Raw genomic sequence first — 57,671 nt, 5'->3', positions numbered from 1 at the left:
CGATGATCGGCACCAGGAAAGCCGCGATCACGACTGCGATCAGCTGCTTCGGGGTTTTGATGGGAGACTCGTGTTCGTCGTGTTCGTTGTGGACGTCGCTCATACAGAACTCTCAGTTTTGCAGGAAACCTTCTGGCCGCTTACGCTCGGCGTGCTTATTCTGGCCCGGTCTGGTCATTTGCTGACCGCTGTCCGGCCCCATCCGGACCGCCCGTGCTGGCTGCGGCCCTTGCCTGACTTGGGTCTGTCGTTATTTGCGCGCTGCGGACTGTCTCCCGGACCGGGCCTGATTGTCGCCGACAACAAGCCGCGCGGCCTTGACCCCGGTCGACTCATTGCATCGGCGGTGTGGCGGGCACGATTTGACGCAAATAGCTGGCGATTATAGCGCCAAAGGCCCCCCGCCAGTGCCAAAAAGCGGCGGTTGCGAGACGTTCCCTGAAGCCCATGGCGGGCCCGCATGGACGGCACGGGGCAAAAGCGGTATCCTATGCGACTTTCCTGCGGCGGCACTCGCCCGCCGCAACCGCTGTACCCACAAACCGGTTGCAAAACCGTCCTGTGCGCCCGTAGCTCAATGGATAGAGTACTGCCCTCCGAAGGCAGGGGTTGCTGGTTCGATCCCAGCCGGGCGCGCCAAATTTCTTCCCGATGTGTAGTGCGGTGACGCCTGTGGTGATACCCATGAGTTGTCGTAAACGACATGTCATGGTACTTTCCGCGTGCCTCAAGCGCCGCAAAATGTCCTTGATGCGACACCAGTCCAATTTATGGCGGTTAGCGCGCGCAGCATTGCGTCTTGGCTGCCGCCGGCTAAGTCAAGCCAGCTGTTCTCGGTTGGAGCGGCGGTGGCAAGCCGGTGGACGACGCCGCCTTCTTGGCGACCCATTCGCAATCCACCCGCTTTCAACTCTCGAAGGACCTCACGGCGGGCCCCGTGCTTGCAAGCCCGAAAAAGTTCTTCGTGCTTTCTGAAGAACGCATGCCTACGTGCTACGGGTCGTGCCTCGGCTGCTGACTTTTGTACGTGCCTCCTGTTTCGGACAATTCTTTGAACGGCTTCGGGGAAGCGTCGCCGCAGGACAGCGAAAGCAGTGCCACTGGCGCGCTTGGGCGCTTCAGGTAGCAGAAGAATTGGACGTTCGCGTCAGCCATGCGCGCAAGTAACCCTTGAGCGCGCAAGCGCTTTCAGACTTTGAGCACAGCTTGCATCGCAGCGAAGGACGCCACAAGAAGCATTGTTTTCGTGCGGCTAGGTCTTACTAAGCATATCTAGCATCTCGCCGTCGTGTGGTCGAACACTGCCTTAGAGGGCTTCGTATAGTTGCGCAGGGCCAAGCGGAATCGGCCCACGGCTCGGAAATTGAACTTGTGGGCATGGATTACCTAATCCGCCCAACGACCGTGGGACTCTCGCTGAGACTAGGTGGCGGGCCTTTGCGCGCCTTCTGTCATTGGACACCCACTGTCCAACGACCAAGCTGACAAGCATGCTCTACATAGGTGTCGACCGTATTCACAATATCAGTACCCTCTGATATCGTGTCGACGAGGCTCTTCACAAGAAGCGGTACAAAGTGTATCGCGACGAGGTCGCCCGGTAACGAAAGCAGTGGTTGATTCTTCGCTGCCAGGCTGAGCACACTCGGCTTGCCAAACGTCTTGCTCAGATATGTCTTGAGCTTTTGCTGAGGTATTCCAAATCGGATGACCGTCTTCATGGGCGTGTCCTCAAGCGCGCAATTGACGGCGACCAACGAACCGCCAAAGGCTGATGCGCCGAGGGTTCCCTTCTCGTGACAGAGTAGTGCGTAGCTTTGCATCGCAAGTATCATTGCGTTGGCCCGCGTCCCGGCGTCCGGGAACAATGGACGCTGGTAGTACAGCAACGCCTCAAAGCCGCGCTCCAAATCGTTTCGTCTCAGAGCTTGCCAGCGCTTTTCGTCAAGCAGTTCAATCCGTCGGGTTCGAGATGCAGGGTCTCCCTTCGCCTGGCAAGCAGCAATCTCGTCGTCGACATCCTTCTCAGGCATTCGGACTGAGAAATATGGCCGGTGTTGCCACCTGAGATTGAACCCGGCCTCATCTATCGAAGCTTGCAGACTCTCTGGCTCGCCAACCAGATGCCCGTTGCGGCCAATTTGAAACTCGACCACCAGCGCGGGCTGCCTCGAAACTTCACCTTTCGTCAGTGGCTCCGTTTTGTTGCCCACCGTGCTTGGGGATTCCAGCGAATTGCTGGCGCTCACGGCGAGGTCGAAAATGACCTCCCCCATGAACAGGTGCATATCGGGCTGCAGGCCGGTGCGCTTCCCTCGACCACCGCTGCGCGCTGTCAGCCAAGCACTGAGCTGACGATACAGCGAATTCTCGTGTCTCCGGCGGAACACGTAGTCTTCGAAGTACTTCAAGCCAACGTTGACGTCAAACCGTTCCGCTTCGCTTGCATACTGCTCGCCGTGAGCTGCGATTTGAGCTGCGCTGCGCATCACAGGCTTCGGCATCGGGTCATCCTCGTCGGACCATGCAAGTACGCTGGCGACTCCGGTCGCTGGAACTGCCAAATACTTTGAGCGCAGTTCCTGCGCGAATTGAAGAGCCTGGGAAATTGCATCTGGCTGTGGACCAGCCTGACCGGCGCCCGGTAAGCCCTTCAGCGTCTGCATATCACTCAGTCGCAAAAAGTCGTTGTCGGCAAAGAAGCGGGAGGCTTTCGACTTGTGGATGTCTGCGGCGAGGTCCTCGGCGGTCACTGGCACCAGACTGACGATAGGCTCCCCGGCATTCGGTCTCTGGAGGACTGGGATGAGCTGCATCTCAAGCAGTTTCTTTTGCTCTCCAATGGTGCGCATCCACTCCAACCGGCTCACCGCGTCGCTGGCGCTATCCGGCAACAACGTGACGAGGTCTAGGTCACTGCGGCGTGAGTCGAATTGCTGGCCGTCCTCGTAAATCGAACTACCGAATAGGTAAAGGTCCGTAACTGCCATTTTTTGACCGACACTGTTCCACCACTGACGGAGGAATTCAACTACTGTTTCGAGCTCCACGGGCCACCCTAGATTCTGTTCGCGCATACCGCTGACGCGAGGGGCATTCAGCGGTCACGGTCGATTGGAAAGTGGAGCGATTTTAGCGGATTCGGAAGCTTGCATGAGTTCTGGGATAACAGGCCGGTATTCGGTCGATTTCGGGCAAGCTGGGCGCCCCAGTGAAGTAGCTCACCAAGAACGCATACGCGCGCATTCGAGGGGTTCTGGCGGGACAACGCGGAGGTACGAAGGCGGCAGTAGCCCCGATGTAAGGTAGCGAATGCCGATGAGTGCTTTGCACTCTAAGGACACCAAATTACAAGAGGTGACTCACTCCAATTTATGCGGTCAGCCCAGCATTGCGTCTTGGCTGCCGCTGGCAAAGTCAGTTCGGTCGCCTGCTCTCGGCTGAAGCGGCAGTGGCAAGCCGGTGAACGACGCTGGCTTCACGGCGACTCATTCGCACTCCATCCGCTTTCAGCTCTCGAAGGACCTCACGGCGAGACCCTCGCCGCCCGGCCCGAACAAGCTCTTCGTGTGTTTTAAGGTAAGCATGTCTGCGCGCCACGCCCCTCGCATCCGCTGCGGACCTTTGGTTGCACCTTCCGTTCTGGACAATCCTTTGCACGGCTTCGGGGAAGCGTTTCCGCAGGAACTTGTCTGAGACCCCGATGGCCTTCGCGGTCTCGCTAACGTAGATGGCCTCACCCCGAGCCAGGAGCTCTTCCAGCTTTGTTGAGACTGCGACGTAGCACGGAGGCGAGCTTCGTGTCACCCGCGATATCAGGGGCGCGCGCTGCATGGCGAACTCTTCAATGGGAGTCATAACTCGCTTGTTTCCCAGCAATACGTCCGCGATGCCGACGTCACAGTACTGAGCAATTCGCACAACGACGGGAAAACTCGGCACAACCCGGCCATTTTGCCAACCGTGCATGCTTGATTTAGAAACGCCAACAGCAGCAGCAAAATGTGCTGAGACTCCATTTGCAAGAGTTGCAATCGCGTGGTTCAGAAATTGTGCAACGCCGCCGTGATTCGGCTTCAGTTCACCAAAGTAGAGCGCAGCATCAAGAAGTTCGGCGACTCGTCGCGCAGCATCAGTGTCCCGAGCGTGAGCCGGGAGCCTGTCGAGGACAGAGAGGTCTTGGGCGCAATGCGGACAGCGCCCTGGCACGAAGATTTTTCGACCGGTATTCGACGACCGGGAACAGGAACATCCTTCGAGTAGCGTGACCTCATGCACCGGGCATGCTCTGGCCACGTCAATGGTCCACAGGAGTCGGTTATAGCAATCGGTCTCTACGGCGATGTCGTCGGCATAACACTGCGGGCAATAGCGTGCGTTCTTGGATGGCAGGAGGAAATCGGATAGCAGGTCCTGTACGTGGAGTAGCGTCAGGAGCTGGAGGTCTTCTCTTGCAGTAAGCAGGTTGAGGGCTCGCGACCAATCAGCTGCAGTCTGGCCCCGCCCACATATCGAACTTTTGTGCCAGTCATCAACAAAGCTGCGAGGATTGAACTTCCTCCACGATGCAACGAGCGGCGAAATGAGATTGTTCGCCACAGACCACGGTGCCAGATTCAGTTCGATACATATGCGCTGAAAATAGCTCCGCAAGTCCTCTCTGGTAGCGCCATTGAATCCCAAAGGCTCCAGGTTGTACAGATATGAGCGTGGTGGCAGCTCTTCCGGCCAACCGGCTGGCCTGTTCAGCTGAAGCAGTTTGTCGAACATTAAAAGGTCTCCTTTGTCGCACGCTCCTGACGGATTGTTGCGAGGAGTGAATCTTCAGTCCGATAGATAGGCTCGCTTGTTGTTGGGAGGTATTTGAGGATGTCTTCCTCGCCAATTAGGCAATCTCTCAGAATGGTCTCATGCTGCTTTTCCGTTGGCATTGCTGCGAGGAGGAACTCGTCCTTCCATTTGCGCCCGCCGGCTCGAAGGTCAGCATCGGCATTGATGACAGCCTTGCACACTAGGTCTGCAGTGATGCCAGTCAGCGCGCATGTTCCCGTAAATAACAGGTCGCTGTACTGCATGAGATTAACCTCATATGGAAGAGGGATGTTTGCCGCAAGTGAATGCAGGAAGAGGCCGTATTGCTCTCGGCCCCAAGACGTCGAGGGATAACGTGGATAGTGAACAACTGAAACGCGACGGGACAGCTGCGCGCTTGCTTCCACCAGCGCCTGCGCGCCATATGCGCCAAGCATGAGCAGGTTCATCCCTGGCAGGTTTACCAACGATTTGAGCAGGTTGCCGTATTCGAGGGGTGATGTGTCTGAATCTGTGAAATGGACGCACTCGTCCAAAAAGATATGCCGAACCTTTCTGCGCTTTAGCGCTCGCATTGCAGCGAATCGCATGCTTGGGAGCCTTTCGAAGATTGTTTGAGGCTCGTTGGGCAATGGCAACGGCCTGGTGGTCACTGTTTCATCCCACATTGGCACAAGCAACTTATCGCCGAGCTCGCGGTAGAAGAGAGGCCAGTCGAAGACGCCGCCACTCGCTGGAGGAACTTCCGCGAGTATCGCCGGAATGCATCCAGCATCCTCTTGAATTTCGTCGATATACCTTTGGAGAAACCGGTTCAGCAGCGTTCTGGCGAGAGTAGTCTTACCGACGCCAGTTGGCCCAACTACCAGAGTTATCGTGCCGTTACCGCCTGGAGTCATCAATCGCGAAACGGCCTCAGCGGTCTGCTTCATGTTGTGGTGCGCGAAACACAGACCCTTCAGCCAGGCCTCCTTCATCGCGGCGGTTCCTTGCGTGGCAATCTCTTTGGTGAGCTTCGTTGCAGCACTATTCATGACAGTATTTCCTGGGGCGTCACATTTGCTTGAGGACATCGGATTCCGTAAATTTCCCGTAGCCGTATTCGGCAGGCGTGTGCACGATGTCAGTTGGCTTATGCACCAGCAGCGGCTTCTCACGGTCAGGTTGGTGCGGTGCTGTAGCACCAGTGCCATTGGCCTCGTACGGCTCCAGTACCGCGTCGCCGGCGGATGCCAAGACTGGAAATCCTTGGCCCCGTGTATACGCTTCAGCCCATTGCAATACTGTTGACTCCGGAACGTTCCTGAAAGCTTTGCCAAGCTGGAGGCGCATCGTCTCGAACATGTAGCGCAGGTCAATTCTCGTCAGTCGCTCGACCTTTGCTAGCAGGTTCGACTTGCATCGAATCCAGTGGCCACGTACGTTGGCGTAGACGACGGCAGCGTTCCACATATCAACACGGACGTCGACCTTGTCGAGTTCGATTGTCTTGTCGGCAAATTCTTTGGCCCAGTAATGGAGGTGGCCAATTTTGATGCCGCGAGTTCTATCGACCATGCGTGTACCGCCTTTAGGAACTGGAAGGCATGTCGCAATCTTCCACTGCATGTCGTAGTCGACGCGCCTACATAAGCGCGCTCCGGTTTCCGCGAGCCGCTTTGCCATGTACTCGTTCGGCGTGTGGTCATGCGCGGGATGTGTCTTCTCGTTGTATTCCTGGTAAAAAAAATAGTCCAGAAGCCCATGCAAGATTGGGAAAGTCAGCAGGTCCGCGCGTATAGGGTCAACTGAGGCCGTGAGCGTTCTGACTCGCTTAGTCGCCTTTGTATTTCCTATGAGATTGTGGATGAGCAATGTATTGGCGGTTCCGAATAGTCGCTCGCAGACGTTGCCAAATCGGCTTTCGTGGGGCGGCCGAAAGCGCAACGACGTTCGCGTGCGATGACATGTGGCGTCAAAAATCGGTGACCTAAATTCCTTACCGTTGTCGACAACAATCATTGAAGGCATTCGCTTGTGCCGTCGGACAAGCTCGCGCAGAATCATCATGCAACTTGTGAGGCTGGGATTGTGGATGCTTAGGTAGAACGCCAAGACGGCGCGCGTATGTGCATCGATGGCAATCGTAAGCCACGGGCGAACCTTGAAAACTCTCCCACCTCGACCACGAATTCGCACGCGGACATCGAGCTTTGTGTGGTCGATGTGCACGCACGCAAAGGGTCGGCCACCGTGAATTTTCTCCGTTAGCTTCAGATGCCAGATGACTGGCTGCTCGATGTAGTCTTGGCGTGAACCCTCACGTGCCCTTGTATCCTTCAGTGGGCTGAAGTGGCGATAGAAGGTCTTGCTGGAGCAGGTAGGAACATTTTCATTCCCGCAATATCGCTCGAATCGCCGATATGCGTTCGCGTCCACGGGGTTGGTCGGGTTGTTAGTCTCGTCGGCCACTCGCTTTATGATGGCCATTGTGGACTCTGGGACGCGGCAGGTTCTGTTTCCCGGGCGGAGCTTTTCTAGAAGGGCGCGTATCTTTGCAGATGTGCTTTCCCCGGCTTCACGAGCCTGCTTGGCCCACCGTTGCAACGTCCTTACTGTCACGTCGGCGTCAACACGACCAAATCGAGACGCCTCTACGGCGTTGAAGCGCTTCAGCGCCTTAGAAATATCCTCATCTGACAACGCGCGCGTCGGTTCATCCATTGCGCCGTCATCCAGGTCACGCAGAATGCGGACCTGCTTTTGGTCGACAAGCCGCTCAAGCTCGGCGATAGACATTGACGCGGTGTTGTAGCTGTCGTCCCGATAGAGGACGATTTCGCTATCGAGGGCGGTCACCGTGTACCGCGCTTCACCAAAAATTAATTGGGTTCCGATAGCTAATGAGTAGTCCAGAAACTCGCTGGTGATGTGGCTTGCCGGTCTGCTGAGGCGGTAGATATCGAGGGCGTCTTCGCTACGGCAAATCACCGCAGAGTCTAGGTCAGATAGGTCATCGGCGTCGAGGTCCGCGTAGAGTTCGCGGTCCGCTATAGCTTGTAATACGTCGTCTACCGTAAAGTCTGCGCAAACTAGCGCAGCCGCTTCGTCGTCTTCGGGCAATGTGGCTGGCGAAGCCACTCGCATCAACTCGCGGAAGGACATCGCGCCCATTTCTGCGCGTTGCATTGCCTGTTGGATAGCGCGCAGGGCATGTTCCGAACATGGGGTGGCGCCGTCCTCTAGATAGTCCGTCAGGTACTCGAGGTTTTCAACCAAGCGGGGATTGTGCTCGGCATCCGAGCGCAGTCTATATACAAGACCCATCCCCGAGAAAAACGCCTCCCGCTCAGGGCAATGCCACCCGTTCTCATCATGGGAGAACCGATAAGGGTGCTCGCGCACCATCTGCTGAAGCTCTTGTTCGGTTTTCCATTCATCCAGATAGAAAACATCACCTTCCAGTACGAGAAAGTCCGGTGTGCATGGAACCGTGGTCCTATGAGTACTGACCGTTCTGCTTCCATTTGGCGACACTTTGGTACGTTGTACTTGGATAGGCAGCACTACCTTGCCCGGCTGAGAGGTGAAATATGTCACGGAGCGCCGAAAATCATAGGTGACCGCCGCGCGGTACTCAGGTCCGCGACTTTCCGTGGCGATTCGTTGTCCCGTGGACCTGGAGGTGTAATACGTGAGGACGTTCGAACGCCGGGACGTGACCTTTCGAGCGGGTTTTCCCTCCATTGCCTTTCGGACAAAAACCCGTCCGCTCATTGGCATCTTGATTCTTTCCATGAGTTCCTCGACGTTTACGAGGAAAGCCTGCGTAGGTTTCATTCAATCGACCGACAATTTAGGTGCGAGCGTTCTCCCGCAGTGCTTAGCAAAGCCTGCGCCTTAGGGAGGAAACTATCTTCCAAGCGTAGTTCGACCTAGCAGAGTGCACGGTCTAATTGAGAAAGTGCGGCGCCTGCGCCAAAAATAGTGCAGGGGTCAGCCGATTCAGCTCGGAGAATTGAAAAAGGATTTAGACGGCTGATGCCGGCTTAGCACGATGTCTAGCGCGATACCTGGCTTCCGCGTTGAGGACTTTGCGAACGCGTTCGCGAGATGGCGGGCTAACCCGACTAGCCGGCGGTGCCAGGTCCTCTGATGTCAGGGCAGGGTGGGGTGACTTCTCGGTGTCCGCCCGGAGACGCAGTCCGATATAACGGGAAGCTGCCGGCGGCATCTCAGGATAGCCGTGAGGCCAGCGGACTCGTCTGCCGGACGGCTTCGCGCCCAAAAGAGGTCTTTGATGCCCTTTTTTTGTAATAATAGGGCAGATGCGGGAGGAATTATTGTTGGCTGAGGTCATTATTTACTCCGAAATGCTGCCAAAACCACGCCGGGTATTGGCGAGCGCGGGCACTTTGACTCCGGAGATGCCTCATGAGATAATCCAGCTTGCGAGCAAGGTATCTCTCAGAGGTGCCTCAGGGGGCAAAGTCTAGGTAACTGGTCTTTGCCCCTTTTCCATTCTGGAATACCGTCAAGGTGAGGCCAATCCCAGCGAGGGGGCAAGTGTGCAAAAAAGCTGACTAGTCCAAGGTTCTCCAATTTAGCGACGGACGGAATATTACTTTCGTCCGGCCAATAATCGCAAGACCGCGAGTCAAAAATTTTTTGTTGCGCCCACCGGGAAATTGTGTTGGCCAACGAGTCCATTTTAGATTCCGAGTTATTCTAAAATGACTTCGTCTAAAATGAATCGACCATGCATTTTAGATAATCTGATTTTAGATGAGCATCGCAAGCACCTTTCGGATGTGGTTCAGTGCCTGAGGACTGCCAAGGGCCATTGACGGGTGCAGAAGAATCGCACGGTGCAAAGTGCCGACTGGCCATCGACACGTAGTATGGTCGAGCACTAGCCAGCGAGGATTCCTGCGCCTCTTTATTGTCGCGATGGCCAACGTGGGCCGGTGGTGTGTCTGCTGGGTTGCCTGATATTCGCTTAGGTATTTACCGAAGACATCGTCGACAACGCGACAACGTAGACCATCTGGCAATGCGTCTAACGCTGCCCTGTGACCGTACCTCAGAGACCACCACGTGTTCAGCACGATGGACACGCCAGCCAAGGACTTCAGTAGTTCCGCCAAAGCGTCGGCATATACGAGCTTTGGCTGTGGCCCCGGTGCAGAGCTGGGGCTAACAGCTATCCCATCTTCAAATGGCAGCAACACACCGTCATAGCCTAGGTAGACGTCGACGTTCATGATGTCTCCTTGCACGAGTTCTGTAGGAACGACGCAGCACACCTGCAAACCGGCTACAGGGCCAGCGCCTTAGAAATTCGAGAACAGGTATGCGAGGCACTTATTCAAGTGACATCGACCACGCTACCCGGCGTACCGGCAATCAGGAGCGTTGGAGTTGCAGACGAAACGCTGGCTGTTGCCGAACGCGATGGCCTGCCTTCCCCTCCATCGGCTGCCAAAAGCGCGACCAGTGCTCGGCACGCCTCGGGGGACATGAGGCCGGACCGACCGTCAAGGATGCACGCGCTATCGGTCAACGCCGTCGGAACATGCTTGTAATCGCAATCCAGCAAGACGGGGTTCTCTGGGCGACGGCGTTCAAGGTCGTCCTCCAACAGCTCACGCTGCGAGCGAATCCGCTTGAGTCTGAATCGCACGTATCGATTGCCAGGCGACGTCGCCCCGATTACGCGGGACTGCACTACCGGTGGCAACGCTCTGACCGCTGCCCGATAACCGATAAAAAGCACCCACCACGTGTGCAGAACCACACGTGTGTCCGGGCATGATTTTATGACCCGCTCGAGGTGTGCGTTATTCTCAAAGAGAGCATGTCCGTCCTTGCGGAGGCATGGCCAGCATCCCTCGTGAAATCGGACATCGTTCGGGTGGAGAACCCCGTCGAAGGTCAGGTATAAGATGGGGGCTGCCATCGCAACCTCCTTGGCAACACAATGACCCTGGAGGCGCACCTTGACTGTCCCCTAAAGTGATGAGGCTGTCTAAAGTGCTTGTTCCAGCGTCGACGCTCGTACGGGTCGAACTTCCCGGCGCGGGTATTTGGTTCTGCTTGTCTAAAATCGACCACTAAGACTGCTTGCCAAGGCAACCAGCCTGGTTTTCTCAACTACAGGACGTCGTCGTGAGCCACGTTGATACTCCATGGACACGCTTGGCAGCGCGCGTTGGGCGCGGCATTCTTGCGCGTAAGGGGGTTAGCTACGAAGTCCTTGCCGCAAAAATTTCCTCCATGGGCCTGCCGGAATCCCTCAGGGGGGCCGAGAGCAAAATCCAGCGGGGCGCGTACCGGCTTACTTTCCTCCTTCAGATACTGATAGCCGTTGATGCAGAGTACCCGCCGCAGTGGAAGACCTTTCTCGATTCGGAGGAATCCTGGGAGACCATCGCTGAGCATATCCTCCTCCACGAGCTCGCTGCTGGCGGACTTGACCCGAGCAAGCTCAGCAAACGTCTTGCGAAGTTCGACATAACGGCGCCCCCCGACTCCTTGGAATCGCAGATTGCCTCTGGAGAATTCCCTTTCACGCTTTTGCTTCAACTGGCCCTTGTCGCCCCCATCTCCGGCCTATGCCGATTCGTCGACCAAGCGGACATCGAACGGGCTGCGGCAGAATCGAGAGAAGCGTCGCGCCAATAGAGGACAAACCTTCGCTGCAACACGCGGGCGAGCTCTGTTGCCTTATGTATCCGGATGCGTTCAGTTTCATGGGCATACGCCTTTGCCCCAGGGGGGCGGCGCGCAGCGGCGCGGACTTGGCCGGACGCTTTGGTCTCCTGTACAGCTGGGGCGCTCGCTATCGACATTAAGCTGACGCTGTATCAGTGGTGGAAAGCGCGGCGAACCAGCGTTCTCAATTGTTTAACTTCTTTCCGCGCGACCGGCGTGGTACGTAATACTACGCACCAGAAGCTTATGTCACGGTCTACAAAAAACAAGGACTTGTTACACAAGCGAGCGCTCATGGCGACTGCAGAGGCAAGCGTCCCACTGACCAACAGATTTCTGAAGAACCATTGAATGCTTGTTGCCCATCAGGGGTATCCGTTAAGTCGTCCTAGTATTGGAGGCATTAGTGGAAGATACGACAAAGCCAGTTGACCGCGTGACGCTGTACAACGAGGTCTGGACCGACCCTGTCGTCGTTGTTGCGACTCGCTACGGGCTGTCCGACGTCGGGCTGGCCAAGATTTGCAGGTCATTGGCGATTCCCTTGCCCAGTCGGGGTTACTGGGCGAAAGTGAAAGCTGGAAAAGTCATGGGGCGGGCACCGCTTCCCGACCTGAAGCAAACGGGCTCGGTGGCTACGGGCCTTGTAAAGCTTCCACCCGAACAAGCTGCCATCAGAGAAGCCGCCAGAAAAACGGCCGTACGGGCGCGCAAGGAAACGCCGCCCGTAGCTCCACCGGAGGAGGCTTCCTCTCCGCATCCCCTTGTTCGGGCCGCCTCCAAGCGACTGCGCCAGCGGGATGGTTGGCCAGAAAGCACCTTACTGCGTTCAGCCCCTAAGGAGGTTCTTAACCTGTCCATAACGAAAGATGCACTGGATAGAGCTCTCGGTATCGCTGATGCACTGGTAAAGGCTCTAGCCAAACAAGGCTTCGAGTTTGAGGTCGACACTGAACGAGGCGTGACACAGGTCAAGTGGCTCGAAACCAATACGAAGATGGAGTTCTCCTTGGCCGAGTACGTGAGGAGAAGTCCCCACGCGATTACGCCGTCGGAGGAGCGCGCGAGAAAACGTTACTGGGGAGCGCTCTGGACGGGACAGTTCAGCGAGCTTTCCTCACATCCCAGCCCACGACTTCACGCCTACGGGTATTCTGACCGTCCATGTCGGCCGCTGGCCATCAAAGTCGTGGAAGGACACCCCCAGAACGAAACTTGAACAACGCCTGAGTGAAGTCACTGTGGGTATCTTGGCGCTGGCGCAGCGAACACATGCCAAGGAATTAGAAGAGGCACGTCGGACGGAAGCTCACCAGCGCGCTGTCGCTCGTTACGAATTGCTGACGAAGCGTCGCGCAGACGAAGCCGAGAACTTCAAGCAACTAGAGTCACAAGCGACCAACTGGGAGCGCGCAGCTAGGCTTCGCAACTACGCGGATGCAGCGGAAAGTCGGACCCTAGCGGCAGGGGGCGTTTCTGCCGAGCATGCCGACTGGCTGGCTTGGGCACGGGCGAAGGCTGATTGGCTCGACCCGTTTGTTCAAGTTTCTGACCCAATTCTCGATGCACCGGACCCGAAGCGGCCTGGCTTCTGGTGAGGCGGAGCTGACGGGCGAACATGTGTCTGTGTCGGACCAAACAGGCGAACCGTAGCGTAACGAGCAGCCTCATGGCCTCCAATCGCTACTCATCGTCTGCCATCAAGGAAGTCCTCCCAATCCCAAAGATAGGCGCACCCCCCGACCCGGCTTCGCCGCCAATCACAGGACGAGTTGAGTTCCGGATATTGCGCTCAAACAATGAGCGGGCAGGCTCCGGAATCTCACACAAGCGGATGTAAGCGAGGGAGCCCGAATGATGAATAGGGACCAGTGGCACAGTCGGGCGTTTTGGCAGTTCTTCCTTCCCAGTCATCGCAACAGCGATGCACCTGGCGGCAAGGTCCCAAATGCTGGTGGCATACCGCGGATAGTCCAAGAACTGCCCCTCTCCGACTTGTCCGAACGGCTCCTCGCTAAGCATCACAGCATACGTACCCAGTCGCCCGCCACGAATGCGACCGATATCAGCCGAGGCTATCGTCCTGCGGCCACTTTCACCGCCGCCAGGACGCAGTTCAATTGTGATGCGAAGCAAGGCAATCCTCCTGCACGGCTCGTGCACGTCCACGGCTTCATCTCCGCGGTTGTATCAGGCCAAAACGCTTCAGGGAACGGTGCTAACTCCTCTGGACGCATTGGTGGAGTATGACCCCAAGTATCACGAGTGCGAATCCAATGACTCCGAGCACCAAGCCGACTATCGAGATGGTGGTCAGCGCATGGTCCGCATCTTGAAATCGCCGTCGCATCCATGCTTTCAAGCCTGCTCCGATGAAAGCGCATGATGTTGTGTTTCTCTCGATGACCGCACACTCTCCAATGACTCTGACGGACCGGCTCGTCTAGGCCCAGTTTGGGTCCTGGGGGGATGTGAAAGAAGCTCAGCAGTGATGTCCCTTGTTGTCAGGAGACGTCTATCAAACACCGCGCATAGCGAGAAGAAGTGCTCGGCTTCCGCCGGACCGCCAGGCTCGCCCACCAGTAAATACTGTCGCCCGTCACTCGTGAATCCCTTGCGGGAAGCGAAGTCCAATCGAACGATTGGCGGGCTCGCCCAGTACCTGCCCGTGCTGGAGAATATGCCGACAAAATGCCGCTCGCCGCGGTACGTCTCGAGCACGCGCCATTCTTGGATGTAGCTCTCCTTGTTCTGAGCGGCTCGCAATGCTATAGCTCTTGGCATGATGAAGCCCTCGGTTTGCGCTTTCACGTCCTACAGACCAAGGCTGCAGATAGCGGACTGCACGATAGCAGTAGTGCGGCGCTAGTTCTCGACATACTCGCCTGTGATGTCTTTGGCGCCCGAGACTTTGTTATCCCATGTCGCCACCTGCCAAAATAGCCGCCACAGGCCATTCTCACGACCTGGAGGACCTGCCAGGACAAAGCGCAGACCCTGCTCGGTCACGCCTGTCCGCGTATCCGGGTTGAAAGACGTGATGGGAGGACTGACGCGGTAAGGACCGGTACGCGTGCATACGCCGACGAAGTGCTTGGAGCCACTGTAAGTCAGCAGCACTCGCCACTCCCTCAGAACGGCGTCGCCAGACGTATCGTATGGCGTAGAAATCCATACAGACATGGCTCCCTCCTGCGACTCTCATTGGCTACTGCGGCCCCGACGAGCTGCTCTTTCATTGGCATGCACCCAGTACTCGCCGCTGACGTCCTTGGTCTCAGTAACGCCATTGCGTAGGGACCAGAAGCTCCACACATGCAAGGCATCCTGGTCGAGACCTGGCTCGCCAGACAGAACGTAGCGCCGTCCACTGCGAGTAATACCCGCTCCGGATTTGGCATCGAAAGACACGATAGCTGAACTGACACGACCCGACTCGTTCTCTATGCAATAGCCGACGAAATGATGTTCCCCGCGCTCGGTCTCGTAGACCCTCCAGCGCTGGAGCGTGATATCGGGCTGTTTGTCGACGGTCGCTACTGACCAAATTGGCATGAGTGCTCCCCTGCCGCGACGACATGGCATTTTTTTTGTGCGCTTTGCTACTACTGGCGAGCGACAGCCGCTCGCGGGCTGTAGGGGTTCGGCCGTCCCTCTGGCGATAGCTCAAGGAAAGCCATACATCTGCAGTTCGAGCGTGCACGCCTGCACCGTCTTGCTATCGACGGTGTGAGCGACGCAATGGGCTACCGGGATGTTTCGTGCGATAGCGCGTATGCAAACAAGGATGGGAGAGGTTGTTGCCAGGATGTAGTTCTGCTTGTGGCGGCAACGGTGCGGCGCCAGCAATGGCGCGTGACTGGAGTGTAGAACGTTTGTTGGCGGATGCAAGGCCGTGCGAAAGGCGGGATGCCAGATGTGAGGCTATCCACGAGCAGGCTCAGCATTGGTAACCTCCATCCAGGTCCAGCGCACCACCAGTCACTCCTCAAGAAATGGGACTTAGGTGACCGGCCCAAGCTGCCAAGGAGTTCAAGGAGGCAACAGTGGAAGATACGACCAAGCCAGTTGACCGCGTGACACTGTACGACGAAGTGTGGACAGACCCAGTCACTGTTGTTGCGACACGCTATGGGCTCTCTGACGTTGGGCTCGCCAAGATTTGCCGGTCATTGGCGATTCCCTTGCCTAGCCGGGGTTATTGGGCGAAAGTCAAAGCCGGAAGAGTCATGAGGCGAGTCCCGCTTCCCGACCTGAAAGGGACCAGCGCGGTGGTAACGGGCCTAGTCAAGCTTCCGCCGGAACAAGTGGCCATCCGAGAATCCGCCAGAAGAACGGTCGCACGGCTGCGCAAGGGAATACCGCCATTGCCTCCACTGGAGGAGGCAATGGCTTCCCCGCATCCCCTTGTTCGAGCCGCATCCAAGCGACTGCACCAACGGATTGGTTGGCCAAAAAACACCTTGCTGCGTTCCGCCCCGAAGGAAATCCTTAATTTGTCCGCGACGAAGGATACGCTCGACAGGGCCCTCAGCATTGCTAATGCACTGATAAAGGCCCTTGCCAAGCAAGGCTTCGAGCTTGAAGTCGACACTGAACGGGGTGTGACACAGGTCAAGTGGCTCGAGACCGGTACGAGGATGGAATTTTCCCTGGCCGAGTACGTGAGGAGAAGTCCCCACGTGATTACTCCGGCGGAGGAGCGCGCACGGAAACGTTACTGGGAGCGCTCTCGATGGGACAGTTCAGCGAGCTTTCCTCACCTGCCAACCCACGACTTCAAGCCTACGGGCATTCTGACCATTCAGGTCGGCCGCTGGCCATCAAAGTCGTGGAAGGACACCCCCAAAACGAAGCTTGAACAACGCCTGAGTGAAGTCACTGTGGGTATCTTGGCGCTGGCGCAGCAGACACATGCCAAGGGATTAGAAGAGGCACGTCGGAAGGAAGCTCATCAACGCGCTGTCGCCCGCTACGAATTCTTGACGAAGCGTCGCGCCGACGAAGCTGAGAACTTCAAACGACTCGAGTCACAAGCGACCAACTGGGAGCGCGCAGCTAGGCTTCGCAACTACGCGGATGCGGCGGAAAGGCAGGCCATAGCGGCAGGCGGCGTTTCTGCCGAGCATGCCGACTGGCTGGCCTGGGCGCGCGCAAAGGCCGATTGGCTTGACCCGCTTCTTCAAGTCTCCGACCCGATTCTCGATGCACCGGAACCAAAGCGGCCCGGATTTTGGTGAGGTTGAGCCCAGAGCCTGGACATGCGGAGTCGACTGACGACGGCTCAAGTACTCCGAGTGCAAAAAGCTCCGCAGTGCCCCGCTTGTTGTCAGCAGGCGCTCGTCAAATGCCGACACATAGCGAGATGAAGTAACTCGGCCGCAGCCACCGCACACCGTTTGCTGGAAGATGTAAGCCCGGCGAGAGCGGGTCCCAGGAGAGGAGGCCGCCCCCCGGTTATGCCGTCAGCAAGGTAGAATCGATTGCTCTCTGAATCGCCCTGAAAGATGGCAACGGGCCAGATTACAAGGCAGCGGAACGCCGCTGCCTAATACGCAGCCACCGCCCTAGAAATAATGAACCACCAAGCCCTATCGTCCTTTATCTGGTCCGTTGCCGACCTGTTGCGCGGCGACTACAAACAATCCGAATATGGCCGCGTCATTCTGCCGTTCACCGTGCTCCGCCGCCTGGACTGCGTGCTGGAGTCGACCAAGGCGGCGGTGCTGGCCGAATTCGACGCCAAGTCCAAGGCCGGCCTCAATCCGGAGCCTTTCCTGCTGCGCCTCGTCGGCGACGCCAAGTTCTACAACACCTCGCCTCTCGACCTAGTCAAGCTGCTGGGGGACCAGGACCACATCCGCCAGAACCTGTATGCCTACATCCAGGGTTTTTCACCGGCGGCGCGCGATATCTTTGAACGGTTCGATTTCCACAGTCAGATTGAGCGCCTCGCCAAGGCCAACCTGCTTTATCTGGTGACGGAAAAGTTCGCCAATATCGACCTCCATCCGGCCACCGTGGACAACGCTCAAATGGGGCTGGTCTTCGAGGAGCTGATTCGCAAGTTCGCCGAAATCTCGAACGAGACTGCCGGGGAGCACTTCACGCCGCGCGAGGTCATCCGGCTGATGGTGAACCTGCTGTTCATCGAGGACGACGATGTGCTCACGCCCCGCAATGCCGTAGTGCGCACCATTTATGACCCGACGGCAGGCACGGGGGGCATGCTGTCGGTGGCCGGCGAATACCTGCTGGAACACAACCCGGCAGCGCGCCTGACCATGTTCGGCCAGGAGCTCAACGACGAGTCCTACGCCATCTGCAAGGCAGACATGCTCATTAAGGGCCAGGACGTCGCCAACATCGTCGCGGGAAACACTCTATCGGACGATGGCCATGGAGGCCGCAAGTTCGACTACATGCTCTCGAACCCCCCGTTTGGCGTCGAGTGGAAGAAGGTTGAGAAGGCGGTGCGCCAAGAATATGAGCAGAAAGGCTTCGACGGGCGCTTCGGGCCCGGGCTGCCACGCGTGTCCGACGGCTCGATGCTGTTCCTGATGCACCTGCTTTCGAAGATGCGCCCCGCGCAGGAGGGCGGCAGCCGCTTCGGTATCGTGCTGAACGGCTCCCCACTATTCACTGGCGGTGCTGGCAGTGGCGAAAGCGAAATCCGTCGCTATGTGCTCGAGAACGACTTGGTGGAAGCAATCGTCGGTCTGCCGACCGACATGTTCTACAACACGGGCATCTCCACCTATGTGTGGATTTTGTCAAACAAGAAGCCTCAGGACCGCAAGGGGTGGGTGCAACTCATCGACGCCTCCAGTTTCTGGCAGAAGATGCGCAAGAGCCTTGGCAGCAAGCGCAGGGAAATGAGCGACGAGCATATCGAAATGGTAACTCGGCTCTTTGGAGGTTTCCTTGAGGCAGAGCTTGCAACAGTACTAGATGCTGGCGGCAAGGAAGTCGGCCGTTATGTGGTGGCCTCCACGGCCAACGTGCCTGATGCGCCCGTTGGCGGCCAGGTCAAGCTTGCGCCCATCTCCCGCATCTTCAGGAACGAGGAATTCGGCTATACGACGATTACGGTGGAACGTCCGGTGCGCGACGAGCAAGGCCAGGTGGTACTGGGTGTCAAAGGCAAGCAGAAGGGCAAACCGCAGGCGGATAGCGCATTGCGCGATACCGAGAATGTGCCGCTCTCAGAAGACATTGGCACTTACTTCAAGCGGGAAGTATTACCGCATGCACCCGATGCCTGGGTTGACGAGGAGAAGAGCAAGGTCGGGTACGAGATTCCGTTCAACCGGCATTTCTACGTGTTTGAGCCGCCGCGCGACTTGCACACTATCGATGAAGAGTTGAAAGCTGTGTCGGCCAACATCATGAAGATGCTCGAGGAGTTGGCCGAATGAGCCTACCGCGCTATCCGAAATACAAGAGCAGTGGGGCGACGTGGCTGAGTGAAGTGCCTGCACACTGGCGGGTGACACCGCTCAAGTATCTTGTTTCCCTAAAAAGCGGCGGGACTCCCAGCAAGGATAATCGTGACTTCTGGGACGGCCACATTCCTTGGGCATCGGCAAAGGACCTTAAGTCGGAACAGCTTACCGACACGGTTGACCACATAACTGACCATGCAGTCGAATCAGGTAACGCGACCCTTGTTCCTGCAGGGACAGTTCTTGTCGTCGTGCGCGGGATGATTCTGGCGCGGACGTTCCCGGTGGCTGAAGCACTTGTACCAATGGCTATCAATCAGGACCTAAAGGGTGTTGAAGTTCGTCACGAACTACAGGGCAAATTCCTCGCTTGGCTATTGCGTGGCAGCGCCGATGAGTCTCTGCTAAGACTTGACGAAGCTGGGCACGGGACAATGGCGTTGCGGATGGATGCGTGGACATCAATGAGGCTTCCGGTACCGCCACACAACGAGCAAGCCACCATCGCCGCCTTCCTCGACCGTGAAACCGGCAAGATTGACGCGCTGATTTCCGAGCAGGAAAAGCTCCTCACGATGCTCGCAGAAAAGCGCCAGGTGACCATATCCCACGCGGTCACGCGGGGACTGAATCCCGACGCTCCGATGAAGCATGCCGGCGTGGCGTGGCTGGGCAAGGTGCCGGCACACTGGGATGTCGTGCCGCTCATGCATCTCACAAATCCGAGCCGCCCCATAATGTATGGAATCGTTCTGCCAGGACCAAATGTCGAGGGTGGCATTCCCATCGTAAAAGGAGGAGACGTCCGACCACATCGGCTTAGGGCAGAGCTCCTCAATCGCACAACGGCTGAAATCGAGGCCCCATATGCGAGGGCACGACTCCGCCCACTGGATATCGTTTATTCGATACGCGGAACAATTGGTGACGCGGAGGTAGTGCCTGACGACTTGCTAGATGCAAATATCACGCAAGATGTTGCACGCATTTCCCCTGCAGCAGGTATTCAAACACGCTGGCTTCTGTATGCAATGAAATCGAAACCGGTGTTTGTTCAGCTCGAGCAAAGGTCGCTCGGCGCAGCAGTTCGCGGTATTAATATTTTCGAACTCAAGCGCGCTCGAGTACCGGTCCCACCCAACAGTGAGCGGGATGAAATTTCTACCTATCTCGATGCAGAGATTGGCAAGCTAGATAACCTCAAAGCCGAAGCCGAGCGTGCCATAGACCTGCTAAAAGAACGCCGCAACGCCCTGATTGCTGCCGCCGTTACCGGAAAAATCGATGTGCGAGACGCAGCGCCGCAGGAGCTGGCAGCATGAGCGACATCCAGTTGTTCCGCTTGTCCGATGGCACTGCAGACGAGCTTTCGAGCCAAGCAGCGAAGCTGGAGAAGCAACTGCAAGGCCTCATTGAGACAAACATGCCGACTTTCCTCGGCGTGCGATTCCTCGCCAGCGAATACCCTACTGGCAAGACCCACAGGGGCCGCATTGATTCCTTGGGTCTCGACGAGAACGGCTGCCCCGTCATCATAGAATACAAGCGCCACAGCAACGAGAACGTCATCAACCAAGGGCTGTTCTACCTGGACTGGCTGCTGGACCATCAGGCGGAGTTCCGCTGGTTGGTAATGGAAAAGCTTGGCAAGGACGTGGCCGAGCAAATCGAGTGGGCGGGCACGCGCCTGCTATGCATCGCCGCCGATTTCACGCGCTACGACCAGCACGCCGTGCAGCAGATTCCGCGCAATATCGAACTGATTCGCTACAAGCTGTTCGGCGACGACCTGCTGTTGCTGGAACTGGTGAACGCCCAGAGCGTCCCCGACGCTACGGTGGTCAAGCCGGCGCCAGCCGAAGTACCCACCGAGCCCGACAAGCCAAAACCGGCAGGCAAAGACAAGTCTCTGGAAGAGCAGCTTGCGGTTGCTACGCCCGACATTCGCGAGTTGTACGCGCAAACGACCGGCTTCCTGACTGCGCTTGGCGACGACGTGCAGGAAAAGCGCCTGAAACTCTATACCGCCTTCCGGCGCCTGAAGAACTTCGCCTGCGTGATAGCGTATCCGAATCGCCTGCTCATGACGCTCAGGCTCGACCCGGCCTCCGTTGCGCTTGAGGAAGGTTTCAGTCGCGATGTCAGCCAGGTCGGCCACTGGGGCACCGGTGACCTCGAATTGACCCTCCACAGATTGGCGGACCTCGAACGAGCCAAACCGCTGATAGAGCGCAGTTACGCAGAAGGCTAAGAGGCGGCCCCCGCCTGCCCCATCGAAGAAGAACATCGACGCATACGGGTCAACCATGAGCAACCTGCACCAGGAACACCACTTCGAAGCGGAAATCTGCCAGTCCCTGGCAGCTAACGGTTGGTTCTATGCCGAAGGCGATGCCGCGCATTATGACCGCGCCAATGCGCTCTTCTTGCCCGACCTGCTGGCATGGATTGAGGCGACCCAGCCGGATACGTGGCAGCGCCTGACTAAGACCCATGGCCCCGCCCTCGAGGAACGCCTGGCCGAGCGGGTGCGCAAGAGCCTGAACGAGCGCGGTACGCTTGACGTGCTGCGCCGTGGCGTAGAAATGCTGGGTCTAAGGGAACCGCTTTCGCTGGTGCAGTTCAAGCCGGCACTGGCCATCAACCCGCTCATCCAACAGCACTACGCCGCCAACCGGCTGCGCGTGGTGCGCCAGGTGCGGCATTCGCCGAACCACCCACAGGATGCCCTGGACTTGGTCCTATTCGTCAACGGCATCCCGGTCGCCACAGCCGAGCTGAAGTCGGACTTCACGCAGAGCGTTAAAGATGCTGTGGACCAATACCGCTTCGACCGGCATCCCCAGCCCAAGGGCGGGCACGCAGAGCCGCTGCTGAGCTTCCCTGGCGGGGCTCTTGTGCACTTCGCCGTGAGCCAGACCGAGGTCATGATGACCACGCGCCTGGCAGGTCCGGCCACGCACTTCCTGCCGTTCAACCGGGGCAATCTCCGTGCGGCGGGCAACGCGCCGAGCCCGGACGGCTTCGCCACCGCCTACCTGTGGGAAGAAGTGTGGAGGCGCGAGAGCTGGCTCGACATCCTGCACCGCTACCTGATTGGCAAGCGCGACGACAAGAAGCAGCTGAAAAGCGTCATTTTTCCGCGCTATCACCAGCTCGATGCGACACGCAAGCTGGTGGCCGATGTGCTGGCGCAAGACCCTGGCCAGCGTTACCTGATTCAGCATTCGGCGGGCTCGGGCAAGACCAATTCGATTGCCTGGACGGCACACTTCCTCGCCGACCTGCACAACGCCGAACACCAGAAGATGTTCGACAGCGTGCTAGTGGTGTCGGACCGCACGGTGCTCGACGCGCAACTGCAGGAAGCCATCTTCGATTTCGAGCGCACGACAGGCGTGGTGGCTACCATCACCAACGAGCACGGCAGCAAGAGCGCACAACTGGGCCAGGCGCTCAAGGATGGCAAAAAAATCATCGTCTGCACCATCCAGACCTTTCCGTTCGCCTTGCAGGCGGTGCAGGAGCTGGCGGCAACCGAAGGCAAGCGCTTCGCCGTCATCGCAGACGAAGCCCACAGCTCGCAGACCGGCGAGGCAGCGGCCAAACTCAAGCAGCTGCTGTCGGCCGAAGAATGGGCCGAGCTGCAGGATGGCGGCGAAATCGACACCGAAGTGGTATTGGCCGCCCAAATGGAAGCGCGCACCGGCGCCAAGGGTCTGACCTACGTTGCTTTCACGGCCACGCCCAAGCAGAAGACGTTGGAGTTATTCGGCCGGCCCGGCCCCGACGGGCTGCCCCAGCCCTTCCACGTGTATTCGATGCGTCAAGCCATCGAGGAAGGCTTCATTCTCGACGTGCTGAAGAACTACACGACCTACAAGCTCGCCTTCAAGCTGGCCCATGACGGGCAGGAATACGACGAGACGCAGGTCGAACGCAGCGCCGCGATGAAGGGCATCATGCAGTGGGTACGGCTGCACCCTTACAACATCGCGCAGAAGGTGCAAATCGTCGTCGAGCACTACCGCGAGAACGTACAGCCCCTCCTCGAGGGCAAGGCGAAAGCCATGGTCGTGGTGGCTAGCCGCAAGGAAGCCGTGCGATGGCAGAAGGCCATTCGCGCCTATATTGAGAAGCAGAACTATCCGCTGGGCGTGCTGGTGGCGTTCTCCGGCGAAATTGACGACCCCGAGAGCTACCCGGCGCCGGTCTCCGAGACTAGCAAGGAGTTGAACCCCGGCCTCAAGGGGCGCGCCATCCGCGACGCCTTTGTCGAGCCCGAATATCATCTCCTGCTTGTTGCCAACAAATTTCAGACCGGCTTCGACCAGCCCCTGCTGTGCGGTATGTATGTCGACAAGATGCTTGGAGGCATCCAGGCCGTGCAGACCTTGTCCCGATTAAACCGCGCTCATCCTGGCAAGGACACTACCTACATCCTCGATTTCGTCAACGAGGCCGGCGACATCCTGAAGGCGTTCAAGACCTACTATGAGACCGCCGAGCTGGAGGCCACCACGGACCCGCATCACGTCTATGACCTGCGCGCCAAGCTCGACGCCATCGGCTACTACGACGAGTTCGAGGTTGACCGCGTCGTCAAGGTCGAACTGGACCCGAAAGGTACGCAGGCACAGCTGAGCACCGCCATCGCCCCGGTGGCGGACCGCTTGCTCAAGCGTTATAAGGCCGCGCAGCTGGACAAGGGCGCCGCCGAAGCCCAGCACGACGACAAAGCTGCTCAAGCTGCCAAGGACACGCTGGATGCGCTAGTCCTGTTCAAGAACGACATGGGGGCGTTTGTGCGCCTCTACGCGTTCCTGTCGCAGATTTTCGACTACGGCAATACCGATATCGAAAAGCGCTTCGTGTTCTACAAGCGCCTCATCCCGCTGCTGGAGTTCGGCCGTGAGCGCGATACCGTTGACCTTTCCAAGGTGGTGCTGACTCACCACAGCCTGAGGAACACCGGGCGCCAGCCGCTTAGCCTGAACCACGGTGAGGCGCCCAAGCTGCCGCCGATGGACGCAGTCGGCAGCGGAGCCGTGCAGGACAAGCAGAAGGCCTTCCTCGACGAAATTATCGAGAAAGTGAACGGGCTGTTCGAGGGTGAACTAACCAATGACGACCAGCTCGTGTATGTGAATGGTGTAATCAAGGGTAAGCTGCTGGAGAACGAGACACTCGTGCAGCAGGCCATGAGCAACAGCAAGGAACAGTTCGCCAATTCGCCCGACCTGAAGGATGCACTTATGAACGCTATCATGGATGCGCTCGACGCCCATAATACGATGAGCACGCAAGCGCTCGGCTCGGAACGGATACGTGAAGGGCTGAAGGAAGTGCTACTAGGCCCGGCCCAGCTCTACGAAGCACTGAGGGCGCGGCCGGCAAACCAAGCTGCTGCAGCGCGAACGTAAGATGCTTGCCGGCGTACGCGATTTGCCAATGTGAGTAATTTACGTAAGTGCCAGTCAGGGTATCCGGCCCGAGGACAATCAAGACGGCGGGCCACACCTGCAGACATTCTCTGCATGGTCGCCTGCGGTACGCCATCAATTGGCGCGAGCAGTGCGCAACGGCCCCTCGACGACTCGAGGCAGGCAGTAAGGAAGGATACTTGGATGATTTCATTCAGTCAGAACGCTTCCGTTTCTAGCATTGAGACAGCGCTCGAAGCCCTCCGAGAACCGCCAAACGTTCTCCGGATTCCTGCGAAGCTACAGTACGGTGGTCCCTTTGGCGTCGCCGGCGCGTTAGCCCAGTTCCTCGCAACCTGGTCTCGCTCCGACGCGAATGCAGAGCTGAAGCTCTACGGGAACGCCGAAGACACCGACGCGACCGCTTCACTAGCTCAAGAGCCTCATGGGATATGTGCACTCTATTTCGCTCGAGGGCTAATGGGGCCGGGCGGACAGGAGCTTGATGTAAGGCGAGCCCTTGAAGGCTCCGTTCGGCGCATCCTAGCGATGCAGGATGAACAGTATCGTGAAACGATGGGCTCTCGAGGGGTTTTCCTTGGTTGCTTTGCCCGCGCAAAGAATGAGTTTCTCGCACCGCTGTATGCCGAGCCCAAAAGAGGCGCTCTACTTAGGCGAAGTCAATATGCGGCGATGACGGCCAACGCAATCTCATCGATATCCCCCACAGCACTTCACCACATTGGCCCTGAAAATCTAAATCAAATCAGCCATTTGGTATTTGAGCTCTTCAAGAATACGGACGAACATGGGATGACGGACGCGAATGGAAAGCTCTACACGAGGAGTGTTCGCGGCGTACTGTTCAAACATATTGCGCTCTTGCATCCGGAAACAACGTCGGGGCGGCCAGCCGCAGGAGTTGGCGCCGCGATGGCTTTCGTCTCTCGAGTGTTGCAAGCAAAGCGCAAGTTCGCAGGAGAAGACGGCAAGCTGCATGCTGGTGCTCAAACACCCTTTATCGAGATTAGTGTATTCGACACAGGACTTGGTCTCGCAAAGCGCTTTTCCCGAAGGGAATCGCTAGAAGGCCTTAGCATCGACGAGGAAGTAGAGATTGTGAAGAGGTGCTTCCTGCTACATGAGACTTCCAAAGATGGGGTGGACGGTGGCTCGGGATTGACCTCGGTGCTGGCCGTTCTACGCCAGCTGAAGGCCTTTTTGTTACTCCGCACCGGCAGGGTCAGCCTTTACCAGGATTTCTCATCCGCACGCACCAGTGCGGAATTTGAGCCGAAACATTGGAATCCCTCATCGAAAGGGCTCAAAGAGATTGCTGGTGCCTCGTTCTCAATTGTCATCCCTGTGTCGATAGCATGAGCGCCGGATTCGGATTCTTCCAGTTCAGGTGGGTTGCTCCTGATGAGTCTTCCGCACCTGGCACATCTGTTCAGGTACTGTTCAAGCCTCCTGGAGTTCTCGATGAGAACTCCATGATGGAGGCAATCGCTGGGATTCTTACTTCCGTCCTTATTCCAGACGTTATTGCGGTCCAAGTTCCCAAGGAAGAAGTAGAGAACTTCAGGAAATTGTTCCGTCAACTGCCACTGCAACAAGTACGGGCGCGATGCGAAGCGAAGAAAGTGAGCCTGTATCTCACCGGCTATGGCAAGTCAGGTGAGCTGGAGAATATCCAGAATCTAGAGCATCCGCTGCCGCGCTTCAACGCGATGCTTCGTAGGTACAAGACTGAAATAGACTCGTCGGGGCTAGCGGAGCTATTTAAGCCAGATGACGTTCTGGTAGAAGCGCCCACTGGTTTCACCTTTGTGAAGCCATCCGGTTCTCGGCTGCGATATTTCATTCGCCCTGAAGAGGTGCTGACGCACAGCGAGAGCGTGCAGTTTCTCGCTTACTGTATCCTCCCAAGGATTGCGAAACGTGATGAGCGGTTGCGAGGAGCATTGCGGACGATTTACGTCGATTCGATGGCCATTTCGACTGTAGCGTTTGCTTTAAGAGAGATGCTCTGTGCCGGAACGACAATGGAGTTGCCGCGTATTGAGAGTTTCCACTCTCACGGTGGACTGGAGGCAATGGAACGGCCCACTGAGGGGGAATCGTTCTGCATAATCTCGGCATCCTCCTCCATGAGTCTCGAAAGAGCTTGGATGAAGAAGGCAAGGTGCACACCTGACGAGGTTGTTACGCTCTTGACGTTTGAACAAGCGGAAGGATGCGACCATGCTCTTCATCGCCTAGAACGCCCTCCTGGCATCCAGGATGAAGCAGAACTCGGTCCGCTAAAGGATGTCCGAATCGTCGGCGAGCGCTTTTTGCCAGAGCGGATTGGTATCAAGAAGGTCTTGCTTAGCAAGACTCACCACGACCTGCAGGTGGTGCGCGACTTTAGCGAGGCGCTAACGCGCTCGCTGTTGCCCTACCAGGGTGATGGCACCTCGCGCCTGAGGCCAGTATTCATTGAAGGCGACAAGCTAGTTCGGGACCCGACATTCCAGGAATGGGTGCGCAGAAACCTTGCGCAAAAGGTTCCCGTATCAATCCAGGGAATCGTGCACCAAGACGATGATGCCTCTCGTGCGATGGCTCTCTTGTGTCAGGAGGTGCTCGCGAACGACCACGGTGCAAGATTGCATATGGAGCCCATTGCAGCCAAGGGCCTGGCCACTGCGCAGCTTGTTTCGGACAGAGGATTGCTGGTCGTGGCTGCTGCGGTCGGTAGAGGCTCACAAGTCTTATCAATTAGCAGAGATTTACGCGAATCACATAAGGGTGGAGCTCGGACTTACCTCATAGGAGCACAAATCACAGAGCTTTCCGAGCAAATCATCTCCCTTGCGAGCAATCTGAAGTTTTCTGCCACTAAGGCAAACATCCAAGTAGAGGTCTATCGAAAGCTTAGCATTGGCTCGGCAGCCGCAAAGAGCTTTGATGTGGAGGCGCGGTGGTTATTGGCGCACCAAGACCAACTGCCTCAAAGCTTGATGACGCGCCTTGACCAGTTGCAGGAGTTCAATATCCCTAGTGCGGAGGAACTCTTTCTCCCTGCCGGAGTGAACCTCAATAGCCGACTTGAGCTACGTAAGGATTTCGCATTCTGGCGTGATGGGAAGTATCAGGCCGGGGCCCATAACGCTGTCGCCGTGTTCGCCACAGCGTGCGCCTTGCTCCAAAATGCACGGGAGAACACAAAGATTGAGTCAGAGCAGCGACTCAGCGGCGTTTCATTTCAGCAGGTAGTCCTTCACCCGGAGAACTTCGCCCGCTACAACGATGGCGTCATTCAAGCGGCTCTGCTAAGAGCAGCATTTCCCAGTGAGCTCGACTATTCCTCAGACGAGGAACTGAGCCGGAATATGAGAGATTTTCTAAGGAAGGTATTTCAGACTCGGGCCCGTTCACAAGGGGAGGCAGCCCTCGAGTTCGCCATGGCGCTTGCGACCGGTAGAATGAAGTTGACAGCAGGGCACGCGTCCGATGTCAAACAGACTGTAATTGACGCCGTTCAGGAAACGAGTGAGTTGGACTCTGCTATGCACGTGCTATTTGACCTACAAGTTGGGACATCGATGCAGTTCTAAATCGACGAGCCGGTGAGTTCCACCTAGCACTAACCGGCTGGGAAAGGTTTGAGCGTGACCGGCTGCAGTCTCCTGTCGCCAGTCGTATGCTGGTCTCTATTCGGTAGGACGCGGTGACAATTACCATAGTCTCTGCCAGCGCTGGCGAAGCGTCGTCCTGCAGTCGCAAGTCGCATCGGGGCCGCTGGTCATCCACCGCAAGTGTGGACGCGCAAAGGAGGCTACAGCAGTCGAGCCTGCCGCTGTAGCGAAGTCGACGCCGCCTCCGACAATAAGCCTGAGGAACTGTGCAGCAAGCAGTGTGCCGGCTGCAGCGGATACGAATCCTACGGACATCTGTGGCTGCGCCGCCGCAAAGCGGTCAAGGTCACTTTGTGCCAGTTGCCCACATCCTGCCGCCTCGAGCAGACGCTGAAGTTCGTCGATTTTGATGGCGTGCTCTTCACAGAACAACGCTCTCTGCTCCGGCGTCATTGACCGTGCTGCTTCCAGCCGTTCGTGGACAATTACGTTGCGCTGCCGTAGAGGGTTATGGCATTTGAGACAGGCGTGCGGTCCCCTCAAGTTGTACGTGGTGACCTTGGCAGTCAGGCCATCAGTGCTGCCACCGACAATCACATGGGGCAGGGCATTCTGTAACGCGTGACGCGCCGGATTTTCGTCGACGCAGGACAAGACAAGTGGGTAGCGATACTGACGTTCGTGTTCTGCGACAACATCATTGGCGGCCATCCGTCCTCCAGAAGAAGCATGTTCTTCCCACCAGCAATCTCGTTGATGGCATTCAATGCCGCAGGCCTTAAGATATTCCCCCAGTATCTCGACTTTCGACACACCTTCTTGCTTCCTGTGTGAGAGTACGTAGCGGTTGTCGTTCGTCAAATCGAGTGAGTCATGGTCGACTGCAGTGCACGAGCCTTTCAACTCGGAACTGCCAATGCACAGCGCTACGGCTTGGGCGACTGCTCCCGCACCCGCGAAATAGAAGTGCGGCAGACTGGGCAATGAGCTGCGCTGGGGCCCGTCAGCGAGAGCGTGCCATGTGCTTCCTATAGACATAGTCCATGCCGAGCCAAAGAGCTCGTCAATGTGGTCGCCTTTGCCTGGCTTCATGCCACGGAAGAGCTTGAATACCTCGGCCGATGCATAGCACGCGGCTAGATAAGGGCCTATTGATAGGGTACTTGCTGGCGCTTTAGCCGGATGTGAGCCTGACACACCGACGTAGTAGCGCCAGCCATCAGCGTATAGCCGCCAAGACTTCCCGGACTCTGGCGCAGCAGGGCCACTTCCGATAATCAGATAAACATCACATTGACATTGGGGCGTCCAGCGACTAACAGCCACGTGTGTTCCGCTGACCAAGCGGACGCACTCGATAAGCGCGTCCGCAAGTTGGTCGCGAGCGCCGAACGGAGCCACTGCACGATGAAGAGACGAGGATGGGACGTCGAAAACAATCTTCTCCACGACGCCGAATTGGCGACAGAGGAGGTTGACCAGCATCCATGCCAAGTGTTGGCCTCCGACCGACGCTGCCATCTCAGCGTCGAGGCGTATACACACCCGCCCCTGCCGAGTGGACTCTCGTCCCTCCAATACGCCTTGAGGGTCCGGTCGAAAGTGCCGGTCGGAGAGCTTGTCGATTTCAGAGTTCATCGAAGGTCCACCACGCGCACTGGAAGGTGCTCAAAAAAGACGACGCGGCGCTCGGCGTCGTCTTGTGGGAGCAGGTGCCAGTAGTTATCAATGTATTCATGGACCCCCACGTGCCTAGCCCAGGGGCCCGACCAGCGCCCATACCGAGGGAGTACGATAGATAGCGCGCGCCGGCTCGGGGTCATGTGGTCGTCATAGCGCGAGTGTTCCACGTCATGGCCAGGATGCGAATGAATCGCGGCGACAACGGTCCACTTCTGCGGGCGGGCCACGGCGGCTACCTCAAGCATGGCGTCGCCCGGCACCTCGTAGTTTCGAGTTCGGTTGATTTGCCTCGGGATTACGACAGCAGCGACGCTACCATTGCCTAGGGCGTCGAACTCCCCCAGCCAGAAGCACGCAGCTTCGACATCGCCTGCCCCCTGCAACGCCTGAATTGTTGAAACCAACGCGCCTGAGGGGGCACGGGCGATTCGACCGCTTGCACGGTAGGGAGTTGGTGGCTTAGGGCGCGATAAAGTACCTTCATCCATGTTCACTGCGTCGAACGCCCTTTGTAGAATGTTGGCGCCAGACCGCTCTTAATGGCGGCGATGGTGCTCATGAAATTCATCCGGTCTGGGTTCCAAATGTTTTCCTGAGCGACATCATGGTTGACCTTATAGAACTCCAGGGTTGTTGAGGAACAGATGAGCTGGCCGCTGTTGTTGTAGTTCGGGTGGAAGTGGATTGTCGGTGAGCTCTCGCACTTCGGAACCCACTGCACGTCTTGCGGGTAGGTGTAGGCTAGCGTTAGCGGATTGACAAACTGCGCACTCGGTGGCCCCTTGGGGTAGTGGTCGAAAAACAGCCGCAAAAGGTACCAATCGACTTGCCCGTGCTGGCCTTTCGCGAATAACGGGACGAGTAGTGTCAGGTCATCCGGCTTTGCCCAACCCCGTTCAGCCAACCCCCTCTCGCCTAAAGCCTTGGCCAGGTCCCGTTCAAAAGCGTCTTTCCCGGCGTGAATGTCCTGAACTGGCATTGGGGCAATCATGCGGAGGCTCCGCCCGTCGGGCCAACGATTTGAAATTTGCGAGTCTTGACAGCCTTGTCGTCCTGAAGCTGTCGGAACGTGAAGGCCACGTATGGCATAGCATCCACGCCATCCGCAGTTTGAAGTCGGTCATCTGCGCGCCGCGCTTCCCCAAGCTCCGTGTAAGCACGGTTCCATGCGTGCTCTAGCGTGTCGTCCCACTTGACGTGAAATTTCACCTCTTGAAGGGACGCGATGTGCTCAAACTCAACTTGCGGCCCCTGTGGTTTGTCGCCTTCTGCGACGGCAGCTTCGGGCTGAGGTGCTTCTTGGGTCATCACAACTCCTTTGTCCTAAAAGTGTCAAATGAATCACGTCCACACGAAGCTTGTTGACCTGCATGGCAAGCCGGTGGGACACTCCGTCTTACATGAGAGACAGTTTCCCACGGGTCGTCTCGCATGTCAAACGCAATCCGTTTTATTTGTAAGACAGAGGAGCACGTGGACCACGTCAATATTGATGCCTTGGCAGACCGGATACTTGAGAAGAGAGACGGACGAGGTGTAAGAGAGGCCGCCCGAGAGGTTGGAATCAGCCCTGCTACGCTATCGAGAGTCGAGAACAAGAAGATTCCGGACCTTGAGACCTTTGGGAAGATTTGCGCTTGGTTGGGAGCCGACCCAGCGCAATTTCTCGGGCTAGCGCCAGTGCAAGGCGCGGGAACAAGAGCGCAGGTTCACTTCAAGAAGGAAGTCGCCATCCGGCAGGACAGCGCCAAAGCGCTGAGCGAGATGATTCTGCTCGCACAGAAAGCTCTACAAGAAGAAGAGGTATAGATACAACTGTGCAGCGAGGATTCAAAGCCTGGTCCGAGCGATATTCGGCCGAGGTGAGGGAAGAACTTGGCCTGAGTTCGAGAGCGCCTCTAGCGCCGCGAGCGCTTGCAGCCCATCTAGGCATTCGAGTTTGGACGCCTCACGATGTGCCAAGACTCACAGAGAAACACTTAGAGGTCCTGTTGCGCAACGACGGGTCGACGCCAAGCTGCTGGTCCGCCGTAACACTTGTTGTAGGCACCAAGACGTTGGTCATCCTGAACTCCTCCCACTCTCCGGGGAGGCAAGCGAACGACCTCATGCATGAACTGGCCCACCGAATCAGGAACCATCAGCCTCATGAGATGGACGTCTCCTCGGAAGGGTTGATGCTTCTTAAGGGTTACGACAAAGAGCAAGAAGAGGAAGCAGACTGGCTCGCTGGCACGCTTTTACTCCCTCGAGACGCCCTCGTTGCGATAAAGCAGCGGCAACTCGAACCGGCAGAGGCCGCTGACACGTATGGCGTTAGTCAGCGAATGTTGACATATCGGATGTCCATGACCGGCGTGAACCGCCAGTTCCGCTAGCGTTTCGCATTTGTTCGTTGTATCCCCCGGTGGAGTCCTACGTGTAACGGAAGGGTGGCTTCGCGACTCAAGGGTGCCAGTAGCCGACACAAAAAAATCCCCGACAGGCTTGTTCGGGGGATTTCTTATTGGGTTACCCACCAGGACCGACGACCTGCTCCAAGGCATCGCGATTGGGGCAGTCGCGACTACTTAATCAAGAGCTTGCGCCTTGTCACATGCCTGGTGGGCTGAATTCGTGGGCACTCTGCGGTACGTCGATGGTGTGTTCGTACTTCAGTTCGTGCGCAAGGTATTCCTCCATTGACACGACGATTGCCTCTTGCCTCGGGGACACACCGAACACAGAGGCATAGGATGTTGAGCCGATGGCGCCGCTGCCCCTTCCGTCGGCAATCTTTAGCTTCAGCAGCGCGTTCAGATACGAGTTGAAATCATCTATCGAGGTACCCGCCGCAAACATTTGTTCAATTGATTCAGCGGGGCTTTTCGAAAAGTAAGTGTGCGCTACAAGCCCGAACCCCGTTGCCATGTCAGGTTGTCGCGGCACTTCGTGGCCGTGCACAATGAAATGATGAGCATCATGGCTTCTCAGTGAAACTGTTGCTGAGTCAAAATCCGCAAACTTTGTGCGTTCCGAAGACAATGCACTGCGGTCGCGTTTGAACTCGATGAGCAGCAGCTTCGAATCACTCGCAAAGATGCCGTCGCCGCCGGCCTCGTGACGTCCGGCGACAGGCGCAGCGAAGTCCAGCAGCTCTCTAGTTTGCAAGATAAAAGCGTATTCAACCGTCTTTTCCCACCAGATGAGCGACATCAGGATATATCCGACAAGGTAGTTGAGACAGCGCTTGTAGTCGTCCGTCCCAATGGTTTCAATGCGGCTATAACGACCTACGGCAGGCGAATCTTGAGGTCAGGCGAGCTTCTGCATGCCTGAAGTCCAGACAAATGCTGGCAGGCCGTTCACGAACAGCTGCAGGTCAGGCCGGAACAAGTCGCCGTCGGCCTTCTTGCCGACGTATTGGTACTTGTTCGGACGGCTGGCTCGTGAACGCAGCTCTTGCCTTCTTATATCGCTGTTTCTGTCGGCCGACTGCGATACCAGACCTCATTGCAACCGCTGTCCTTGTCCACCTGCTTGCGAATTTCGAACTGACGCGATTCGTGGACAACCTGCCGCCAGCTACCACAGCCATACCGTAGCGGCTGCTGGTCCGGATGCTGCTCGCGTATCCATGCCGTGGCGGCATTGAGCTTCGTCCAGCCATTTGTGGCGAATCTGGACTCCGCCTCCCGGAGACAGGAGACGGCCCTGCTTGTTGGCCAATCCACTGACCCATCCGGCCGGATACCATTCGCTAGGAAGTCCCTATAGGCCGGGGTCGCTGTGAACGACGCCATCTGCGCCCATACCTCCTGCATGGACTGCACCCAACCACGAAGGGTGAGGAAATGGCCATCGATGGTCTCGAAACTGGCATCGAGGTGAGCGTCGGCGGCGGTGCAGCCATCTACTTCCCAGATGTTGAATCGTTGCAGAAAGTGATGGACTAGCTCATTGCGCAGGTCTACCAGTTCCTTTAGCGCCGTCTTCATGGACTCATAGCGTTCCGGGTCCAACTCAATCTGAGAACGGAATCGGACCCAAAGGCCGCCATCGCCCGACTCGTCTTCGCTAGCGGCATCGTCACCCTGGCTTGGGGTCAGATAGTTGTCGGTAAGCATGCCCACCAGCGTACCCAGGGTCTGTTTCTGAACACTTGCCACCTGTGCGTCACGGATGGCCTGCAACCGAGCGGGTGGCCCTGCAATGTCGCGATGGGCGACGAGCGACTTGAGGAGGACTTCGTACTGCTGGAGACGAAGCAGGCAGCGCCCGAGCTTGCGCTGCACGGTGCGCTGCAAGTCGAGCAGGGCATCGGGATTGGCTGATGTTAGTGAGGCCATACCATTATTGAAGCCGTACCAAGGTGGCGCGCGATGACGTTGGACTGATGCGTCCCGCGCAACTCCGGACCGTGGAGTAGATTGTGCCGTGCGGCCGCAGGAAATTGCTACTCGGTGACGGCAGCCCACTCCCAGACATCGCGCGCCAAGAGGCCTGGGTCATCGTGTGCCGAGACCACAAAGCCTTGCTGCTCCAAGCGCCAGCTTTGCTCGCCAAGGATGTCCTCAATACGGTCCAGCTCAGATGGTGGCATGGCCTCCTTCGTTGGAGTCATCACGAACAGACCCAACCGGTCGTCTTGTAAATCCCTTACGCGTGCGTACGTTGCAAGGTCCCGGGAGGCACGAAGGAAGTTCAATTCAACGCTGGTTGGCGTCTTATAGACCGCAGATATGACGCTACCAGCCCTGCCGGAAGGCTCCAAATTGAACTCAAGCCAATGGGATTGCCCGGTAGTACGGTCCACCACTGCCCGTTGCGGCGGACTACTAATGCGCTCGAAAGACAGCCCTGCAATTCGTTTGAGCTCGTCATCGACAAGTCGGCGGACAGCTGCGTTGTCTAGAGTGACGAAATCGCGTTCCTTGCGCTCTTCTCGCGGAATGAACGGTATGACGTCCAAATAGAGTCGGCTGAGGACCGCGTCAATAGAGGTACCTGCTGTAGGCCACAGGTCGCCCAGCATCACCATTCCACTATCAAACTGCGTATCAGCGAGAGCAACATTGAGCTTCTTGGCACGCGTTAGTGTCTGCTCAGCAGCTTCAATGAGTGAGCGAATCTCAGCCGCGTCGTCGCGGCCGTAGATGCAGTCAAACTTACTCAGGTCATCGAGCAAGCGAAAGACAAAGCTGCCGTCTTGATAGGCTACGGCCACTCCTACTGTGTACCGTTGCCGAGCAAACGCATCTGGCTGCAGTTCAATCGTTGCCCACACGCCTTCGAACGCAGCCTTGGGCACCGCTACAGTGTGCTTCCGCAGATGAGCATAGGGGTCGTCCCCCGCGGACAAGAACATGCTAGTCATACGATGCGTCCTAGTTCGTTGGCGAGCCAATCTGACTGCGCGCGCTGTCCCAAGAACTGCAGAATAGCAGTAGCCGCTGCCGCCCCCTGAATTGGGTCGGCAACCATCGTGGTAATGAACTGTTGTAGAGAGGGTGACACCTTTAGGAAAGCCTGTTCGTGCTGTTGCGATGCCACAACCATTGCGGATTCAAAATTCATATAGCCAGCACTCTTGAGCATTGCTCGAGCCTGAGCTTGAAGGCTCTGCTGCACGCAAGAGATTCCGCTAGCCACCCAGACCAATGTATATAGGATGAATTCGTTGTCGATGGGGATGTAGTCGCCGGCGTTCGTGCGCAGAAAGTTCCCAGTGTGCCGGTCTTGGTTCTCGACCCACACGTCGAAGGCGGCAATCCGTGCGACATCCTGGTGGCTAAACGCCCGCTTAGTCCGAAAGGCCGCAAGCCAATTCCAGCGACTGGTAATGTGCTTTCCAGGGACTACGGATGAGCAGAACGCTAGCGCGTGGTCGTAGCCCATCCAGTGTTGGTCGAGCGGCATGCACTGCCGGAGCTTCTGGACTGGAAGATGTAGGAGAGCTGCGAACTTTGGGCGCGGTAGGTCGAGAGAATCGGCCATCAGCCAGGCAAGTCCCTCGGTAAATGCCATAGGGTTGCCAGTCGGCGCAGCTTTTACGAAGCATTTGTGCTCTTGCCCCGCGTGGTCAACGATTAGCGCTTGGTGCGTGGTGTGGTTCTGCCCTTTGCTCGCAGGGGCGCTACGAAACTCTCGCCAAGCCGAATCCGGCAGGATTGGAATCATCGGGCCCTCCGGCCTGTGGCTCACTCGGCACAAATGATATACCGTAAAACACTTTACCTGCTCCCCTCTGAAGTCGGCTTTAGAGTCAAACTGCCAGCCGGCCGCCGGCAGTTCAAGTTGAGGGGAGGGTTGACGCTGGCCGGTCTTAGGGTACAGCGCGCATCCTTTGCACGATGCGACACATTATGGGTTCGCTGACGCACGATACGACATCTAATGGGTATTTTTCGCCTGCAATTAAGTGCTCGATACGACGCTGCACAGGTTCAAAAGCGACAACTTGTGGGTTTCGTGGGCGACATCATTTGAGTATCTCCACAATGCCGGTCGTGGACACGCGTGCCGGGCCGAAGCCCGATACCGTCATGCAGCCAGGGCGGTCTTCCATAGCACCATCGCGCCGATGTTCAGCCCGACGGTTCCCCAGAAAATTGCCTGGAACGCCGCCTTGCGGTTCTTGTGCCGAAGCAGATGTTGGGCGGCCAGCGCGCCTGGCCAGCCGCCGCAGAGTGCGAGCAGGTGCAGATGGGCTTCAGGGATGCGCCATGCGTCGCGGCGGGCGCGCGCCTTGTCCTCCGCGTAGGCCAGGAACGCGATGATGCTGGCGAGGAGGCTGGCGATGCCGACCTGCCGGGGCAGGTAGCCACCGAGGGCACAGGCGGTGATGACCACCACGGCCGCGAGGCCGGCCAGCGCTGGCAGCCAGCTTGCCTCTTCGGCCTGCCTGGGCGCGCCGGCGATGGCGACGTCAAGCGCCTGTATCCGGCCATCCTTCCCCCTGGAGAGTACGAAGCTGACTCGGTCGCCGGGCTTGGGCGTCACGGCGCGCGTTTGCAATGCCGTGATGTGGAAGAAGACATCTTTCGTGTCCGCATGGACGTTGATGAAGCCGAAACCCTTCTCGGCATGCCACGATTTGATGCGACCCGCTTTTCGCATATCTTTGCCGAGTGTTGGTATGAGGCAGCAAGTGTAGGCGAAGACCTGCGGCCGGCCACCGTCAGTTCGTTCCGGCGGGAGCCGGGGGCGCTTCCCGGCGCGGGCTCCGGCATGCGATCGTCGCCGCGCAGCGGGCGCAGAGGCGCTTGCTATGATACGGCCATGACCGACGACCTAGTCATCCCCCATCACGAATACCTGATCACGGCGATCCGGGCGCAGGGTGCGGGAGGCCAGAACATCAACAAGGTGTCCAATGCCGTGCACCTGCGCTACGACGTGCATGCCTCCTCGCTCGCGCCCGACCACAAGGAGCGCCTGCTGGCGCTGCATGACCACCGCATCACGCGCGACGGCGTGGTGGTGATCAAGGCGCAGCAGTTCCGCAGCCTCGACCAGAACCGCGACGAAGCGGTGCGGCGGCTGCACGAACTGGTGCGCAGCGTGGCCACGCCGCCGCGCGTGCGCCGGCCCACGCGGCCGACGCTGGCCTCGCGCCGGCGCCGGCTGGACAGCAAGAGCCAGCGCGGCCAGGTCAAGTCGCTGCGCGGCCGGGTGTTCGAATAGCGTCTGGTATCAGCGCGCCGATTGCAGCGCGGCAATGCGCTGCTCGATCGGCGGGTGGCTGGAGAACAGCGCCATCCACGACTTGCCGCCGGCAATGCCCATCGCCTGCATGTTCTGCGGCAGGCCATCCGGCTCCAGGCCGCCCAGGCGGCGCAGCGCCGCCACCATCGGCGTGGGCGTGCCCATCATGCCGGCCGCGCCCGCATCGGCACGGAATTCGCGGCGGCGCGAGAACCAGGCCACGATGATGCTGGCCAGGATGCCGAACACGATTTCGCAGATGACCACCGTGACCATGTAGCCGATGCCCGGGCCGCTCGATTCCTCATCGTTCTTGCGCAGCATCGAATCGACGAAGTAGCCGACCACGCGCGCCAGGAAGATCACAAACGTGTTGACCACGCCCTGGATCAGCGTCAGCGTGACCATGTCGCCGTTGGCCACGTGTGCGACCTCGTGCGCCAGCACCGCTTCCACTTCTTCATGGGACATCGATTGCAGCAGGCCGGTGGACACCGCTACCAGCGAACTGTTCCTGGTCGCGCCGGTGGCGAAGGCATTGGGTTCGCCATCGTAGATGGCGACTTCCGGCATCGGCAGGCCGGCGCGCTGCGCCAGTTTTTCGACGGTCTGCACCAGCCACAACTCGGTGCTGGTGCTGGGATGGGTGATGACCTGCGCGCCGGTCGACCACTTGGCGATGGTCTTGGACATCAGCAGCGAGATAAAGGCGCCACCGAAGCCCATCAGGGCGGCGAACGCCAGCAGCGTGCCCAGGTTCAGGCCGTTGGCGGTCAGGAAGCGGTTCACCCCCAGCACGCTGGCGGTGATGCTGAGGACAAGCATGACGGCGAGGTTGGTCGCCAGGAAAAGCAATACGCGTTTCATGTGTGTGTGGAGCAGTGGTGTGTAGGGCGGTACAGCCAGGATGCGGACGGGCCGCAGACGCACGCCGCACGCTCAGGCGCGGCACGCAGGAACAGGCGGGCACGGCCAGGCCGCGCCGGTGGGACTCAGGCGCTCGGCGGACGCGGCAGCCGCGGCAGATCGGGGTCGGGCAGCGGGGCGCCGGCATAGCGCGGCGGTCCGGCGCGGCCGCCCCAGGCGGCCAGGCGCAAGGGAGATGCCGGCAGCAGTTGCTCGGCAAGGTCGGCGCCGGGCTGCCACTGCGGCTCGGCGGCTTCGGAAGCGGGTGACGGCTCGCCCGTTGCGGCGGTTCCGGCAGCGTCGTCGTTGCCGATGCCGGCCGCTGGCGCGGCCGACATCTCGCCGGTGGCCACCACGGCGTGCGCGAACGCTGCCGCCCAGCCCGGCAGGGGCAGGAAGGCCAGCATCATGACCAGCAGGAGTAGCCGGAGGGAGCGCACGAAGGGGGGACGGTTTATCGGTAGATGTGGAAGGAATTCTACAGGATGCGGCATGGCGCAGGCGCCGCCCGCAGGGCCCGTCGCACGCCGGCGTCACCCGTTCAGTAAGTGCTGCATCTGGCACCCTGACAAGACCTGCCGGACTGGCCTACACTATCACTAACCCTGTAGTAGTTACAGGGTACAAAGCGAGGACCATGGATCATGCGCATCGGCGAACTCTCCCGTACCAGCGGCTGCGATGTTGAGACCATCCGCTATTACGAACGCGAAGGCCTGCTCGACGCGCCGCGGCGCGAGGCCAACGGCTATCGCCGCTATGACGACGGCCACCTGGTCCAGCTGAATTTCGTGCGCCACTGCCGCTCGCTCGGCATGGGCCTGTCGGATGTACGGCGGCTGCGTGAGTTCGAGCGCAATCCGTCGCAGGACTGCGACGACATCAATACGCTGCTGGACCGCCAGATCGCGCAGATCCATGCGCAGCGGGTGGCGCTGGAGGCGCTTGAGGGGCAGTTGCGCGCGCTGCGCGAGACCTGCCACCACCACCAGCCCGCCAGTGAGTGCGGCATCCTGCAGAACCTGCAGCAGGCCGCGGCCGGCGCGGCCTGTGAATGCCATGCGGGCGCGCACGAGGCCGGGCATGCTGCCAACGGGTGAGGCGCGCAGGCGCGTCGCTGTGCTACGATGGCTGTTCCCGTGATCGCACCACTGCGGTGCACGGGCCCCGGCGGCAGCGCAGCCAGTGAGCGATGTAGTGAGCAACGACTTACGCGGCTCGCCTGTTCAGAGAACCATCCGCTGCCCCTTATCAAACATTCTGCATGACCATGACTGATCGCCTGACGCCGATGCCCGATGCGCCTGTCCGCCTGATGCGGACCGGCCGCGCGCACGCGTGCGCGATCGCCACGGCCAACATCCTGCCCCAGCGCGCCACGCGCGCAGTCTCTCCCCGCCGGATCAGCGCACCGCCTGATTCCGCCCGGTTCCCAGCCTGATTCGTCTCCATAGCGGGGCCCGGGCCGAACCGGGCCCGAGCCAGCGTTTTCAGTTTTTCCGGCCACTGCCGCAAGGCCCGCGCCGGATTCGTTGATGTCCGCGCTGCCGCGCAAACGCCATACCTGCCAGACCTGACCGCCGCCGCCTGCCATGCTGGCCGGGCCGCGCCAACCACCTGACTGCCGGAGGACCCGCCATGACGGCCACCAAAACGAATACCGCCACCCTGTACCTGACCGAACTCGACGTGACCCGCCTGGAGCGCATCGCCAGCCGCGCCGGCTCGGCGCAACTTGAGGACATGCTCGACAGCTTGCTGGCGCGCGCCACCATCGTCGCGCCCGAAGAGATCCCGACCGACGTGGTCACCATGAACACGCGCCTGGTCTGCAACCTGCCGGGCGAGCAGGCCCCGCGCAACTGGACGCTGGTGTACCCCGACGCGGCCGACTTTGATGCCGGCCGCCTGTCGGTGCTGTCGCCAGTGGGCCAGGCGCTGCTGGGCGCGCGCGCCGGCCAGACCGTCAGCTACCGGCTGCCCGACGGCCGCGAGCAGCAGGTGAGTGTCGCCGGGATCGCGTTCCAGCCGGAAGCCAGCGGCCAGTACACGCTTTGAGCCGCATCCCGGCCGCCTGAGGCGTGCTGCCGGGGCCACGCCGGCGCGTCATGCGCCGCGTGTGCCTGGCGATCCATCGACACCATTCATCGGCAAGCCAGTCGTTTCACGACTCGCAACGCACCATTCGTCGCAGCGGTATTTCTGCTTGCGTGGACTGTGACTAATCTTCAGTCCGTGCTCGCATCGCAACATAGATTGCAGAGCGGCCGGAGTCTCATCCCGGTCCATACAAGAAAGAACGACGAAATCAGTTGAAGGAGTCCCAAATGATCGCCAGACGTATCCTTGGCGGCGCGCTCGTGTTCGCGGCTGTCGCCGCGTCCGCTGTGGCGTTGGCTGCCCCCGCTGCCAGCAAGGTTGGCAAATTTGATGTGTATGCCGATGCGCTGAAGGCCGGCAAGTACGATGTGTATACGGACGGCGCCAAGCAAGGCAAGTTCGATACGTACACGGACGGAGCCCGCACCGGCCGCTTCGACCCGTACTCGGAAGGTTCGCGCCGCGACGGCAAGTTCGACAGCTTCACCGAAGGCTCGCATAGCTTCAGTGGCGAGATCTCCAAGCAAGGCAAGTTCGATACCTTCAGCGAAGGTACGCACACCTTCACCGGTGATATTGCCGATCGTGCGCTCGACAATTCCCGCTCGGGTGACGGTTCCCTGTACGGCTATCGCGTCTGATCCTCGTAGGTCTTCCCAAAGACCTCGTGCGGCCACTGCGGTGGCCGCAAGTTTTCTCTCCCGCCTGCCCGGCTGACCTCCTCCTCCTTCTCTCTTCGCCAGGCAGGCGCTTTTCTCTTCCGTCGGCTCGTGACCGCGTCAGCACGCAGGCATGCCCCTCATGCCGAAGGCGGCTGCATGGCGGTCGCGTCGTGTCCGGGTTCCGGCTGCGCGCGCGGCAACCTGCGCGCGATCGCTGCATAGAGCAGCGGCACTGCCAGCGTACCCAGCACCGTCGCACCCAGCATGCCGCCCAGCACGCCGGTGCCGACCGCCTGCTGCGCACCCGCGCCCGGGCCGGTGCTGATCGCCAGCGGCACCACGCCCAGCACAAAGGCCAGCGAGGTCATCACCACCGGCCGCAGCCGCTGGCGCGCCGCGCGCGTGGCGGCCTCCACCGCGCCCATGGTGCCCGCACCGCTGCGCCGCAACTGCTCGGCATATTCGACGATCAGGATCGCGTTCTTGGCCGCCAGCCCCATGATCACCACCACGCCCACCTTGAAGTAGACGTCGTTGGGCATGCCGCGCAGCCAGATCGCCGCGGCCGCGCCCATCAGGCCGGTCGGCACGATCGCGATCACCGCCAGCGGCAGGGTCCAGCTTTCATACAGCGCCACCAGGCATAGGAAGATAAACAGCAGCGACAGCGCGAACAGCCACGGCGCCTGCGTGCCGGTCTGCTCCTGTTCGAAGGCGCGCCCGGTCCAGCGCACGTCGTATTCCGGCCCGAGCTCGCGCACCAGTTCGGCCAGCCGCGTCATCGCCGCGCCGGTGGTGTAGCCCGGCGCCACCTCGGCATTGATGCGCACCGAGCTGAAGCCGTCGAAGCGCTCGAGCGTGACCTCGCCGCGTCCCCATTCCAGCGAGGCGAACGCGGCCAGCGACACCATCGCGCCCTGTGCGTTGCGCACGTGCACGCGCGCGAGCTGATCCGGCCGCATGCGGAAGGGCGCGTCGGCCTGCAGGATCACGCGCCGCACGCGGCCCTCGCGCGCGACTTCGTCGATATAGCGCGAGCCCAGCGTGGCCGACAGCGTGTGGTGCACGGTATCGGCATCGACGCCGAAGGCCTCGGCCTTGCGGTAGTCGATCTTCAGGTCCAGCGCGGGCACCGGCTGGCCGGTGGTGGCGCGTACCTCGCCCAGCACCGGGTCTTGTCTGGCGCGCTCAAGCAGCTTGTCGCGCGCGGCGAAGAGCGCCTCGCGCCCCACCGGCTGGCGCGCCACCAGGCGCATGTCGAGGCCACCGATGCTGCCCAGTTCGGGCAGCGCCGAGCTGTTGTACGCAAACAGCTGCGCCGCGCCGCGTCCCGGCCAGGTTTCCAGCCCGGCCGACAGCCGCTCCAGCACGGCCTGGGCCGTGTGCTTGCGCCCGCGCGCCTTCCAGTCGGTCAGGCCGATAAACAGGCTGGCGCGCTGCTCGCCGCTGCCGCCGCTGGACCAGCCCAGCACGGCAAAGCTCGAATGCACCGGGTAGTGCTGGTCGCGCATCCATTGTTCCAGCCCGGCAACCAGCCGGCGCGTGTCGGCCTGCGTGCTGCCGGCGGGCAGCTCGACATCGACCACGATCTCGCCGGTATCCTCTTCCGGCAGGAAGCCGCTGGGCATCTTCCACAAGGCGTAGCCGCATGCCAGCGTCAACGCCAGGTAGACCGCCAGCCAGCGCAGCCGCCTGCGCTGCAGCGCCTGCACCCAGCCGGCATAGCGCCCGGTGAAGGCGGCAAAGCGCGCATCGAACCAGGCCAGCGGCCCGCGCGCCGGCGCCGCGCTGTGGCGCAGCAGGCTGGCGCACATGGCCGGCGCCAGCGTCAGCGCAAAGAACAGCGAGAACGCGATCGACACCGCCAGCGTCACCGCAAAGTGCCGGTAGATCACGCCCACCGCGCTGCCGAAGAACGCCATCGGCACGAACACCGCGCACAGCACCAGCGTCACCGCCACCAGCGCGCCCGAGACCTCGCGCATCGAGCGCGCCGCGGCCTCCATCGCGCCCACGCTGTCGGTGCGCATGATGCGCTCGACGTTCTCGACCACCACGATGGCGTCGTCCACCAGGATGCCGATCGCCAGCACCACGCCAAACAGCGTGATCACGTTCAGCGACAGCCCCAGCGCGTACAGGCAGGCGACCGTGCCCAGCAGCGATACAGGCACCACGATGCATGGGATCAGCGTCGCGCGCAGGTTGCCCAGGAACAGGTACAGGATCAGGAACACCAGCACCGTGGCTTCGACCAGCGTCAGCACTACGCGCGAGATCGACGCCTGGACGAAGGTGGCGCCGTCATACGATATCTCATAGCGCACGTCGCCCGGAAAGCCCTTGCTGGCGGCATCGAGCGCCGCGCGCACGGTGCGCGAGGTCTGCAGCACGTTGGCACCGTCGGCCAGCTTCAGCCCGATCGACGCGGCATTGCGCGTGTTGAGCGTGGAGCCGTAGCGATAGTCGCTGGCGGCCAGCTCCACCCGCGCCACGTCGCGCAGCAGCACGGCGGAGCCGTCGGTGGCCGCGCGCACCACGATGCGCCCGAACGCCTGTGCATCGCTCATCGGCGCGGGCGGGCGCACGATCGCCTGGAACGGCTGTCCCGGCACCGCAGGCGCGGCGCCCAGCTGGCCCGGCGTCACGTTGCCGTTGCGCGCGCGGATGGCGGCCTCGACCTCGGCCGTGGTCAGGTTGAAGGCATGCAGCTTGTCGGGATCGAACCAGATCCGCAGCGCGTATTCGGCGCCATACGGTTCGGCCTTGCCGATGCCGGGCAGGCGGCGCAGGAGCGGCAGCACCGAGCCGGCGGCAAAGTCGCCCAGCGCGGTCTCGTCCAGCTGCCCGCTGCCGGACACCAGCGACACGTACATGAAGGCGCTGCTGCTGGCCTGGTCGACATAGACGCCGCCGCGGCGCACCGCCTCGGGCAGCAAGGGCTCGGCCTGCGCCACGCGGTTGCGCACGTTGACCTGCGCCAGCTGCGGGTCGGTGCCCTGGCGGAAGCCCAGCGTCACCGTGGCGGTGCCGCCCTCGCTGCTGGAATCCAGGTAAAGCAGGCCGGGGATGCCATGCATCTGCTGCTCCAGCACCGCGGTGACGCGGTCCTCCACCGTGCGCGCGGACGCACCCGGGTAATCGGCATAGATGATCACCGTGGGCGGCGCCACCGCCGGGTACTGGGCGATGGGGATGCGGTTCAGGGCCACCAGGCCCGCTACCACGGTCAGGATGGCCAGCACCCAGGCAAACGCCGGGCGCTTCAGAAAAAACGACGCCATGTCAGGTCAGGGCTGGCACGGGCGCACGGCAAGTGAAGATCGGCCGTGGCTCCGGTGCGGTTGGAACGGAACGGCTTGGGTGTGGAGACGCCGCAAGGCTCAGCGGCAAGAGGCGGCAAGTCGCGGCAAAGCTGGGCCGATGTTGCTGATGGTGCCGATCTGGCCGCGGGTCGGGTCGCCTGTCGGTCAGGGGGCGCGTGGCCCGTCGACCGGGGCCGGCGTGCACCGCGGCGCTTGCAGGGGTCCTGTGGGGAGAACCCGGCGCTGCGGCAGGAAGGATCGGTGAGGATCGACGCCGGCGACTGGCCGTCGTCATGCGGCCTTGCCGGCGATTATAGACAGGGAACAGGGTCCGGACAACGCAAACGTCACATTGCCGACACCCCTCAGACGTCGGGGGTGGAGTTCGCGCTTACAGGTCGCGCGAGGCGAAGGTATCGCACTTGCGGATATCGCCGGACTCAATGCCGCGCCGCAGCCAGCGCACGCGCTGCTCGCTGGAGCCGTGGGTAAAGGCCTCCGGCACGACATAGCCCTGCGACTGGCGCTGCAGACGGTCGTCGCCGATCGCGGCGGCGGCCTTCAGGCCTTCTTCGACATCGCCAGGCTCCAGCAGCTGCTGGTTGGCGCGCTGCGCGGTGGCGGCCCAGACACCCGCCAGGCAGTCGGCCTGCAGTTCCATGCGCACCGACAGCTGGTTGGCCTGCGCCTCGCCCATGCGGCGGCGCGCGCTGTCGACCTTGTCCGATACGCCCAGCAGGTTCTGCACATGATGGCCGATCTCGTGCGCGATCACATAGGCCTGGGCAAAGTCGCCGCTGGCGCCGAAGCGCTGGCGCAGCTCGTCATAGAAAGCCAGGTCGATATAGACCTTCTGGTCGCCGGGGCAGTAGAACGGGCCCATCGCCGACTGGCCGGTGCCGCAGGCCGTGGGCGTGGCGCCGGAGAACAGCACCAGCGTGGGGGGTGCATAGCGGCGGTTCAGCTGGGTTTCAAAGATGTGTTGCCAGGTGCGCTCGGTATTGCCCAGCACCTTGCGCGTGAACACCGTCATCTGATCCGTCGCCGGCGGGCGGTTCACCTGATGCTGTTGCTGCTGCTGCGGGCCGGAGCCTTGCAGCACCGAGGCGCCCTGCATGATCAGCATCGGGTCGATGCCGAAGAAATAGGACGCTGCCAGTGCGATGACGATCGTGCCGATGCCAATGGTCTTTGGCCCGGCGCCGAACCCGCCGCCGAATCCGCCGCGGCGGTCTTCAACGTTCTGGCTTTCGGCTTCGTCATCTAGGCGCATGGGGGCTCCGGGATTGGGGGGGGTTGAGTTGCAGGGGGTGGCAATCAGTATAGCAATCCGGGGGTTGGTGCTGCTTCCGCCATCAGCCAGCCGCATCCAGGCGCACAACAAAAAAACACCACCCACTCACCCTGGAGACGGGCAACGCAGGCGGTGTGCGGCAAAACAAAGAAACCGGGTTTGCACCCGGTTTCGTCATGACCTGAACGTTCCGGGACGGGAACGCAACAGCGCAATTACGCCAAAGCAGCCTCACGCGCAGCCGGTGCGGTTGCCACCGCGCTGGCGCCAACTTCAGCCACGCGCAGCAGGTTGGTAGTCCCGCCTTGCCCGAACGGCATCCCCGCAGCGATGGTGATCTGGTCACCCGGCACGGCATAGCCTTCGGCCACCGCCGCGCGGGTGGCGGCTTCGACCATTTCATCCACGCTCTGCACATCCGGGCTCACGGTGGAGTGGACGCCCCAGGCAATGGCCAGGCGGCGAGCGATTTCCAGGTTCGGCGTGATGCTGACGATCGGCGCGCACGGCCGCTCGCGCGCGGCGCGCAGCGCGGTGGCACCCGAGGACGTGTAGGTCACGGTCGCGGCGGCGCCGATGATCTGCGTGACTTCGCGCAGCGCCGCGCAGATGGCATCCTGGCGCGTGTTCAGCGGGGTCTCATGCTGGGCATCGAGCAGATTGCGGTACAGCGGGTCGCGTTCCACCTCGGTGACGATGCGGTTCATCATCGACACCGCCGGCACCGGGTAGCGGCCGTTGGCCGACTCGGCCGACAGCATTACCGCGTCGGCGCCTTCATAGATGGCGCTGGCCACGTCCGATGCTTCGGCGCGGGTCGGGACCGGCGAGTCGATCATCGATTCCAGCATCTGCGTGGCGATCACCACCGGCTTGCCCAGCTGGCGGCACACGCGCAGGATGCGCTTCTGCACGCCGGGGACGCGCTCGGGCGGCAACTCCACGCCGAGGTCGCCGCGCGCCACCATCACGGAATCGGACACGCGCACGATCTCTTCGAGTTGCTGCAGCGCGGCCGGCTTCTCGATCTTGGACAGGATGCCGGCACGGGTGCCGACGATCTCGCGCGCTTCGACGATGTCGGACGGGCGCTGCACGAACGACAGGCCGATCCAGTCAGCGCCAAGCGCCAGCGCGAAGTCCAGGTCCTTGCGGTCCTTCTCGGTCAACGCGGGGATGGGGATCACGGCGTCGGGCACGTTCACGCCCTTGCGGTCGGACAGCGTGCCGTTGTTGACCACGCGCGTGGTGATGGTGCCGGTGGTCACCGCTTCGATCGACAGGCGTACCTTGCCGTCATCGATCAGCAGCGACTGGCCCGGCTGCGCGGCGGCGAACAGTTCGGGGTGCGGCAGGTAGACGCGGGTGCCGTCGCCCGGGGTGGGATCGCTGTCGAGCACGAACACATCGCCCGCGCGCACCGCGACCTTGCCGGCGGCGAAGGTGCCGATGCGCAGCTTGGGGCCCTGCAGGTCGGCCAGGATCGCGATCGGGCGGCCGGTCTCGGCCTCGATCTTGCGCACGGCGTCGTAGCGCGCGCGGTGGTCTTCGTGCGTGCCGTGGCTGAAGTTCAGCCGGAACACGTCGGCGCCCGCCTCGAACAGTTCGCGGATCACCGCGATGTCGGTGCTTGCGGGTCCAAGCGTGGCAACGATCTTCGCTTTGCGCTGGCGTCTCATGATGTCTCCTCTTCCATTCTCGGACGGCGCGCCACGTGGCGCGCCGGGTAATGCTGTTCAGGTGAACGACTGCTTCGGTACGGCGGTACTGCGCTGGCGACTGCAGGCCTACACGATCAGGATGGCGCGGAAGTCATTCACGTTGGTGCGGGTCGGGCCGGTGACGATCAGGTCGTCCACGCCGGCAAAGAAGCCGTAGCCGTCGTTGTTGTCCAGGTGCGCGCGCGCCGACAGCCCGCGCGCGGCGGCGCGGGTCAGGGTGTCGGGCGACAGCAGCGCGCCGGCATTGTCCTCGGAGCCGTCGATGCCGTCGGTGTCGCCGGCGATCGCGTGCACGCCGGCCAGGCCGTCCAGCGCCACCGCCAGCGCCAGCAGGAACTCGGCATTGCGCCCGCCGCGGCCCTTGCCGCGCACGGTCACGGTGGTCTCGCCGCCGGAAAGGATCACGCAGGGCTTGCTGAAGGGCTGGCCGTGCTGCGCGACCTGGCGCGCGATGGCGGCGTGCACTTCGGCCACTTCGCGGGCTTCGCCTTCGATGCAGTCGGACAGGATATGGGCCTCGTAGCCCAGTGCACGCACGCGCGCGGCCGCGGCTTCCAGCGATTGCTGCGCGGTAGCCAGCGTCACGTTGCGGTGGCCCTCGAAGCGGGCATCGCCGGGCTTGGGCGTTTCGCCGGCGCCGCTTTCCAGGTGGGCGCGCACGTTGGCGGGGACTTCAATGCCGTACTTGGCGATGACGGCCAGCGCGTCGGCGCAGGTGGTCGCGTCGGGCAGCGTCGGGCCGCTGGCGATCAGGGTCGGGTCATCGCCGGGGATATCGGAAATCAGCAGCGTCTCGACGCGTGCCGGTGCGCAGTGCAGCGCGAGCCGGCCTCCCTTGAGCGCCGACAGGTGCTTGCGCACGCAGTTCATCTCGCCGATGCTGGCGCCGCTGCGCAGCAGCGCCTTGTTGACGGCCTGCTTGTCGGCCAGCGTCAGGCCGGGTGCTGGCGCGGCAAGCAGGGCCGAGCCGCCACCGGAGATCAGGCACAGCACCAGGTCGTCGGCGGTCAGGCCCTGCACCAGTTCCACCATGCGTTGCGCGGCGCGCGCACCGGCTTCATCGGGAACGGGGTGCGCGGCTTCCACCACTTCAATGCGCTGGCACTCGGCGCCATGGCCATAGCGCGTCACCACCAGGCCCGACAGCTCGCCTTGCCAGTTCGCCTCGACCGCCTGCGCCATCGCGGCAGCGGCCTTGCCGGCGCCGATCACTACCGTGCGGCCCTTGGGCGGCGTGGGCAGGTGCGGCGGCAGGCAGTGGCTGGCGCTGACGGAAGCGACCGCGGTATCGAACAGGTCGCGCAGCAACGCGCGCGCTTCGGACTGTCCGGGATGCGCTGCGGCGCGCTGGGGCGAGAGCAGGGCGGCTTGAGGTTCGGTGGCGAGCATGAAAAGTCCTGGTGCTGACGGGGAAAGCTAGTCGTCCCCGCAGGGCGGGGACGACTTGGTTGCTGCTTACTTGGCGATCTGGTGGTTAGACATGATCTCGATCGCGCGGCACAGGGCCGAATGGTCCTGCTTGCCCAGGCCGTTGGCGGCGCAGGTATTGAACAGCTCCTGCGCGGTGGCGGTGTTGGGCAGTGCCACGCCCAGGGCCTTGGCACCCTGCAGCGCCAGGTTCAGGTCCTTCTGGTGCAGCTCGATGCGGAAGCCCGGGTCGAAGGTGCGCTTGACCATGCGCTCGCCGTGCACTTCCAGGATGCGCGAGGCCGCAAAGCCGCCCATCAGCGCCTGGCGCACCTTGGCCGGATCGGCGCCCGCCTTGGAGGCGAACAGCAGGGCTTCGGACACGGCCTGGATGTTCAGCGCGACGATGATCTGGTTGGCCACCTTGGTGGTCTGGCCGTCACCGTTGCCGCCGACCAGCGTGACGTTCTTGCCCATCAGGTCGAACAGCGGCTTGACCTGGTCATAGGCTTCCTGCGGGCCACCGACCATGATCGTCAGCGAAGCGGCCTTGGCGCCCACTTCACCGCCCGACACCGGCGCGTCCAGGTACGAGGCGCCCAGCTTGTTGATGCGCGCGGCGAAGTCCTTGGTGGCGATCGGCGAGATCGAGCTCATGTCGACCACGATCTTGCTGTGGCTGGCTTCCTTGCCGGCGGCCTTGAACGCGGCGGCCACGCCCTTTTCGCTGAACAGCACGGCTTCCACGTGCGGGGTGTCCGGCACCATGATGACGATGATGTCGGCACGCTTGGCGACTTCCTCGGCGCTGGTGCAGACGGTCACGCCTGCATCGACCAGCGCTTGCGGGGCCGGGTTGACGTCATGCACGAACAGCGTGTGGCCGGCGGCGCGCAGGTGGCCCGCCATCGGTGCGCCCATGATGCCCAGGCCGATGAAGCCGACGTTGCGTTGGTTTGCCATGTTGATGTCTCCTTGAATGAGATTAAGTCTGTCTTGGTTGGCGTAGGTGGTAACCCGTTACTGCACGCCGTGTTCGGCGCGCCAGCCCAGGCCGGCTTCGGTGGTGGTCTTCGGCTTGTACTCGCAGCCGATCCAGCCCTTGTAGCCGATCTCGTCCAGGAACTTGAACAGGAAGTGGTAGTTCAGCTCGCCGGTCCCCGGTTCATTGCGGCCCGGGTTGTCGGCCAGCTGCACGTGCTTGATCTTCGGCAGGTTGGCCTTGATGGTGTTGGCGATCTCGCCTTCCATCCGCTGCATGTGGTAGATGTCGTACTGCACGTACAGGTTGGGCGCATTGACCTGGTTGATCAGGTCCACTGCCTGCTGCGTGCGCGACAGGAAGAAGCCGGGGATGTCGAAGGTGTTAATCGGCTCGACCAGCAGGTCGATATGCTCGGCGGCGAGCGCGCTGGCGGCGAAGCGCAGGTTTTCCACCAGCGTTTCCTGGGCCTGCTCGCGCTTGACGTTCTGCGGCTGGATGCCGACCAGGCAGTTCAGCTGGCGCACGCCCAGCACCTTGGCGTACTTGATGGCCTCGCCCACGCCGTCCTGGAACTCGCCGACGCGGTCCGGGTGGCAGGCAATGCCGCGCTCGCCCGCTTCCCACTTGCCGGCGGGCAGGTTGTGCAGCACTAGATCCAGTTGGAAGCGGTTCAGGCGGTCAGCGATCTGGTCCGCGTGGAAGGCATAGGGGAAGAGGAATTCCACGCCGCGGAAGCCCGCGCGCGCGGCGGCTTCGAAGCGGTCGAGAAACCCCACTTCGTTGAACAGCATGGTGAGGTTGGCCGCAAGTTTAGTCATGAGTCTCTCCGGTTTAGTTGTGTTGTCGTTCTGCCGGTGCAGAACCGGTGATGCAGGGGCGCTGGATTTGCGCGGGCCGTAGCCCGCGCTTCCATGTTGGAATGGTGCTGCTTACGCCGTTTCCACTTCTTCCTTCAGGATCGCTTCCTCGATGTCCTCGAGGTCTTCGATCGGCTCGAACTCGTTGACGTTGTCGATCTCGGTGCCCATCGCGATATTGGTCACGCGCTCCAGGATCACCTCGACCACCACCGGCACCGAGAATTCGGCCATCAGGTCGCGCGCTTCGGCGAAGGCCGGGGCGATGTCTTCCGGCTTGAACACGCGGATCGCCTTGCAGCCCAGGCCTTCGACCACCTTGACGTGGTCCACGCCATAGCCGTTCAGTTCGGGCGAGTTGACGTTGTCGAAGGCCAGCTGCACGCAGTAGTCCATCTCGAAGTTGCGCTGCGCCTGGCGGATCAGGCCGAGGTAGGAGTTGTTCACCACCACGTGGATGTACGGCACCTTGAACTGCGCGGCCACGGCCAGCTCTTCGATCATGAACTGGAAGTCGTAGTCGCCCGAGATCGCCACCACATCCGAATCCGGCGAGGCGGTCTTCACGCCGATCGCGGCCGGGATGGTCCAGCCCAGCGGGCCGGCCTGGCCGCAGTTGATCCAGTGGCGCGGCTCATTGACCGACAGGAACTGCGCCGCGGCGATCTGCGACAGGCCGATGGTGCTGACGTAGCGCACGTCGCGCGGGAAGTACTGGTTCATCTCGCGGTACACGCGCTGCGGCTTGACCGGCACGTTGTCGAAGTCGCTCTTGCGCTGCATGGTGCGGCGGCGCTTCTGCACGTCGGCCACCCACGACTTGCGGCACGGCAGGCGGCCGGCCATCTTCATTTCGCGGGCAACTTCGACGAACAGTTCCAGCGCGGCCTTGGCGTCCGACACGATGCCCAGGTCCGGGCCGAACACGCGGCCGATCTGGGTGGGCTCGATATCGACGTGCACGAACTTGCGGCCCTTGGTGTAGACATCGACGCTACCGGTGTGGCGGTTGGCCCAGCGGTTGCCGATGCCCATCACGAAGTCCGAAGCCAGCAGCGTGGCGTTGCCATAGCGGTGCGAGGTCTGCAGGCCGACCATGCCGGCTTGCAGCGGGTGGTCGTCGGCCAGCACGCCCCAGCCCATCAGGGTCGGCACCACCGGCACGTTGACCAGTTCGGCGAACTCGACCAGCAGTTCCGCCGCGTCGGCGTTGATCACGCCGCCGCCGCACACGATCAGCGGGCGCTCGGCCGCGTTCAGCATCGAGATGGCCTTCTCGATCTGGGCGCGCGAGGCAGCCGGCTTGTACGGCTGCAGCGACTGGTAGGTGTCGACATCGAATTCGATCTCGGCCACCTGCACGTCGAACGGCAGGTCGATCAGCACCGGACCCGGGCGGCCCGAACGCATGATGTGGAAGGCTTGCTGGAACACTTGCGGCACCAGTGCCGGCTCGCGCACGGTCACGGCCCACTTGGTCACGGGCTTGGCGATCGATTCGATATCGACGGCCTGGAAGTCTTCCTTGTACAGGCGGGCGCGCGGGGCCTGGCCGGTAATGCAGAGGATGGGGATCGAATCGGCCCAGGCCGAGTACAGGCCGGTGATCATGTCGGTGCCGGCGGGGCCCGAGGTGCCGACGCAGACGCCGATGTTGCCCGGCTCGGCACGGGTGTAGCCTTCGGCCATGTGCGAGGCGCCCTCGACGTGGCGGGCCAGCACGTGGTTAATGTTGCCCGACTTGCGCATTGCCGAGTAGAACGGGTTGATTGCCGCGCCCGGCACGCCGAATGCCGTGGTCACGCCTTCCTTCTCCAGCACGGCGATTGCCGCGTCGATTGCTCTCATCTTTGCCATGATCTTGTCTCCAGTGATGGTGTGAATTCCGTTGGAGTCGATCCTATTCCCGCAGGCGGGGTGGGATAAACAGAAGGGAGATCAGTTGATTCGATACCTGGGGTACGCAATATCGCCTTGGAAGCCCGATCGGACGGTCGGCGGGGGTACGCCGGGGTACGCAATTGGATATGTGGTGTGACGGTGCGAGCACGCAGCGCAGCGGTGGGTACGGGCCGGCGCCGGCCGGCCGCCGCAGCGCAGTGCGGCAAAATGGCGGGATTCCTCGCCATCCGGGCCGACCATGTATTCCAGGCTGCCGTCTACCTACGAACTGCTTGAAGCGCTTGCCGCCGCCCCGCCCGGGCCGGCCGCCGACCATGCGGCGCAGGGCGGCCGCCTCGGGCGCGCGCTGTGGGTGGGCTTTATCGCGGCGCTGGTCGCGACCATCCTGAGCGGCGCGGCCCTGGCCGTCTGGCGGCTGTGGCTGAAGCACCCGGTGCCGCCGTGGTCGCTGCGGACCTTCGAGGCGCTGCTGGCCCTGTCCGCCGCCTGCTATGTCGGCGCCGGACTCACGCGCGCCGGCATCGTGCTGGCCAGGCTGCGCCATCCGCTGCGCTGGCAGGCCGCCGAGATGGACCGCCACAGCGTGGCCGAGGATGCGCTGCTGCGCCGGCTGGCGCGCATCCCGCCGCCGCAGCTGCAGGCGCGCCAGCGGCGCGTAGTGTTGCAACTGCGGTTGTGGGAAGGTGCTGCGCGCACCCTGGCAATGCTGCTGGCACTGGCGCCGGCCGCGGCCGTGGTGGCCGCGCTGCCGCGTCAGCAGGCCATGGCCGGGGCGCTGCTGTGGATCTACGGCGTGATGCTGGTGACCGGCGCGGCCTGCTACCTGTACCTGCATGTGCAATGCAGCCGCCCGCTGCGGCGGCTGGCCCATGTGCTGGGCGAAGCGGCCGAGATGAACGCGCAGGTCAGGGCGCGGGCGGCTCCGGGCGGCTGATTCCGCACCGGCGCCGGGTGACGCGGCGTGCCCCTGGCAGCGGCGCTGACGCGGCAGTATGCGGATGCCGCGATCCTGCCCATCAGCCGCGCAGGGATGTCACATCCCCGGGGATGCCGCACAATGGCGCCCGGGAGACGAATATCCGATGGACAAACTCAAGCAAATCGAAGCCTTTATCGCCGTGGTGGAGCACGGCAGCATGGCGGCCGCGGCGCTCACGCAGAACGTGACGCCGGTGATGATCGGCCGCCGCATCAACGCGCTGGAAGCCCGCATCGGCGTCAAGCTGCTGCACCGGTCCACGCGCCGCATTGCCGTGACCGAGCAGGGCGCGGTGTTCATGGAGCAGTGCAAGAAGGCGCTGGCCGACCTGGACCGCGCCGAGATGCTGATTGCCGAAGGCAAGCACAAGGCCACCGGCCACCTGATCGTTTCGGCACCGGCGGCGTTCGGGCGCAAGCACGTGGCACCGCACGCGCCGGCGTTCCTCTCGGCCAACCCGGAAGTGCAGATCTCATTCAACCTGACCGACCGCGTGGTTGACCTGGTGCGCGAAGGCTATGACGTCGGCATCCGCATCGGCGGCGCCATCGACCCGAACTTTGTCGCGATCAAGCTGGCGTCGAACAAGCGCGTGGTGTGCGGCACGCCGGCGTACTTTGCCAGGTACGGCGTGCCGCAGACGCTGGACGACCTGGCCCAGCACAACTGCCTGGCGTTCAACCTGCAGGGCGGCCAGCAGCGCGGCTGGTACTTCAGCCAGAACGGCAAGACCGTGACCGTGCGCGTCAACGGCAACCTGGACTGCAACGACGGCGAGTTGCTGCACCGCTGGACCGGCGAGGGCCTGGGCCTGGGCTGGCGCTCGACCTGGGAGATCCTGCCGCAGCTGGAGAGCGGCGAGCTGATCACGGTGCTGGACGAATACGCGCTGCCGGCCTACGACATCCTTGCCGTGTACCCGCAGCAGCGCCCGGTGCCGGCCAAGATTCGTTTCTTCATCGAGCACCTGAAGGCGCAGTTCGCGCGCCCGGGCTACTGGATGGACACGGCGGGCGGCAACTGAGGCCGCCGCCGAGCGCGATGCCGATCACAGCCTGGCTGGCCGACCTGGTGGTCATCGTGCACGGGCTGTTTATCCTGTTCGTGGTGGCGGGCGGACTGCTGGTATTGCGATGGCCGCGTGTCGCATGGCTGCACCTTCCCGCGGCGGCATGGGGCGTGCTGATCGAATGGTCCGGCTGGATCTGCCCGCTGACGCCGCTGGAAAACACGCTGCGCCAGGCTGCCGGGCAGGCGGGCTACAGCGGCGGTTTTGTCGAGCGCTACCTGTTGCCGCTGATCTATCCGGCCGGGCTTACGCCGGCGGTGCAACTGTGGCTCGGCGCGGTGGTGCTGGCGGTCAACGTGGCGGTCTATGTGCTGTGGTGGCGCCGACGGCCCCACCACTGAGCGCGTTGCTTCAGCCCGCCGGCTCGAAGCGCGGCGCGCGCTTCTGCATATTGGCCAGCACTGCCTCGCGCTGGTTGGGCGAGCCGACCAGCCGGTCCTGCTCATCGGACTCGGCCTGCAGGATGGCGGCATTGTCGCCGCGCTCCACCACCGCCATCAGGCGCTTGGCCGCACGGATCGCATCCGGGTTCTTCTGTGCCACCTGGCGCGCGGCTTCCAACGCCGCGGCGCGCGGGTCGTCGGCCAGGTAGGTGCCAAGGCCCAGTTCGCAGGCTTCGGTGCCGCTCAGCACGCGCGCGCTGTAGATCAGCTCGCGCAGCACGTCGGGGCGCACCAGGCCGCGCGTGAGCACCATGCCGGCCATGTCGGGCACCAGCCCCCACTTCATTTCCATGACCGATAGCCTGGCATCGGGCGCGACGTAGCGTACGTCCGCCCCCAGCGCCACCTGCAGCCCGCCGCCGAAAGCCACGCCGTGCACCGCCGCGAAGACCGGCACCGGCAGCTCGCGCCAGACCATGCACGCGTACTGCGGGCGATTGGACATGCCGTGGGTACGCTTGCCGAGGCGGCCCGCGCCGATGCTGTCGTTGTGGGATTCGCCGCCACCGTCCGACAACATGCCCGCCATGCTGCCCATGTCCAGCCCCGCGCAGAAGGCGCGGCCTTCGCCTGACAGGACCACGGCGCGCAGGTCGGGCATGCGCGCCAGTTGCTCGCCGGTCTCGATCAGTGCGTCGAACATGGCCTGGTCGAGCGCGTTCATCTTGTCGGGGCGGTTCAGGCGGACGTCGGCGACGCCGTCTTCGATGGTGACGAGGATACGTTCGTTGCTGCTGGCGCTCATGCGCTGGCTCCTTGTGATGTGGGTGCTCAACGGCCCTTGAACTGCGGCTTGCGCTTCTCCATGAAGGCGGCCACGCCTTCCTTGCAGTCATCGCTGCGGCTGGCACGCGACTGCAGCGTGGCTTCCACTTCGAGCTGCGCGGCCAGGTCGTTGTCGAAGCTCTGGTTGAGGGCTTCCTTGATCATGCCGTAGGCCATGGTCGGCATGGTGGCCAGGTGGCGGGCCAGCTTGCCGGCCTCGTCCTGCAGCGCGTCGTCGGCGTGGACCTTCCACACCAGGCCGATGCGCTGGGCCTCCTCGGCATCGATCTTTTCGGCCAGGATGGCCAGCGCGCGGGCGCGCATCTCGCCGGCATAGCGCGGCACGAAGTAGGTGCTGCCGGCGTCCGGGACCAGGCCGATCTTGGAGAAGGCCTGCAGGAAGCTGGCCGAGCGAGCCGCCAGCACCACGTCGCCCGCCAGCGCCAGGCTCATGCCGGCACCGGCGGCCACGCCGTTGACCGCGGTGACGACCGGCTTGGGCATCTGGCGCAGCGCCATGATGATCGGGTGGTAGCGCTCGCGTAGCAGCGTGCCGGAATCGGTGATGCCATCCTTGCCGCGCGCGGCCAGGTCGGCGCCGGCGCAGAAGCCGCGGCCCGCGCCGGTGATCAGCACGGCGCGCACGTCTGCGTCGCCGGCGGCGCGCTCAACGCCCTCGCGCAGCTCGCGCATCAGGTCGCCGTTCATTGCGTTGAGCACGTCCGGGCGGTTCAGGGTCAGCGTGGCCACGCCTTCGCTGGCTTGATAGAGGACGGATGCCGTCATGGGGGGTCTCCTGGTCTCGTGGTCGGTATTCGGTACGGTGATTTACTGCGGCTTCTTCAGCGCATCGGCCGAGGCGTCGCCCAGCTTGCTGCCGCCGTCGCAGTCGAGGATGGTGCCGGTGACGTAGTGCGCGTTGTCGCTGCTCAGGTACATCGCGGCATCGGCGATATCGTCCTTGGTGCCGTAGTCGCGCAGCGCCAGGCGGGCCTTGTAGCGCGCCTCCATCTCGGGCGTGGGCGCCAGCCGCGCCATGCCTTCGGTGTCGGCGATCGGGCCGGGCGAGATGCCGTTCACGCGCACGCCGGCCGGGCCCCATTCCATCGCCAGGCACTTGATCAGCATGTTGATGCCGGCCTTGGCGGCGCAGGCATGGGCCTGGAACATCATGGCGTTGACCGCCTGCGGCGCGGTGATGGCGATCAGCGATGCACCCGGCTTGGCCAGGTGGTCGAAGCTGGCGCGGAACACGTTGAAGGTGCCGAGCAGGTCGATATCGACCACGGTCTTGAAGGCATTGGCCGACATGCCGACCACGGGCGCGAGGAAGTTGCCCGCGGCGCCGGAGATCACCACGTCGATCGGCCCCAGTTCGTCCTGGGCGCGCGCGAAGGCCGCTTCCACGGCGGGATAGTCGCGCACGTCGGCGGCCATGCCGATGGCGGTGCCGCCGGCCGCGGTGATGGTGTCGGCGGCGGCCTGGATGCGCTCGGCGGTGCGGCTGATCAGCGCCAGCTTCGCCCCGGCGCGCGCGAAGCCGTGCGCGATGCCGAGGTTGATGCCGGAGGAGGCGCCGGCGACGAATACGGTCTTGCCGGCAAAGGCGTCGGGGCGGAAGGCACTGGGCATGGGAAGTCCTCTCGATCGATGGTCAGGCGATGCGGGCCGCGATCCGGCGTCAGGCAGAACCGTGGCGGGGCGAAATGCAGGGGAGGGCTAGCGCCGGCGGCGTGGCTGCACGGCAGGTATCGCGCGATGGCGCATGACGGTCTCCATGTTTCTGTTCTGGTGTGCGTCCGCCCCCGATGCTGCGGGGGCGGCGCCGGCCTCTGGCCTCTGGCCTCTGGCCTCTGGCCTCTGGCCTCTGGCCTCTGGCCTCTGGCCTCTGGCCTCTGGCCTCTGGCCTCT

The 57,671-nt window shown here is 61.4% G+C and carries 49 protein-coding genes and 1 tRNA gene (1 of these 50 running past the window's edge); 20 read left to right on the top strand and 30 right to left on the bottom strand.

The features are described 5' to 3' along the window. On the bottom strand, positions 1–103 hold the start of the coding sequence (locus tag AC1Q7H_RS15385; protein ID WP_211980411.1) for a c-type cytochrome. Its footprint begins 791 nt before the window's first position; 103 of the gene's 894 nt are visible here — the first part of the coding sequence; its start codon is at positions 101–103; the stop codon falls past the left edge of the window. A gap of 460 nt (positions 104–563) precedes the next feature. Here AC1Q7H_RS15385 and AC1Q7H_RS15380 point away from each other — a divergent pair. Continuing rightward, positions 564–639 (top strand) — tRNA-Arg (locus AC1Q7H_RS15380). 812 nt (positions 640–1,451) lie between these two features. Here AC1Q7H_RS15380 and AC1Q7H_RS15375 read toward each other — a convergent pair. From AC1Q7H_RS15375 to AC1Q7H_RS15350, 6 genes are all read right to left on the bottom strand, one after another. After that, positions 1,452–3,050, bottom strand: coding sequence for a hypothetical protein (locus AC1Q7H_RS15375; RefSeq protein WP_492381457.1), 1,599 nt, complete (start codon positions 3,048–3,050; stop codon positions 1,452–1,454). A 367-nt stretch (positions 3,051–3,417) separates the two neighbouring features. Further along, complete coding sequence (locus AC1Q7H_RS15370) at positions 3,418–4,770, bottom strand: TniQ family protein (RefSeq protein ID WP_492381456.1); 1,353 nt, start codon at positions 4,768–4,770, stop codon at positions 3,418–3,420. Next, positions 4,770–5,846: an AAA family ATPase gene (locus AC1Q7H_RS15365; protein WP_492381455.1), complete on the bottom strand. Its 1,077-nt coding sequence runs from the start codon at positions 5,844–5,846 to the stop codon at positions 4,770–4,772. The genes AC1Q7H_RS15370 and AC1Q7H_RS15365 overlap by 1 nt, the downstream gene beginning before the upstream one ends. A gap of 19 nt (positions 5,847–5,865) precedes the next feature. Beyond that, a complete protein-coding gene (locus tag AC1Q7H_RS15360) occupies positions 5,866–8,589 on the bottom strand; it encodes a TnsB C-terminal domain-containing protein (protein WP_492381454.1) in 2,724 nt (907 codons plus the stop codon). Between the two features lie 983 nt (positions 8,590–9,572). Further along, positions 9,573–10,055: an HAD domain-containing protein gene (locus AC1Q7H_RS15355; RefSeq protein WP_492381453.1), complete on the bottom strand. Its 483-nt coding sequence runs from the start codon at positions 10,053–10,055 to the stop codon at positions 9,573–9,575. Between the two features lie 104 nt (positions 10,056–10,159). Beyond that, on the bottom strand, positions 10,160–10,750 hold the full coding sequence (locus AC1Q7H_RS15350) for an HAD domain-containing protein (protein ID WP_492381452.1): 591 nt from the start codon (positions 10,748–10,750) through the stop codon (positions 10,160–10,162). Positions 10,751–10,959: 209 nt separating this feature from the next. Here AC1Q7H_RS15350 and AC1Q7H_RS15345 point away from each other — a divergent pair, with 209 nt between their 5' ends. Further along, a complete protein-coding gene (locus AC1Q7H_RS15345; RefSeq protein ID WP_492381451.1) occupies positions 10,960–11,475 on the top strand; it encodes a DUF6471 domain-containing protein in 516 nt (171 codons plus the stop codon). 436 nt (positions 11,476–11,911) lie between these two features. Beyond that, positions 11,912–12,724 (top strand): hypothetical protein, encoded by an 813-nt coding sequence (locus AC1Q7H_RS15340; protein ID WP_492381450.1) that lies wholly within the window; start codon positions 11,912–11,914, stop codon positions 12,722–12,724. A gap of 1,646 nt (positions 12,725–14,370) precedes the next feature. Here the strand turns inward: AC1Q7H_RS15340 and AC1Q7H_RS15335 are convergent. Together AC1Q7H_RS15335 and AC1Q7H_RS15330 are read right to left on the bottom strand one after the other, a co-directional pair. Continuing rightward, positions 14,371–14,688: a hypothetical protein gene (locus AC1Q7H_RS15335; protein WP_492381449.1), complete on the bottom strand. Its 318-nt coding sequence runs from the start codon at positions 14,686–14,688 to the stop codon at positions 14,371–14,373. 18 nt (positions 14,689–14,706) lie between these two features. After that, positions 14,707–15,060 carry a hypothetical protein gene (locus AC1Q7H_RS15330; protein ID WP_492381448.1) on the bottom strand — a complete coding sequence of 118 codons (354 nt, stop codon included), beginning with the start codon at positions 15,058–15,060 and terminating at the stop codon, positions 14,707–14,709. Between the two features lie 491 nt (positions 15,061–15,551). Between AC1Q7H_RS15330 and AC1Q7H_RS15325 the strand changes: the two genes are divergently transcribed. The 7 genes from AC1Q7H_RS15325 (at position 15,552) to AC1Q7H_RS15295 (ending at position 27,975) form a co-directional block, all read left to right on the top strand. Next, positions 15,552–16,745, top strand: coding sequence for a hypothetical protein (locus tag AC1Q7H_RS15325; protein WP_492381447.1), 1,194 nt, complete (start codon positions 15,552–15,554; stop codon positions 16,743–16,745). 336 nt (positions 16,746–17,081) lie between these two features. Further along, entirely contained in the window at positions 17,082–18,923 is a 1,842-nt protein-coding gene (locus AC1Q7H_RS15320) for a type I restriction-modification system subunit M (protein WP_492381446.1), read from the top strand. Continuing rightward, positions 18,920–20,272 carry a restriction endonuclease subunit S gene (locus AC1Q7H_RS15315; protein ID WP_492381445.1) on the top strand — a complete coding sequence of 451 codons (1,353 nt, stop codon included), beginning with the start codon at positions 18,920–18,922 and terminating at the stop codon, positions 20,270–20,272. Before AC1Q7H_RS15320 ends, AC1Q7H_RS15315 begins: the two co-directional genes overlap by 4 nt. Continuing rightward, the gene (locus AC1Q7H_RS15310; protein WP_492381444.1) at positions 20,269–21,201 is read left to right on the top strand and encodes a DUF5655 domain-containing protein; all 933 of its coding nucleotides are present in this window, start codon (positions 20,269–20,271) and stop codon (positions 21,199–21,201) included. The genes AC1Q7H_RS15315 and AC1Q7H_RS15310 overlap by 4 nt, the downstream gene beginning before the upstream one ends. A 55-nt stretch (positions 21,202–21,256) precedes the next feature. Continuing rightward, positions 21,257–24,373 (top strand): type I restriction endonuclease subunit R, encoded by a 3,117-nt coding sequence (locus tag AC1Q7H_RS15305; RefSeq protein WP_492381443.1) that lies wholly within the window; start codon positions 21,257–21,259, stop codon positions 24,371–24,373. A 204-nt stretch (positions 24,374–24,577) separates the two neighbouring features. Next, entirely contained in the window at positions 24,578–25,753 is a 1,176-nt protein-coding gene (locus tag AC1Q7H_RS15300; RefSeq protein ID WP_492381442.1) for a hypothetical protein, read from the top strand. Positions 25,754–25,866: 113 nt separating this feature from the next. Continuing rightward, positions 25,867–27,975, top strand: a complete 2,109-nt coding sequence (locus tag AC1Q7H_RS15295) for a hypothetical protein (RefSeq protein ID WP_492381441.1) — start codon at positions 25,867–25,869, stop codon at positions 27,973–27,975. 120 nt (positions 27,976–28,095) lie between these two features. On the opposite strand, the gene AC1Q7H_RS15290 is transcribed toward AC1Q7H_RS15295, so the two are convergent. The 4 genes from AC1Q7H_RS15290 to AC1Q7H_RS15275 are packed head-to-tail and all read right to left on the bottom strand — an operon-like array spanning position 28,096 to position 30,987. Further along, complete coding sequence (locus tag AC1Q7H_RS15290; RefSeq protein ID WP_492381440.1) at positions 28,096–29,634, bottom strand: ThiF family adenylyltransferase; 1,539 nt, start codon at positions 29,632–29,634, stop codon at positions 28,096–28,098. Then, the gene (locus tag AC1Q7H_RS15285; RefSeq protein WP_492381439.1) at positions 29,631–30,167 is read right to left on the bottom strand and encodes a Mov34/MPN/PAD-1 family protein; all 537 of its coding nucleotides are present in this window, start codon (positions 30,165–30,167) and stop codon (positions 29,631–29,633) included. Before AC1Q7H_RS15285 ends, AC1Q7H_RS15290 begins: the two co-directional genes overlap by 4 nt. Before the next feature lie 2 nt (positions 30,168–30,169). Next, positions 30,170–30,670: a hypothetical protein gene (locus AC1Q7H_RS15280; RefSeq protein WP_492381438.1), complete on the bottom strand. Its 501-nt coding sequence runs from the start codon at positions 30,668–30,670 to the stop codon at positions 30,170–30,172. Further along, entirely contained in the window at positions 30,667–30,987 is a 321-nt protein-coding gene (locus AC1Q7H_RS15275) for a hypothetical protein (protein ID WP_492381437.1), read from the bottom strand. The genes AC1Q7H_RS15280 and AC1Q7H_RS15275 overlap by 4 nt, the downstream gene beginning before the upstream one ends. 165 nt (positions 30,988–31,152) lie before the next feature. On the opposite strand from AC1Q7H_RS15275, the gene AC1Q7H_RS15270 reads away from it, so the two are divergent. Both AC1Q7H_RS15270 and AC1Q7H_RS15265 read left to right on the top strand, forming a co-directional pair. After that, positions 31,153–31,488 carry a helix-turn-helix domain-containing protein gene (locus AC1Q7H_RS15270; RefSeq protein ID WP_492381436.1) on the top strand — a complete coding sequence of 112 codons (336 nt, stop codon included), beginning with the start codon at positions 31,153–31,155 and terminating at the stop codon, positions 31,486–31,488. A gap of 8 nt (positions 31,489–31,496) precedes the next feature. Continuing rightward, positions 31,497–32,057, top strand: coding sequence for an ImmA/IrrE family metallo-endopeptidase (locus tag AC1Q7H_RS15265; RefSeq protein WP_492381435.1), 561 nt, complete (start codon positions 31,497–31,499; stop codon positions 32,055–32,057). A 214-nt stretch (positions 32,058–32,271) separates the two neighbouring features. Here AC1Q7H_RS15265 and AC1Q7H_RS15260 read toward each other — a convergent pair whose 3' ends face one another. The 5 genes from AC1Q7H_RS15260 to AC1Q7H_RS15240 all read right to left on the bottom strand — a co-directional run bounded on the left by AC1Q7H_RS15260 (position 32,272) and on the right by AC1Q7H_RS15240 (position 36,777). After that, positions 32,272–32,874, bottom strand: coding sequence for a hypothetical protein (locus AC1Q7H_RS15260; RefSeq protein ID WP_492381434.1), 603 nt, complete (start codon positions 32,872–32,874; stop codon positions 32,272–32,274). A gap of 254 nt (positions 32,875–33,128) precedes the next feature. After that, positions 33,129–34,007, bottom strand: a complete 879-nt coding sequence (locus AC1Q7H_RS15255; RefSeq protein ID WP_492381433.1) for an OST-HTH/LOTUS domain-containing protein — start codon at positions 34,005–34,007, stop codon at positions 33,129–33,131. Between the two features lie 107 nt (positions 34,008–34,114). After that, positions 34,115–35,035 carry a hypothetical protein gene (locus AC1Q7H_RS15250; RefSeq protein WP_492381432.1) on the bottom strand — a complete coding sequence of 307 codons (921 nt, stop codon included), beginning with the start codon at positions 35,033–35,035 and terminating at the stop codon, positions 34,115–34,117. Then, positions 35,032–35,838, bottom strand: coding sequence for a HipA family kinase (locus AC1Q7H_RS15245; protein WP_492381431.1), 807 nt, complete (start codon positions 35,836–35,838; stop codon positions 35,032–35,034). Before AC1Q7H_RS15245 ends, AC1Q7H_RS15250 begins: the two co-directional genes overlap by 4 nt. A 363-nt stretch (positions 35,839–36,201) precedes the next feature. After that, positions 36,202–36,777 carry a DUF1294 domain-containing protein gene (locus AC1Q7H_RS15240; protein WP_041228238.1) on the bottom strand — a complete coding sequence of 192 codons (576 nt, stop codon included), beginning with the start codon at positions 36,775–36,777 and terminating at the stop codon, positions 36,202–36,204. Positions 36,778–36,939: 162 nt separating this feature from the next. Between AC1Q7H_RS15240 and arfB the strand changes: the two genes are divergently transcribed. Beyond that, entirely contained in the window at positions 36,940–37,344 is a 405-nt protein-coding gene (gene arfB / locus AC1Q7H_RS15235; RefSeq protein ID WP_018310122.1) for an alternative ribosome rescue aminoacyl-tRNA hydrolase ArfB, read from the top strand. 9 nt (positions 37,345–37,353) lie between these two features. On the opposite strand, the gene htpX is transcribed toward arfB, so the two are convergent. After that, complete coding sequence (gene htpX / locus AC1Q7H_RS15230) at positions 37,354–38,232, bottom strand: protease HtpX (protein WP_013958356.1); 879 nt, start codon at positions 38,230–38,232, stop codon at positions 37,354–37,356. Positions 38,233–38,357: 125 nt separating this feature from the next. Then, entirely contained in the window at positions 38,358–38,711 is a 354-nt protein-coding gene (locus tag AC1Q7H_RS15225) for a hypothetical protein (RefSeq protein ID WP_249221211.1), read from the bottom strand. A gap of 204 nt (positions 38,712–38,915) precedes the next feature. Between AC1Q7H_RS15225 and AC1Q7H_RS15220 the strand changes: the two genes are divergently transcribed. From AC1Q7H_RS15220 to AC1Q7H_RS15205, 4 genes are all read left to right on the top strand, one after another. Next, positions 38,916–39,371 (top strand): Cd(II)/Pb(II)-responsive transcriptional regulator, encoded by a 456-nt coding sequence (locus tag AC1Q7H_RS15220; RefSeq protein WP_013958354.1) that lies wholly within the window; start codon positions 38,916–38,918, stop codon positions 39,369–39,371. A 164-nt stretch (positions 39,372–39,535) separates the two neighbouring features. Further along, the gene (locus tag AC1Q7H_RS15215) at positions 39,536–39,712 is read left to right on the top strand and encodes a hypothetical protein (protein WP_153954241.1); all 177 of its coding nucleotides are present in this window, start codon (positions 39,536–39,538) and stop codon (positions 39,710–39,712) included. Positions 39,713–39,909: 197 nt separating this feature from the next. After that, a complete protein-coding gene (gene rnk / locus AC1Q7H_RS15210; protein ID WP_010812155.1) occupies positions 39,910–40,329 on the top strand; it encodes a nucleoside diphosphate kinase regulator in 420 nt (139 codons plus the stop codon). Positions 40,330–40,598: 269 nt separating this feature from the next. Continuing rightward, positions 40,599–41,012: a hypothetical protein gene (locus AC1Q7H_RS15205; RefSeq protein ID WP_013958352.1), complete on the top strand. Its 414-nt coding sequence runs from the start codon at positions 40,599–40,601 to the stop codon at positions 41,010–41,012. A 158-nt stretch (positions 41,013–41,170) separates the two neighbouring features. Here AC1Q7H_RS15205 and AC1Q7H_RS15200 read toward each other — a convergent pair whose 3' ends face one another. From AC1Q7H_RS15200 to gcl, 7 genes are all read right to left on the bottom strand, one after another. After that, a complete protein-coding gene (locus AC1Q7H_RS15200) occupies positions 41,171–44,317 on the bottom strand; it encodes a multidrug efflux RND transporter permease subunit (RefSeq protein ID WP_492381430.1) in 3,147 nt (1,048 codons plus the stop codon). A 412-nt stretch (positions 44,318–44,729) separates the two neighbouring features. Next, complete coding sequence (gene ypfJ, locus AC1Q7H_RS15195; RefSeq protein WP_013958350.1) at positions 44,730–45,611, bottom strand: KPN_02809 family neutral zinc metallopeptidase; 882 nt, start codon at positions 45,609–45,611, stop codon at positions 44,730–44,732. Between the two features lie 236 nt (positions 45,612–45,847). Beyond that, positions 45,848–47,311, bottom strand: coding sequence for a pyruvate kinase (gene pyk, locus AC1Q7H_RS15190; RefSeq protein ID WP_013958349.1), 1,464 nt, complete (start codon positions 47,309–47,311; stop codon positions 45,848–45,850). Positions 47,312–47,419: 108 nt separating this feature from the next. Then, on the bottom strand, positions 47,420–48,742 hold the full coding sequence (locus AC1Q7H_RS15185; protein ID WP_492381429.1) for a glycerate kinase type-2 family protein: 1,323 nt from the start codon (positions 48,740–48,742) through the stop codon (positions 47,420–47,422). A gap of 66 nt (positions 48,743–48,808) precedes the next feature. Further along, positions 48,809–49,723, bottom strand: coding sequence for a 2-hydroxy-3-oxopropionate reductase (glxR, locus tag AC1Q7H_RS15180; RefSeq protein ID WP_010812149.1), 915 nt, complete (start codon positions 49,721–49,723; stop codon positions 48,809–48,811). Positions 49,724–49,780: 57 nt separating this feature from the next. Further along, positions 49,781–50,563: a hydroxypyruvate isomerase gene (hyi, locus tag AC1Q7H_RS15175; RefSeq protein WP_013958347.1), complete on the bottom strand. Its 783-nt coding sequence runs from the start codon at positions 50,561–50,563 to the stop codon at positions 49,781–49,783. A 111-nt stretch (positions 50,564–50,674) separates the two neighbouring features. Next, positions 50,675–52,459 (bottom strand): glyoxylate carboligase, encoded by a 1,785-nt coding sequence (gcl, locus tag AC1Q7H_RS15170; RefSeq protein WP_013958346.1) that lies wholly within the window; start codon positions 52,457–52,459, stop codon positions 50,675–50,677. 283 nt (positions 52,460–52,742) lie between these two features. Here gcl and AC1Q7H_RS15165 point away from each other — a divergent pair, with 283 nt between their 5' ends. From AC1Q7H_RS15165 to AC1Q7H_RS15155, 3 genes are all read left to right on the top strand, one after another. Continuing rightward, on the top strand, positions 52,743–53,438 hold the full coding sequence (locus AC1Q7H_RS15165) for a hypothetical protein (RefSeq protein ID WP_492381428.1): 696 nt from the start codon (positions 52,743–52,745) through the stop codon (positions 53,436–53,438). A gap of 148 nt (positions 53,439–53,586) precedes the next feature. Continuing rightward, a complete protein-coding gene (locus AC1Q7H_RS15160) occupies positions 53,587–54,507 on the top strand; it encodes a LysR family transcriptional regulator (RefSeq protein ID WP_010812145.1) in 921 nt (306 codons plus the stop codon). Positions 54,508–54,524: 17 nt separating this feature from the next. Continuing rightward, complete coding sequence (locus AC1Q7H_RS15155) at positions 54,525–54,893, top strand: DUF2784 domain-containing protein (protein WP_492381427.1); 369 nt, start codon at positions 54,525–54,527, stop codon at positions 54,891–54,893. Positions 54,894–54,903: 10 nt separating this feature from the next. On the opposite strand, the gene AC1Q7H_RS15150 is transcribed toward AC1Q7H_RS15155, so the two are convergent. The 3 genes from AC1Q7H_RS15150 to AC1Q7H_RS15140 are packed head-to-tail and all read right to left on the bottom strand — an operon-like array spanning position 54,904 to position 57,392. Continuing rightward, positions 54,904–55,740 (bottom strand): crotonase/enoyl-CoA hydratase family protein, encoded by an 837-nt coding sequence (locus AC1Q7H_RS15150; RefSeq protein WP_492381426.1) that lies wholly within the window; start codon positions 55,738–55,740, stop codon positions 54,904–54,906. Positions 55,741–55,766: 26 nt separating this feature from the next. Then, positions 55,767–56,546, bottom strand: coding sequence for an enoyl-CoA hydratase-related protein (locus tag AC1Q7H_RS15145; protein WP_153954247.1), 780 nt, complete (start codon positions 56,544–56,546; stop codon positions 55,767–55,769). 42 nt (positions 56,547–56,588) lie between these two features. After that, positions 56,589–57,392 (bottom strand): SDR family oxidoreductase, encoded by an 804-nt coding sequence (locus AC1Q7H_RS15140; protein ID WP_013958340.1) that lies wholly within the window; start codon positions 57,390–57,392, stop codon positions 56,589–56,591. Positions 57,393–57,671 lie beyond the last annotated feature (279 nt).

It is taken from the genome of Cupriavidus sp. GW823-FHT06D04 (assembly GCF_058795055.1).
This window is presented reverse-complemented; position numbering and strand designations above follow the sequence as displayed.

Coding starts and splice junctions, on each gene's coding strand:
- AC1Q7H_RS15370 (WP_492381456.1), bottom strand. CDS start 4,770: ATGTTCGACAAACTGCTTCAGCTGAACAGGCCAGCCGGTTGGCCGGAA.
- AC1Q7H_RS15365 (WP_492381455.1), bottom strand. CDS start 5,846: ATGAATAGTGCTGCAACGAAGCTCACCAAAGAGATTGCCACGCAAGGA.
- AC1Q7H_RS15360 (WP_492381454.1), bottom strand. CDS start 8,589: ATGGAAAGAATCAAGATGCCAATGAGCGGACGGGTTTTTGTCCGAAAG.
- AC1Q7H_RS15355 (WP_492381453.1), bottom strand. CDS start 10,055: ATGAACGTCGACGTCTACCTAGGCTATGACGGTGTGTTGCTGCCATTT.
- AC1Q7H_RS15350 (WP_492381452.1), bottom strand. CDS start 10,750: ATGGCAGCCCCCATCTTATACCTGACCTTCGACGGGGTTCTCCACCCG.
- AC1Q7H_RS15335 (WP_492381449.1), bottom strand. CDS start 14,688: ATGTCTGTATGGATTTCTACGCCATACGATACGTCTGGCGACGCCGTT.
- AC1Q7H_RS15330 (WP_492381448.1), bottom strand. CDS start 15,060: ATGCCAATTTGGTCAGTAGCGACCGTCGACAAACAGCCCGATATCACG.
- AC1Q7H_RS15320 (WP_492381446.1), top strand. CDS start 17,082: ATGAACCACCAAGCCCTATCGTCCTTTATCTGGTCCGTTGCCGACCTG.
- AC1Q7H_RS15315 (WP_492381445.1), top strand. CDS start 18,920: ATGAGCCTACCGCGCTATCCGAAATACAAGAGCAGTGGGGCGACGTGG.
- AC1Q7H_RS15310 (WP_492381444.1), top strand. CDS start 20,269: ATGAGCGACATCCAGTTGTTCCGCTTGTCCGATGGCACTGCAGACGAG.
- AC1Q7H_RS15305 (WP_492381443.1), top strand. CDS start 21,257: ATGAGCAACCTGCACCAGGAACACCACTTCGAAGCGGAAATCTGCCAG.
- AC1Q7H_RS15300 (WP_492381442.1), top strand. CDS start 24,578: ATGATTTCATTCAGTCAGAACGCTTCCGTTTCTAGCATTGAGACAGCG.
- AC1Q7H_RS15295 (WP_492381441.1), top strand. CDS start 25,867: ATGATGGAGGCAATCGCTGGGATTCTTACTTCCGTCCTTATTCCAGAC.
- AC1Q7H_RS15290 (WP_492381440.1), bottom strand. CDS start 29,634: ATGAACTCTGAAATCGACAAGCTCTCCGACCGGCACTTTCGACCGGAC.
- AC1Q7H_RS15285 (WP_492381439.1), bottom strand. CDS start 30,167: ATGGATGAAGGTACTTTATCGCGCCCTAAGCCACCAACTCCCTACCGT.
- AC1Q7H_RS15280 (WP_492381438.1), bottom strand. CDS start 30,670: ATGATTGCCCCAATGCCAGTTCAGGACATTCACGCCGGGAAAGACGCT.
- AC1Q7H_RS15275 (WP_492381437.1), bottom strand. CDS start 30,987: ATGACCCAAGAAGCACCTCAGCCCGAAGCTGCCGTCGCAGAAGGCGAC.
- AC1Q7H_RS15260 (WP_492381434.1), bottom strand. CDS start 32,874: ATGTCGCTCATCTGGTGGGAAAAGACGGTTGAATACGCTTTTATCTTG.
- AC1Q7H_RS15255 (WP_492381433.1), bottom strand. CDS start 34,007: ATGGCCTCACTAACATCAGCCAATCCCGATGCCCTGCTCGACTTGCAG.
- AC1Q7H_RS15250 (WP_492381432.1), bottom strand. CDS start 35,035: ATGACTAGCATGTTCTTGTCCGCGGGGGACGACCCCTATGCTCATCTG.
- AC1Q7H_RS15245 (WP_492381431.1), bottom strand. CDS start 35,838: ATGATTCCAATCCTGCCGGATTCGGCTTGGCGAGAGTTTCGTAGCGCC.
- AC1Q7H_RS15240 (WP_041228238.1), bottom strand. CDS start 36,777: ATGCGAAAAGCGGGTCGCATCAAATCGTGGCATGCCGAGAAGGGTTTC.
- arfB (WP_018310122.1), top strand. CDS start 36,940: ATGACCGACGACCTAGTCATCCCCCATCACGAATACCTGATCACGGCG.
- htpX (WP_013958356.1), bottom strand. CDS start 38,232: ATGAAACGCGTATTGCTTTTCCTGGCGACCAACCTCGCCGTCATGCTT.
- AC1Q7H_RS15220 (WP_013958354.1), top strand. CDS start 38,916: ATGCGCATCGGCGAACTCTCCCGTACCAGCGGCTGCGATGTTGAGACC.
- AC1Q7H_RS15215 (WP_153954241.1), top strand. CDS start 39,536: ATGACCATGACTGATCGCCTGACGCCGATGCCCGATGCGCCTGTCCGC.
- rnk (WP_010812155.1), top strand. CDS start 39,910: ATGACGGCCACCAAAACGAATACCGCCACCCTGTACCTGACCGAACTC.
- AC1Q7H_RS15205 (WP_013958352.1), top strand. CDS start 40,599: ATGATCGCCAGACGTATCCTTGGCGGCGCGCTCGTGTTCGCGGCTGTC.
- AC1Q7H_RS15200 (WP_492381430.1), bottom strand. CDS start 44,317: ATGGCGTCGTTTTTTCTGAAGCGCCCGGCGTTTGCCTGGGTGCTGGCC.
- ypfJ (WP_013958350.1), bottom strand. CDS start 45,611: ATGCGCCTAGATGACGAAGCCGAAAGCCAGAACGTTGAAGACCGCCGC.
- pyk (WP_013958349.1), bottom strand. CDS start 47,311: ATGAGACGCCAGCGCAAAGCGAAGATCGTTGCCACGCTTGGACCCGCA.
- AC1Q7H_RS15185 (WP_492381429.1), bottom strand. CDS start 48,742: ATGCTCGCCACCGAACCTCAAGCCGCCCTGCTCTCGCCCCAGCGCGCC.
- glxR (WP_010812149.1), bottom strand. CDS start 49,723: ATGGCAAACCAACGCAACGTCGGCTTCATCGGCCTGGGCATCATGGGC.
- hyi (WP_013958347.1), bottom strand. CDS start 50,563: ATGACTAAACTTGCGGCCAACCTCACCATGCTGTTCAACGAAGTGGGG.
- gcl (WP_013958346.1), bottom strand. CDS start 52,459: ATGGCAAAGATGAGAGCAATCGACGCGGCAATCGCCGTGCTGGAGAAG.
- AC1Q7H_RS15165 (WP_492381428.1), top strand. CDS start 52,743: ATGTATTCCAGGCTGCCGTCTACCTACGAACTGCTTGAAGCGCTTGCC.
- AC1Q7H_RS15160 (WP_010812145.1), top strand. CDS start 53,587: ATGGACAAACTCAAGCAAATCGAAGCCTTTATCGCCGTGGTGGAGCAC.
- AC1Q7H_RS15155 (WP_492381427.1), top strand. CDS start 54,525: ATGCCGATCACAGCCTGGCTGGCCGACCTGGTGGTCATCGTGCACGGG.
- AC1Q7H_RS15150 (WP_492381426.1), bottom strand. CDS start 55,740: ATGAGCGCCAGCAGCAACGAACGTATCCTCGTCACCATCGAAGACGGC.
- AC1Q7H_RS15145 (WP_153954247.1), bottom strand. CDS start 56,546: ATGACGGCATCCGTCCTCTATCAAGCCAGCGAAGGCGTGGCCACGCTG.
- AC1Q7H_RS15140 (WP_013958340.1), bottom strand. CDS start 57,392: ATGCCCAGTGCCTTCCGCCCCGACGCCTTTGCCGGCAAGACCGTATTC.